Origin of the sequence: Rossellomorea marisflavi (assembly GCF_009806575.1) — a bacterium.
GTDB lineage: Bacteria > Bacillota > Bacilli > Bacillales > Bacillaceae_B > Rossellomorea > Rossellomorea marisflavi_A.
Map to the genome: position 1 here is coordinate 1,430,001 of NZ_CP047095.1, position 57,671 is coordinate 1,487,671.

A 57,671-nucleotide genomic window follows, 5' to 3' on the forward strand; every position below is an offset into this window, starting at 1 on the left:
GAGTAAAATAAACATCCATCTTCTATATTGTTCTTTGAAAACTAGATAAAGTTTTATTGATAGTCAAGAAATTACCGAGTATCGCCATTTTAGGTTTTTAACCAATTCGGTTAAGTTAATAAGGGCGCACGGTGGATGCCTTGGCACTAGGAGCCGATGAAGGACGGGACTAACACCGATATGCTTCGGGGAGCTGTAAGTGAGCTGATCCGAAGATTTCCGAATGGGGGAACCCACTGTTCGTAATGGAACAGTATCCTTGCTTGAATACATAGAGCTTGGAAGGCAGACCCAGGGAACTGAAACATCTAAGTACCTGGAGGAAGAGAAAGCAAATGCGATTCCCTGAGTAGCGGCGAGCGAAACGGGATTAGCCCAAACCAAGAGGCTTGCCTCTTGGGGTTGTAGGACACTCTATACGGAGTTACAAAGGAACGGGGTAGACGAAGAAGTCTGGAAAGGCTCGTCAAAGAAGGTAACAACCCTGTAGTCGAAACTTCGTTCCCTCTTGAGTGGATCCTGAGTACGGCGGGACACGTGAAATCCCGTCGGAAGCTGGGAGGACCATCTCCCAAGGCTAAATACTCCCTAGTGACCGATAGTGAACCAGTACCGTGAGGGAAAGGTGAAAAGCACCCCGGAAGGGGAGTGAAATAGAACCTGAAACCGTGTGCCTACAAGTAGTCAGAGCCCGTTAACGGGTGATGGCGTGCCTTTTGTAGAATGAACCGGCGAGTTACGATCCCATGCAAGGTTAAGTCGAGAAGACGGAGCCGCAGCGAAAGCGAGTCTGAATAGGGCGAATGAGTATGTGGTCGTAGACCCGAAACCAGGTGATCTACCCATGTCCAGGATGAAGTCCAGGTAACACTGGATGGAGGTCCGAACCCACGCACGTTGAAAAGTGCGGGGATGAGGTGTGGGTAGCGGAGAAATTCCAATCGAACCTGGAGATAGCTGGTTCTCTCCGAAATAGCTTTAGGGCTAGCCTCATGTTGTAAGAGTCTTGGAGGTAGAGCACTGTTTGGACTAGGGGCCCTCATCGGGTTACCGAATTCAGACAAACTCCGAATGCCAAAGACTTATCCATGGGAGTCAGACTGCGAGTGATAAGATCCGTAGTCGAAAGGGAAACAGCCCAGACCACCAGCTAAGGTCCCAAAGTATACGTTAAGTGGAAAAGGATGTGGAGTTGCTTAGACAACCAGGATGTTGGCTTAGAAGCAGCCACCATTTAAAGAGTGCGTAATAGCTCACTGGTCGAGTGACTCTGCGCCGAAAATGTACCGGGGCTAAACGTATCACCGAAGCTGTGGATTGACACCGTTTGGTGTCAGTGGTAGGAGAGCGTTCTAAGGACTGCGAAGCTAGACCGTAAGGACTGGTGGAGTGCTTAGAAGTGAGAATGCCGGTATGAGTAGCGAAAGATGGGTGAGAATCCCATCCACCGAATGCCTAAGGTTTCCTGAGGAAGGCTCGTCCGCTCAGGGTTAGTCGGGACCTAAGTCGAGGCCGATAGGCGTAGACGATGGACAACAGGTTGATATTCCTGTACCACCTTTCTTCCATTTGAGCAATGGGGGGACGCAGGAGGATAGGGTAAGCGCACTGCTGGATATGTGCGTCTAAGCAGTTAGGCTGATGATGAGGCAAATCCCATCATCGTGAAGGCTGAGCTGTGATAGCGAGCGAATTATAGTAGCGAAGTTCCTGATTCCACACTGCCAAGAAAAGCCTCTAGCGAGGAAGATGGTGCCCGTACCGCAAACCGACACAGGTAGGCGAGGAGAGAATCCTAAGGTGAGCGAGAGAACTCTCGTTAAGGAACTCGGCAAAATGACCCCGTAACTTCGGGAGAAGGGGTGCTCTGGTAGGGTGCAAGCCCGAGAGAGCCGCAGTGAATAGGCCCAGGCGACTGTTTAGCAAAAACACAGGTCTCTGCGAAGCCGTAAGGCGAAGTATAGGGGCTGACGCCTGCCCGGTGCTGGAAGGTTAAGAGGAGTGCTTAGCGCAAGCGAAGGTGCGAATCGAAGCCCCAGTAAACGGCGGCCGTAACTATAACGGTCCTAAGGTAGCGAAATTCCTTGTCGGGTAAGTTCCGACCCGCACGAAAGGCGTAACGATCTGGGCACTGTCTCAACGAGAGACTCGGTGAAATTATAGTACCTGTGAAGATGCAGGTTACCCGCGACAGGACGGAAAGACCCCGTGGAGCTTTACTGTAGCCTGATATTGAATTTTGGCACAGCTTGTACAGGATAGGTAGGAGCCTTGGAAGCCGGAGCGCTAGCTTCGGCGGAGGCGTCGGTGGGATACTACCCTGGCTGTGTTGACATTCTAACCCGCGCCCCTTATCGGGGTGGGAGACAGTGTCAGGTGGGCAGTTTGACTGGGGCGGTCGCCTCCTAAAGAGTAACGGAGGCGCCCAAAGGTTCCCTCAGAATGGTTGGAAATCATTCGCAGAGTGTAAAGGCACAAGGGAGCTTGACTGCGAGACCTACAAGTCGAGCAGGGACGAAAGTCGGGCTTAGTGATCCGGTGGTTCCGTATGGAAGGGCCATCGCTCAACGGATAAAAGCTACCCCGGGGATAACAGGCTTATCTCCCCCAAGAGTCCACATCGACGGGGAGGTTTGGCACCTCGATGTCGGCTCATCGCATCCTGGGGCTGTAGTCGGTCCCAAGGGTTGGGCTGTTCGCCCATTAAAGCGGTACGCGAGCTGGGTTCAGAACGTCGTGAGACAGTTCGGTCCCTATCCGTCGTGGGCGCAGGAAATTTGAGAGGAGCTGTCCTTAGTACGAGAGGACCGGGATGGACGCACCGCTGGTGTACCAGTTGTCTTGCCAAAGGCATCGCTGGGTAGCTATGTGCGGAAGGGATAAGTGCTGAAAGCATCTAAGCATGAAGCCCCCCTCGAGATGAGATTTCCCATCACTTTATGTGAGTAAGATCCCTGAAAGATGATCAGGTAGATAGGTCAGAGGTGGAAGTGTGGCGACACATGGAGCTGACTGATACTAATCGATCGAGGACTTAACCAAACGTAATGCAGGCGCGTTGCGCCTGCCAGACTGGCCGATACGCCGGTAATGATTGACTATCAACCCTTTATCTAGTTTTCAGGGAATAAGTATACATAAAGTATAAAAAAACCTTGAAATCGCCGCGAGAATGCGGTATAATAATACTTGTCCTTTTGAAGGACATACATAGTCTGGTGACATTGGCGAAGAGGTCACACCCGTTCCCATGCCGAACACGGAAGTTAAGCTCTTCAGCGCCGATGGTAGTTGGGGGATCTCCCCTGCGAGAGTAGGACGTCGCCAGGCGGTACATTCCACAGTAGCTCAGTGGTAGAGCTATCGGCTGTTAACCGATCGGTCGCAGGTTCGAGTCCTGCCTGTGGAGCCATTATATGGAGAGCTGTCCGAGTGGCCGAAGGAGCACGATTGGAAATCGTGTAGGCGGTTTATAGCTGTCTCAAGGGTTCAAATCCCTTGCTCTCCGCCATATATGGCCCGTTGGTCAAGCGGTTAAGACACCGCCCTTTCACGGCGGTAACACGGGTTCGAATCCCGTACGGGTCACCATTTTTAAATGCAAAGAATCAGTGGAGGATTAGCTCAGCTGGGAGAGCATCTGCCTTACAAGCAGAGGGTCGGCGGTTCGATCCCGTCATCCTCCACCATATTTTTTTCGCGAAGCGAAGCGTAGTGAAAATAACTTATCATTATCGTCGCGGGGTGGAGCAGTTCGGTAGCTCGTCGGGCTCATAACCCGAAGGTCGCAGGTTCAAATCCTGTCCCCGCAATACCGTTTTGATCCGTGAGGATTGGGATGCAGTGACATTGATAGCGGATTTGCTATCGCAGTACTTTGATCTTTATTTTCGCTAACGCGAATACTAATGATAGCTATTTTGCTATCGCAAAAAGCTTTGGTCCGGTAGTTCAGTTGGTTAGAATGCCTGCCTGTCACGCAGGAGGTCGCGGGTTCGAGTCCCGTCCGGACCGCCATTTTTCATTTTAATACAAATATGCAATGGCTCAGTAGCTCAGTTGGTAGAGCAATGGACTGAAAATCCATGTGTCGGCGGTTCGATTCCGTCCTGAGCCACCATTTTTTTGTGCCGGTGTAGCTCAACTGGTAGAGCAACTGACTTGTAATCAGTAGGTTGGGGGTTCAAGTCCTCTTGCCGGCACCACTGATTTTTTATAGCTGGAGGGGTAGCGAAGTGGCTAAACGCGGCGGACTGTAAATCCGCTCCTTCGGGTTCGGCAGTTCGAATCTGCCCCCCTCCACCATTTAATACAGGGGCATAGTTTAACGGTAGAACGAAGGTCTCCAAAACCTTTGGTGCGGGTTCGATTCCTGCTGCCCCTGCCATGGCGATTGTGGCGAAGTGGTTAACGCACCGGATTGTGGTTCCGGCATTCGTGGGTTCGATTCCCATCAGTCGCCCCATATTTTTGTCACATTTTTCTCTGTGTGTCATATACTAACAGTGGGCTATAGCCAAGCGGTAAGGCATCGCACTTTGACTGCGACATGCGTTGGTTCGAATCCAGCTAGCCCAGTAGTGCGGAAGTAGTTCAGTGGTAGAACACCACCTTGCCAAGGTGGGGGTCGCGGGTTCGAATCCCGTCTTCCGCTCCATAGAAAAATGGCGGCATAGCCAAGTGGTAAGGCAGAGGTCTGCAAAACCTTTATCACCGGTTCAAATCCGGTTGCCGCCTCCATATTTTTTTTAGACGCTTGCCGGTGTGGCGGAATAGGCAGACGCGCACGACTCAAAATCGTGTTCCGTAAGGAGTGCCGGTTCGACCCCGGCCACCGGTACCATAAGCGGGTGTAGTTTAATGGTAAAACCTCAGCCTTCCAAGCTGATGTCGTGGGTTCGATTCCCATCACCCGCTCCATCTTACATATTCAGACTTCCAACAAATTCGTTGGAGGTCTTTTTTTGTATCAGGGGAGAGAATATCTGGAAACCTCATCCGCCTCCTTATATACTGGACATAACGTATTGATCATTAGGGGGAAAACGTATGAACATTCAATCCATTCAGTTGAGCAGCAACCCGCAATCGACGCTTACAGCCTATTCATTGGATACAACCAAGCGTATGAAAAACATCTCCACCCGTCCTGCCGTGTTGATCCTTCCGGGGGGAGGGTATTACTATACATCGGACCGGGAGGCAGAACCTGTAGCCATGGCGTACTTGTCTGAAGGCTATCATGCATTCATTCTTCGTTACTCTGTAGGAGAAGACAAGGGGTTTGAAGATTCATTCAGGGATGCTGAAGAAGCACTGGCATATGTAAGGAATCATGCCTCTGAATTTGGAGTGGATCCTGAGCGTATCGCAGTAGTCGGCTTTTCCGCCGGGGGGCATCTGGCCGCTTCACTGGGAACCATGGGCACGTTCAGACCGAGAGCCCTGATCCTCGGGTATCCTTGTATTCTTTCAACCCTTGAGGATGTACTGGCTTTTCCGGTGCCGTCACTGGAAGAGAGAGTGGACGGGAACACACCTCCAAGCTTTTTGTTTTCGACTTTTGAAGACCGCATCGTACCGGTCGAACATACGCTGGAATTCATGAGGGCCCTCAGCCGTGCTGGCGTCCCCTTTGAATCTCATATTTTTCAGCATGGTGTCCACGGACTTTCCCTTGGGAAGCCTTTGTCATCGGCTGGACAGCGTTCAATGGTAGACGATGATTTCTCACAATGGTTTCAGCTCAGCATCTCCTGGCTCCACCGATTGATGGGAGACTTTCCCCTAGACCGGGAATAATAGATGTGACCCCCGCCCGCTTTACTCGGGCGGGGGTCTTTTTTTGTTGTCAAAGAGGTCAATATCGTGCCCCATCCATGTCAACTCAGTTGACCATAAAAAGTAAGCGTTTACATTATAATGAGAAAAAGCGTTACTGAAGGGGAGAAGAGATGGAACCAAAGATAGAGACGGGACCGGTCAGGCCTGAGGTACAAATGAAGCCCGTTCCGAAAAAAGGACTCAAATGGAAAAGCGTATTGACCTATACCGCATTTGTGGGTCCGGCACTATTATTCTTTCTTGTTATACAAATCGTCCCGTTCCTGATGGGGCTGTACTATTCGTTTACATCGTGGAACGGGGTCAGTTCGGCTGTGGAATGGGTTGGATTCGATAATTATATCCGGATATTCACCGATGATCAGGTGTTCTTCCAATCCTTTATGTTCACAACGAAGTTCATGTTTGCAGCGGTGATAATCAGCAATGTGATCGGATTCGGGTTTGCCCTGCTCCTGAATGCAGCTTTGAAGACGAAGAATATCCTGAGAACCGTATTCTTTTTGCCGAATGTCATCGGCGGTCTGCTACTCGGATTCATCTGGCAGTTCATCTTCGTAAAAGGCTTTGCGTCGTTGGGCAACCTGACCGACCTCTCCCTGTTCAAGATGCCCTGGCTTGGGGATGAGAAGACGGCTTTCTGGGGCATCGTCATCGTCTTTGCATGGCAGATCAGCGGTTATATGATGGTCATTTATGTGGCAGCCCTGCAAGGAGTCGATACGTCCCTATTGGAAGCAGCAAAGATCGATGGTGCATCGAACTGGACGCTGTTGACACGGATCATTGTTCCTCTGATCCTGCCGGCTTTCACGATCTGCTTCTTCCTGACGATATCAATGGCATTCAAGATCTTTGATCTGAATATATCCCTGACAGGCGGGGGACCATTCAACTCCACCCAGTCTGTAGCCATCAATATTTATCAGGAAGCATTCCAGAATAACCGGTACGGTCTCGGTACAGCCAAATCGATCCTGTTCTTTGTCATCGTCGCTGTATTCACTACCGTCCAGGTGATGATCACGAAGAGGAAGGAGGTCCAGGCATGATGAACAACCGCTATACAAAAAGGATGTTCCTGCTCGAAATTGTCGCAATCGCACTGGCCATCGTCTTCATGATTCCCTTTTACTTCGTGTTGGTGAATTCGGTCAAACCGTTCGCAGCCATCTTGATCGATGCAGCTGCCTGGCCGGAAGAGTTCATGTTTTCAAACTATGCAAGGGTGTGGGAAATCATCCAGTTCCCCCGTGCCTTCATGAACTCCTTCATCATCACAACGATCAGTAACATCGGTCTTGTTCTGATTTCCTCCATGGCCGCATGGAAAATGGTCAGGACTCCGGGGAAGTTCAGTAAAATCCTATTCATTTTATTTGTATCAGCCATGGTCATTCCTTTCCAAACGGTCATGATTCCCCTGATGAAGGTGGGGGGGACACTGGGCCTGACAAATAGTATCCCGGGGCTGATCCTCATGTATTTTGGTTTCGGCGTGCCTCTGTCCCTCTTCCTCTACCATGGCTTTGTCAAGACGGTGCCGGTCGAGATCGAGGAGTCGGCCATGATGGATGGTTGCAGCTCATTCGGTGTCTTCTGGAGGATTGTCTTCCCTCTATTGAAGCCCATCACCGTCACAGTCGTCATTCTGAATACGCTCTGGATATGGAATGATTATCTTCTGCCGCTCCTGGTTCTGCAGGATGCAGAGCTCCGGACGATCCCGCTTGCTGCGAGCTCATTCTTTGCACAGTATACGAAGCAATGGGACATGGGACTTGCCGCTTTGGTCCTCGGGATCACACCGGTCATCATTTTCTTCCTGTTCCTTCAGAAGCATATCATTAAGGGAATTGCGTCAGGATCCATCAAGTAGATATAAACTTTCTGTGTATTCCATGCAGAAAATTATATAAAATTTAAAAGAAGAATGGGGAGGTCGAATCTAGTGAAACGTATTCTACTGTTAAGCATGTCGCTGATCCTGGTATTTGGGATCATTGCAGGCTGTTCATCCAAAGGCTCTTCGGGTTCGGATGGGAAGAGTGATGGGGATGTCGTGACCCTGAATTTCTTCCAGTTCAAGGTTGAAATCGCCGATCAACTACAGGAAATGATCAAGGAATTCGAAGCAGAGCATCCGAATATTAAAATCAAGCTTGAGACGGTAGGGGGAGGAGCGGACTACGGTGCAGCCCTGAAAGCCAAATTCGCTTCCGGAGAGGAACCGGATATTTTCAATAACGGTGGATTCAAGGAGTTGGATCTTTGGAAAGAAAAACTTGCCGACCTTTCAGGTGAGCCTTGGGTCGATCATGTACTTCCAATCGGTAAAGTCCCGATGACAGATGAGGATGGCAAGCTTTACGGGATGCCGGTCAACCTTGAAGGATACGGGTTCATTTATAACAAAGACCTTTTCGAAAAAGCAGGCATCAAGGAAGCACCAAAGACAATCGACGAACTGAATGATGCAGCAAAGAAATTGAAAGCGAAGGATATCACACCGTTTTCAGCCGGTTATGGCGAATGGTGGGTCATCGGACAGCATTTGCTGAATATCCCGTTTGCCCAGCAGGAGGATCCCGACGCGTTCATCAAAGGATTGTATGATGGAACGGAAACATTCAAGGATAATGACAAGTTCAAAGAGTTCAAGAGTGTACTGGATGCAGAAATCAAGAATGCCAACGATAATCCGCTGACGACGGATTATAACACCCAAGTGACGCTCTTTGCCTCAGGGGAAACCGCGATGCTTCAACAGGGGAACTGGACAGAAAACATGATCACTGAAGTCAACCCTGACATCAACATGGGCTTCCTTCCGATTCCACTGAATAATGATGAGAGTGCCGATCGACTGCCTGTAGGGGTCCCGAACAACTGGGTACTCAATAAAAACTCAAAGCATCTGGATGAAGCGAAGATGTTCCTTGAGTGGATGGTTTCATCGGAAACAGGAAAACGTTATATCACAGAAGAGTTTGCCTTCATTCCGGCTTTCGATAACATCGAACCGAATGGATTGGGGGACCTGGGAGAATCCATCCTGACGTACTCGAAGGATGAGAAGACGATCCCTTGGACATGGTTCCAATGGCCGGATGGAGCAAATAAAGAATTCGCTGCTACCATCCAGGAATATGCTGCAGGGAAGATCGACTACGATACGGTCCTGGATCGATTCCAGAAAACGTGGGATAACCTGAAGTAAAAAAGGGGATGGAAAGCACAGGTCATGGGTGCTTTCCATTTTTTATCGGTTCTATCAGTATTTTAAAATATTTTTTTAGAAAACCCTTTCAAATAGGAGGAGGGAAGATTTATACTATTTTATAAGCAAGTTTCGGGGGGCCTGGACCGATGTTGAAGGGAAGCATCCGCAACAAGCTCATTTTCTTATTGATGATCACGACGATCCTGCCCTTTGGCTCTTCGATCATTGTCACCTATCTCTATACAAAGGATTCCATGGAAGACCAGGTGGTGAAAGAGAGCAGCAACTTGCTTTACCAAGGGAAGGTGAACCTTGAAGGGTATATTGGGGAATTGAATGATTTGTCCCTCTCCCTCTATAACAATCCCGATTTTATCAATTATATGAAGTCTCCTGACAAAGACCACGGCTATCTGACCATCGGGATGGTGAAGAATGTGATGCAGACCATTCTTTACACAGGAGATACGATCAATGGGGTGAAGATTTCTTTTCTTGAGGAAGACCGCTTCATCTCGGCGACGAGACGCACCAATGTCGTATTCTCAAGGGGGATATCCGAAGAAGATGAGGCCTCTTATCTGAAGGCAGCCCAAAGTCCATTCAATATGTATATTGAGCCTGCTTACAGCCAGCAGGAGGAGAAGATCAGGCGCTCAAAGGAAATCGTGACGATCCACCGGGCATTCCGTAACGTCCCGGATAATGACGTCCTTGCCTACATATCCCTCGATGTCGCTCCAGATAAAATCGTCGATCTCAGCCGTAATATGTACAATGGTGAATCAGAAGAGTTTTATGTCCTATCACCTCAAGGGGATATGATCTACAGCTCCGATGCCGAGATATCGGATAAGCAGCAATGGATTCAAGAGGTCATCGGCGAAGAGAAAGAAGCGGGCACCATCGAGTGGAAGAGAGATGACTTCAATGGGGTAATCATGTACGATCGCCTGTCACCATCTGCAGGAGGATGGTTCCTCGTCAAACGTGTCGCTTATGCAGACTTATATGAAAGCGCTTTTAATGTAGCGAAGATCAATATCCTCTTTGGGGTCATTGGGCTCGGCTTGGTGGTACTTGCCACCCTGTTTGTTTCATTCAGGATCACCTCACCCATCCGTGGGCTTCTGCAATCCATCCGGCAGGTTGAAAGTGGGAACATGCAGGTGAAGGCCGAGGTATACAGCGAGGATGAAATCGGGGTTTTGAGCAGAAGGTTCCATCAAATGGTGGACCGGATCAATCATCTCATCAATCGGGAGTATAAGCTTGAGCTTGAAAACCGTACGAGTCAATTGAAGATGCTCCAATCACAGATCAATCCTCATTTCTTGTATAATGCACTCCAATCAATCGGCACACTTGGCTTGAAGAATCATGTTCCACACATTTATTCCCTTGTGACACATCTCTCCAAGATCATGAGGTACGGGATGGATATGCAGGAAGACGTCGTTCCCCTCCATAAGGAAATCACCTATGCGGCCGCCTATCTCCTGCTGCAAAAAGAACGCTTTGGAGACCAGCTCCAATACGACATCGATGTACAAGACGACATCAGGGAAGTCGCCGTACCCAAGATGATCCTGCAGCCCATCATTGAAAACTACTTTAAGCATGGTTTTGATGGGAGAAACGGGGTAGGCGTCATCGCCCTGGATTGCCGGCGCGAAGGAGATCAATTGATCATCGTGGTGAAAGATAATGGAGGAGGCATACCAGATCAGAGGCTTGAAGAAATCGAGAAGCAGTTGTACGACTCATCCAAAAAGCCGGAAGGGCATATCGGATTGAAAAACGTGTATGTCCGATTGGCTCTCTATTATGGCGGGAAGGCCGCTCTTTTGTTGAAGAACGTGGATGGGGGCGGACTCATGGTAAGAATCGAAGTACCACTCCAATGGGAGGATGATGCCGATGAAAGCCATCATCGTGGATGATGAGAAGCACGTGCGGGAGGGGTTGATCCTCCTTGCTGATTGGGCAAGTCATGGAATCGATACTGTCATGGAAGCAGAAGATGGGGAGGAAGCCGTCGAACTGATCCAAAAGCACCGGCCGGAAATCATCTTCACCGATATGCGCATGCCCAAGAGAGACGGAATCAGCCTGTTGAAATGGATCCACACGGCCGATATCCGAAGTAAAACCATCGTCGTAAGCGGCCATGATGACTTTGAATTGATGAGGAATGCCATCCATTATAAGAGCTTCGACTATCTGTTGAAACCCATCGAGCCCGAGATACTGAATGAGACCCTCGAAAGGGCCGTAAAGGAATGGCGGGATCACCGTCGTTCGGAAGCAGAGGAGAGGCAGGCAATGAACGAAGTGAAACCCCGCTATTGGGATCACTTGCTTTCGACTCTGTGCCGTCAATCCTCCGTCCCCCCTTCAGCGGAGAAGGAATTTCTCAAGGAGCATGGACGATCGCTGGTGGACTGTGAAAAGCGCATTGCGATCTTTTCAGTGAAACCCATGATCCGACACGTTTTCCAAGGTGATCTCGAACTGACGATGTTTACCGTGATGAATATTTGCAATGAGTGGCTCAGAAGCAAGGATATCGGTGTCTGCTTCCGCCATACCCATTCAGATGATGAAGTCGCCATCCTCCTCTGGGATATACAGGATGCAGAGAGAAGGCTCCGTCAATTGACCAAGCGAATCTATCACTATAGCAGCGTGCATATCACCATGGCCATCGGGACGATTTCCACCCATATGCATGAGGCGTATCAAGAGGCACTTGCCATTCATCTTGGAAGGGATTTGACCGGGAAGGAGCCCGTTGTATCAAGAACTGAAAGGAAGTCTGAGCTTCCTCATCTTTTCGATTATGCCACCGAGTTGAAGCTTCTGATCCAGGCAGGCGATAAGGATAAGCTCTCATCCAAAGTAATGACGATCGTGGATTCCCTGTATAGGAAACAGGGCCTCACCCTTGCCAGGCTGAAGGAGTGGGATGATCAGTTCAACCTCCTCCGATCCAATTGGCTCAAGGAGTACGGTATAACTCTCGAAAGGAAACCGGAAGGATGGGACTATTGGGGAAGGGATGGATCCTTTTTGATTGATCGGTTCAAAGAGGGGAAAAGAAAAGACTTTCTCGAACTCATCGATTGTCTGTCGAACATCAGGTATCAGAAGGAAAAGAACCCCATGCAGGAAGTGGAACAATTCTTGAAAAAGCACTATGTAGAAGAAGTGAGTCTTCAGGAAATTGCCGACCGATTCTTTCTGAGCAGGGAATACATTTCCCGCAGGTTCAAACAGGAATACGGAGTGACAATTACGGATTATCTAGCATCGGTCAGGGTAGAGAAGGCAAAGCAGCTGTTATCCAATCCTTACGTGAAAATCTATCAGGTTGCTCACGATGTAGGATTCCAGAATGAGAAATATTTCAGTAAGGTATTCAAGAAGCTTACAGGAGAAACACCGGCACAATTTAGGCAATCGCTTGCACAATGACAAATGGAGGGAATCGAATAATGAATGTTACAGTTTGGAACGAAAATCGTCATGAACAACAGAATCCAGTGGTGAGGGAAATCTACCCAAAAGGAATACACGGAGCAATCGCTTCCTTCCTCGAAGAGGCATTCAATGTGAGGACAGCTACATTGGATGAACCTGAGCATGGCCTGACACAGGAGGTCCTTGATGGAACAGATGTATTGATCTGGTGGGGGCATCTTGCCCACGGGGAAGTGAGTGACGAAGTAGTAGAAAGAGTGAAGCAGCGGATATTGGATGGAATGGGTCTGATTGTTCTTCACTCCGGTCACTTCTCGAAAATCTTCAAGACCCTCATGGGTACTTCCTGTGATTTGAAATGGCGTGAAGCCGATGAGAAGGAACGGATTTGGATCGTGGATCCATCCCACCCGATTGCAGAAGGGATAGGGGAAAGCATTGAGCTTGAGAAAGAAGAGATGTACGGCGAACACTTTGATATCCCGGCACCGGATCAGCTTGTGATGGTGAGCTGGTTTGAAGGAGGAGAAGTCTTCAGGAGCGGATGTACGTATCAGCGTGGGAACGGGAAGATCTTCTATTTCCGTCCAGGCCATGAAACGTATCCTACCTATTATCATAAAGACGTGCAAAAGGTGATTGAGAATGCGGTGAAGTGGGCTGCCCCTGTGAACCGAAACAGACCTGTCTACGGAAATGCCCAGCCGCTTGAAACGATTAAAGCGAAGGAGGAAGTAAAATGAAACCATTGAAGATTGGTGTGATTGGATGCGGTAGTATCGCGAAACACAGGCATATTCCTGAGTACATGGCCAATGAACACGCAGAGATCGTGGCGGTTTGTGATATCGTAAAGGACCGCGCCGAAGAGATGGCAGATCAGATTGGTGCAAAAGCGTATACGGATTACAAAGAATTGTTGAAGGATGAGTCGATTGAAGCGGTGAGCGTCTGTACGCCGAATGCCCTCCACGCTCCGATTTCCATCGATGCATTGAAAGCAGGAAAGCATGTCCTTTGCGAAAAGCCAATGGCCACTTCCACTGAAGAAGCGCAAGCCATGATCGACGCAGCCAATCAAGCCGGCCGAAAACTGATGATCGGACACAATCAGCGTTTTGTCCCATCCCACCAAAAAGCGAAGGAGCTCATCTCCAAAGGAGAAGCCGGAAAGATTTACAGCTTCCGCACCGCATTCGGTCACGGTGGTCCTGAAGGCTGGAGCGTGGATGGAAAAGATAGCTGGTTCTTCAGGAAAGAAGAAGCCTTCATCGGTGCCATGGGTGACCTTGGCGTCCATAAAACAGATCTTATGCGATACATCCTCGGTGAAGAATTCGTGGAAGTCGGCGCATTCGTCGAAACGTCTTCCAAAGAAAATGCCGATGTCGATGATACGGCCGTATGCGTCTTGAAAACGGAGAGCGGGACCATCGGGACCCTCGCTGCCAGCTGGTCGTATCAGAAGGAAGATAATTCGACCGTCATCTACGGTGAAAAAGCCGTTCTACGACTTGAAGAAGATCCAGTCAATTCCCTTGTCGTCCAGTATTCAACTGGTGAAGTCGTCAAGTATGAACTGGGTGGAATCCAGACGAACGATGACGGCGGTCAGTCTGCATCGGGAGTCATCGATCGTTTCGTGACTTCAGTCGTGGAGGATGTTCCGGCAGCTGTCCCGGGTGAAGAAGCCATGAAATCTCTGCAGGTGGTCCTGGGAGCCCTTGAATCGAGTAAAACCAAGCAGATCATTAGATTGTAAGATAAGGAGTTTCAGCCATGAAAAAGCTCAAAATGGGAATCATCGGTGCCGGAGGGATCGCCCAAGGCCGCCATATTCCCGCTTATAAAAAACTGTCAGATATCGTTACCATTACAGCGGTGAGCGATCTTAACCCGGCAACCGCTGCCGGAGTCGCAAAGGAGCACTCCATTCCCCATGTTTTCAGCAATTATCATGACATGTTCGACATTGTGGATGCCGTCACCATCTGCACGCCGAATAAGTTTCATGCAGAGATCAGCATCGCCGCCTTGAATGCGGGGGTCCACGTTTTCTGTGAAAAGCCCATGGCGATGACGACGGCAGAATGCGAAGCCATGATCGATGCGTCCAGAAAATCAGGAAAACTCCTCGGGATCGCTTATCACTACCGGTTCATGAAGGATTCCATCGCTGCAAAGAGAGTCATTACAGAAAACGAAATCGGCGAGCCGATCGTGGCAAGGGCCCGTGCGATCCGACGTCGCAAAGTCCCGGGCTGGGGTGTATTCACCAACCGGGAACTTCAAGGAGGAGGAAGCCTCATCGACTACGGATGCCATTTCCTCGACCTTTCCCTATGGCTTCTTGGCAATCCGGTCCCGGTTGAAGTGACGGGTACTGCTTACAATAAGCTCTCCCGCATGCCTGGACAGGTCAATCAGTGGGGGGATTTCGACAGGGAGAACTTCGAGGTGGATGATCACGTGACAGCCTATATCAAATTCGATAATGGTGCATCCATGTTATTTGAGACATCCTGGTCGGCCAACGTCAAGTCGGATGAAGAGACCATGAGCATCTCTGGTGAAATTGGAGGGATCGACCTTTTCCCATTCCAGATGAATCAGATGAAGCACGGCATGCTCCTGAATAGTGAGGCAGATTGGATACCCGGTGACGATGATGCGGGCATCCCCCAGGCGATGAATTTCATCAAGAGCTGCTTAGGTGATGAAGAGCTTATTGTAAAACCGGAAGAAGCACTGCAGGTTTCAGCCATAATCGAAGCCATCTATAAAAGCAGCGAAACGGGGAAAAGCATCACATTAAGATAGGAGGAAACATAGATGAAGCTCGGAGTATTTACTGTATTATTCTCTGAAAAGAGTTTTGAAGAGATGTTGGACTATGTAAAAGAAGCGGGGCTCCATTCCGTTGAAATCGGGACTGGGGGGTATCCCGGTAACGCTCATTGTGACCTCGACGTTTTACTGGAGAGTGAGGAGAAACGTAGGGAGTATGCAGAGAAAGTGTCGTCAAGAGGATTGGAGATCAGTGCTTTCAGCTGCCACGGAAATCCACTGACACCTGACAAATCATTTGCAGAAGAATCCCATAGAGCCCTTGAGAAGACCATCCGTCTTGCCGGTCTGATGAATGTACCTGTCGTGAACTGCTTCTCCGGTACGGCCGGGGATCATGAAGGAGCCAAGCATCCCAACTGGCCTGTCACCCCGTGGCCGAATGAGTACGGCGACGTGTTGACATGGCAATGGGAAGAGAAATTGATCCCATACTGGAAGGAGATGGGGAAACTCGCAGAAGAAAATGGCGTGAAGATCGGCCTTGAGCTTCATGGCGGGTTCCTTGTGCACACCCCATACACCCTTCTGAAACTAAGGGAAGAAACGAGTAAAGCCATTGGCGCCAATCTCGATCCTAGTCATCTGTGGTGGCAGGGGATCGATCCGGTTGCCGCTATCAAGATCCTCGGGCAGGCAGATGCGATTCATCACTTCCATGCAAAAGACACGTACATCGATCAGGACAACGTCAACATGTATGGCCTGACAGATATGCAGCCATACGGAAACGTAAGGAGCAGGGCCTGGACGTTCCGCTCAGTCGGATGCGGTCATGGGTTGCAGGAATGGTCCGATATGATGAGCGCCCTTCGTACGTATGGGTATGACTACGTCGTAAGCATCGAACATGAAGACCCGATCATGTCGATTGAAGAAGGCTTCCTTCGGGCAGTGAAGAACCTGAAGTCGGTCCTGATCGAGGAGACACCGTCTGATATGTGGTGGGTGTAAGCCCGCTTTGTGTAGGATTCCTCGCTTGCAGGAAGATTGGCAAACGATGAATGTGTGAATAAAGAAAAGAACTCCTTTGTGGAACCATTCTACAAAGGGGTTTTTTATTGAAGACTAGTGTCATTCTTGTAAGGGAAAGTTTGCAGTGTATTTTACATATTAGAGAGGATAAGGTAGCAGTGAGGATTGCCGTAAAGCAAGTGAATCCACGGTTGAATAGTAAATGACTGGCTTCCTAACATTGTTCAAATTTCTATAGTCTTTTGCATCACCAAAGAGTGTATTGAAGCGGAAGGGACTTGACTCCTACGGGAAGAGAGGGATGACCGAGACCCCGCAAGAATGAGGAGGCTCGACTTCCTCCCAGTGGAAAGCAAGTCCCTGGAGCGAAAAGGAACGGTCTCTGTTTCTCCAGTTACCCTATAAAAAAAGACAAAACCAAAAGGCAAAAATCGCCTATCATGGTTTTGTCCAATGGAGTACGATCAATAATCCGTCGTGACGACCGTATGTGTGGCTTCACCACCGTGGATGCCGGTGAACATTTCCTCGAGGGAAGAAGTAAGCTGATCGCATTCGTCGGATGAGAGTGAAGGTCTCATGTAGATGATCTGAACAGCCTCCGTTGTCTTCTCATCAACGGGCGCGCGTGCCGAATCCACAAACGGACTGCCGAATGGACCCGATCCATCGCAGGCAATGATCAGACCTTCAAGCGAGTTGTCCCTTCCGTTCAGCCCTTTGTACGTTTCACCGGGGCCCCCTACGCGCAGGGTGAGGGAGTTGCCGTCGACCTTGTTCCAGTCGTACACTCCTACGGGCACCTGGTAGCGGAGGGAAAAGAAATTATTGAGGTCGATGGCCGAGTTGATCGTGCCGAGATAATTCTGTTTTCCGATTCTCCTGTAGAGCGCCTCAGCTGAATGACGGTAGCGGTTCGGATCTTTTCCGGTCTTCCTGAATACATCGCGCCATTCGTTGATCCCCGGGAAGTCCGTCACGCTTTGGTCCTGAAGATCAAAGTAGATGGATTCTTGAAAAAGCTGAAGACGCCCTTTGAGCATCTGTGGTGATTCCCCGACCTCGATGCCTCTATAGTGAATGATCCCTGCTTTGAAGTCGGGGACCTTTTCTTTCAATGTTGAATCAATGATGATTTCCACTTTATTTCCCTCCACATTTCGTTTGAAATAGTTTATCATAGTACAATGCATTCATGCGAACGAGAGAAAGGAGGCGGATGGACATGGACATGGAACAGTTGAAGTCGGATATCATTTCCTATAGTAAAACGATCGGAATCGATAAGATCGGATTCACTACGGCAGATACATTCACGGAAATGAAGAATCGCCTCATCCGTCAGGAAATGGCGGGATTCCAGTCGGGTTTTGAAGAACCTAACATAGATAAGCGCGTTGACCCATCCCTTACATTCGATCAACCACGATCCATCATTGCCATCGCCCTTGCCTATCCTTCGAGGATGAAGGATGCCCCAAGGAGCAAAAGGGGTGAGCGGAGGGGGATCTTCTGCAGGGCTTCGTGGGGGACGGACTACCATCATATCCTCAGGGATCGGTTGAAGAAGCTTGAAGAATACATTGTTTCCCGTATCCCGGAGGCCCGGTTCAGGTCGATGGTGGACACGGGGGAACTCGTGGACCGCGCTGTGTCAGAACGTGCGGGTATCGGATGGAGCGGGAAGAACTGCTCGATCATTACACCTGAATTCGGTTCATACGTCTATCTTGGGGAGATGATCACCAATCTTCCGTTTTCACCGGATAAGCCCATTGAAGACGGCTGCGGCACATGCAATAAATGTGTGGACGTATGTCCGACCGGCGCCCTGATAGAAGGCGGCAGGCTCGATGCTCAGAAATGCATTGCATTCCTGACGCAGACAAAGGGATTCCTTAAGGATGAGTACCGGGTCAAACTCGGGAATCGACTTTACGGATGTGATACATGCCAGACGGTGTGTCCGGAGAATAAGGGCAAAGATTTTCACCTCCATAAGGAAATGGAACCGGACCCTGAAGTGGCGAAACCGCTCTTGAAGCCGCTTCTGACGATTTCCAATCGTGATTTCAAGGAAACCTATGGCCACATCTCAGGATCGTGGAGGGGGAAGAAACCCATTCAGAGAAACGCCATCATTGCACTGGCCCATTACAAAGATGAAACCGCAATCCCTGATCTGATCGGGGTTTTGAGGAATGATGTCCGTCCCGTCATGAGGGGGACCTCAGCCTGGGCACTAGGGAAAATCGGGGGCAGGAAGCGGAAGAAGCATTGAAACATCAGATTGAGAAGGAAGCAGATCCTGAAGTCCTCGAGGAAATCGAAAAAGGTCTGCACATGCTGACAGAATAGAAGCCGACCATGAGGGTACGGCTTCTTTTTATTCCCTTCGCGGCATACCCATTAGGGAGGAGGGGAACGTATGATCAGAAGGATATTAATGGAGAACGTCGGGGTCGTGATCAATGATTTCACATCAATCGGCGACTCGCAGTTCGAAAAGGTGAACCGCAAGAAGGCGTCCTTCCTGAAGCGTGATGCTAAGCTGCTCAAGGTGGGAGCGACAGGCAAGGTCCACACCATCGACAAACAACTGGACGATACAGAAAAGGTCACTTATTCTGTTCACTATACGTATTTCATCAAACACGGCAACCACTACTATCTTGAAGAGGAAGTGGAAAGCCGGAAGGCCGTTTATTATGGTGGAGTGATCTATGAAGATGTGGAAGAGCCGATTCCCGCCATGGAACCGGCCATGGAACCGGGTGTGGATGAGGAGGAATATGAGGGAGGGGAAAGACTCGAATATCGCTATGACCGGCACGCGGCGGTTCAATATGCGGAAAAATGGTGGAACAGCTATAACCCTGCATATAAAAAATTCGAGAATGACTGTACGAACTTCATTTCACAATGCCTTCATGCTGGCGATGCTCCCATGAGGGGATATCCGACAAAGGGAAAAGGATGGTGGATGAGGAATCAGAGCTGGAGCTACAGCTGGACCGTCGCCCATTCCCTGCGGCAGTATATTCCTAATTCGTCCGTGGGCCTCCGTGGCAAGCTGGTTGAATCTCCCGATAAGCTGAAGCTGGGGGATGTGATTTGCTATGATTTCGAAGGGGATGGCCGGTTCGATCATACGACCATTGTGACGGGGAGGGATGCAGATGGGATGCCCCTGGTGAATGCCCATACGTATAATTGCCGGATGAGGTATTGGAACTACGAGGATTCCACCGCTTACACCCCCAACATCAAATACAAATTCCTTACCATCATGGACGATCGCTGACAACCTTTTTATAAAAGTGGTATAATGTCACGTATAGTTTTAAGAATGAGGTGACAACACTTGGGAGTACATGTTGTTTTATATCAACCGGAAATCCCCGCCAATACGGGGAATATCGCACGTACGTGTGCAGCCACTGATACGACACTCCATCTGATCCGTCCACTCGGTTTTTCGACGGACGATAAGATGCTGAAGCGTGCAGGGCTGGATTATTGGGAATTCGTTGAAATCATCTATTATGATTCCTTGGAGGAATTCTTCGAAAAGAATGCTGAAGGAGAGTTCTTTTATCTGACCAAATACGGTAAGATCCCCCATACAACCTTCGACTACAGCGACGTGGAAAAAGATCATTATTTCATATTTGGAAAAGAGACGACTGGTCTTCCCGATGAGGTAATCGAACAGAATATGGACCGTGCGCTGCGGATCCCGATGAATGGGAATGTGCGCTCATTGAACCTGTCCAATACCGCGGCGATCCTCGTATATGAGGCCCTTCGCCAAAAAGGATATCCCGGGCTCGACTGAAGCTGATCTTAAAAAGGAATGAAAATCAAATGATTTTCATTCCTTTTTTCGTTTGGTTTATACTAAGAGTCAAGGAGATGATACCTATGAATGAAACAATAGAAACGATACTCAAACACCGTTCCATCCGTCAGTTTACTGATCAAACCTTGACGGATGAAGAAATCCGTACGATTGTGAGCTCTGCTCAGGCTGCAAGTACGTCAAGCTACATACAGGCGTATACGATCATCGGGGTGAAGGACCCGGAGAAGAAGAAGAAACTCGCCGAGCTCGCCGGGAATCAATCCTATGTAGAGCATAACGGTCACTTCTTCGTGTTCTGTGCCGACCTCCACCGCCATGAAAAGATCGGTGAGTGGGAAGGAGCCGATGTGGTACCGACACTTGAAAGCACCGAAAAATTCATGGTCGCCCTCATCGATGCGGCACTTGCTGCGCAAAACGCATCGCTTGCGGCGGAATCAATGGGACTTGGAATCTGCTATATCGGCGGAATCCGAAACGATCTTGAACGTGTAAGTGACGTATTGAATCTTCCCGACCGGGTCGTTCCGTTGTTCGGTCTTGCAGTGGGACACCCTGCACATGAATCCGACGTGAAACCGAGGCTTCCGTTTGATGCCATCTACCATGAAGATGGGTATGAGAGGGATGAGGCGAAGATGAAGGAAACATTGAAAGAGTACGATGATACCATTTCTTCCTATTACCACGCACGTACGGCTGGGAAACGATCCGACCGCTGGAGCGGTCAGATGGCCAATATGCTTTCGAACAGACCCCGCATGTATATGAAGGAGTTTGTGGAGAAAAAAGGATTCAATAAGCGCTGAAACAAAAAAACTGACCGATGGGGTCAGTTTTTTTGTTTAGTTGGAGCCGGGCTTGTCATTATAGCCTGCAGTGAAAATCGCAGTCAAGAAAGCCAGGGATACTCCCAAAATCAATAGAAAATTCATTTCCAGACCTCCCAAGATGAACTTGTCATACAGTCTGGTTTTAGTATAGCCTATTTTACAAATGTTGTGAACTTCTTTTTGAAAACGCGTTCAGTCGCCTTCCTTTATTCCCCTTGATAAATCCCATCTTCTTAACATGTTCACAGGAGGATGGGCATAGAGTATATTAATCGTCTCTCAACAAGTGACAAGGGGAGGTCCTTATGGATATCTTAAAAAGAATTGAACATTTTCGAGAAGAAGAAGAAAAGCTGAAATGGGAAGGGACGTTTGCACAGTACCTGGATCTGCTGAAAGAAAAACAGTGGGTCGGTCAGTCAGCACATTCACGGGTTTTTAATATGATCAAAGACGCAGGCGTGGAGGATATAGAAGGCAAGCGGAAGTACAATTTCTTCAGCGATCAATTATTTGGTCTCGAGGAAGCACTCGAACGCCTGGTAGAAGAATACTTTCATCCGGCTGCGAAACGACTGGATGTCCGTAAGCGGATCCTGCTTTTGATGGGTCCTGTCAGTGGAGGGAAGTCGACCCTGGTAGCCATGCTGAAACGGGGTCTGGAACAATACTCAAGAACCGATCGCGGAGCGGTCTTCTCCATCAAAGGTTGTCCGATGCATGAAGATCCGCTCCATCTCATTCCCCAGCATCTCCGGGAGGAATTCTTCGAGGAATATGGCATCCGGATCGAGGGGAATCTATCCCCGCTCAATACCATGAGGCTTGAGAAGGAATATCACGGGCGCATCGAGGATGTGCAGGTGGAAAGGGTTTTCTTCTCTGAAGATAAACGTGTCGGCATCGGGACATTCAGTCCTTCTGATCCAAAATCCCAGGATATTGCCGATTTGACGGGCAGCATCGATTTCTCGACCATCGCGGAGTATGGATCAGAGTCCGATCCGAGGGCGTACCGGTTCGACGGGGAGTTGAATAAAGCAAACCGCGGACTGATGGAGTTCCAGGAGATGCTGAAATGTGATGAAAAATTCCTATGGCATTTATTATCCCTGACGCAGGAAGGGAATTTCAAAGCAGGACGTTTTGCGTTAATTTCTGCAGACGAACTGATTGTGGCCCATACAAATGAAACGGAGTACCGCTCCTTCATCGCGAATAAGAAGAATGAAGCCCTTCATTCAAGGATCATCGTCATGCCGGTTCCGTACAATCTCAAAGTGACACAGGAAGAAAAAATCTACGAAAAAATGATCAATGAGAGCGACGTGAACAACGTCCATGTGGCCCCTCATACTCTCAGGGTGGCAGCCATGTTCACGATTCTGACACGCTTGAAAGAACCGAAGCGTGGGGATATCGACCTCATCAAAAAAATGCGCCTGTACGACGGCGAAAGTGTCGAAGGATTCAACTCGGCCGATGTGGACGAAATGAAGAAGGAGTACCAGGACGAAGGCATGAGCGGCATTGATCCGCGGTACGTGATCAACAGGATCTCTTCCACCATCATCCGGAAAGAAGTGCCGACCATCAATGCGCTGGATGTCCTCCGTGCGCTCAAAGAAGGACTGGATCAGCATCCGTCCATCACAGCCGAGCTTCGGGAAAAATATCTGAACTTCATATCACTTGCCAGAAAAGAATACGATGATATCGCGAAGAAAGAAGTACAGAAAGCCTTTGTGTACTCGTATGAAGAATCAGCCAAGACCCTCATGGATAACTATCTTGATAATGTCGAAGCGTACTGCAACAAAGCGAAGCTCCATGATCCGCTCACCGGTGAGGAAATCAATCCGGATGAAAAACTCATGCGCTCCATCGAAGAACAGATCGGAATCTCTGAAAATGCGAAAAAAGCGTTCAGGGAAGAGATCCTCATCAGAATTTCCGCCTATGCCCGTAAAGGGAAGAGATTCGACTATAATTCCCATGATCGCCTGCGGGAAGCCATCCAGAAGAAACTTTTTGCCGATCTGAAAGACGTTGTGAAGATCACGACATCTTCCAAGACGCCTGATGAGCAACAGTTGAAAAAGGTCAATGAAGTCGTGGCAAGACTCATCGATGAACACGGATATAATTCAACCAGTGCCAATGAGCTCCTCCGCTATGTAGGAAGTCTCCTTAATCGTTAAAAGGTGAGCCGTCGGTCAAGTGCCGTCGGCTTTCTTGATTATCCGGATGTACACCTCATCGGTTTAGAAACCACCATTACGGGAAATTTAGTAATAGAGGTGAAAACGGATGAAAAAAAATCATGAACAAGAACCTGAGAATGGTTCAATGGCCGGTAACATGGAAGAGATGGAGCAGCTCGGGAAGCAGATGGAGCGTCTACGTACGAATGAAGAACTGAAAGAAGATAAGAAGCAGCCCGATCCCGTACAATTCAAAGAAGAAGATAAAAGTTGAAAGAATAATCAGAATATAGTAAGCTGAATTCAAAGCCGGTATTCTTCGAAGGAAGGTGAAGGGATGTCCACACATGACAAACCGATCTTGCAGGAAGAACCTTTTAACGGTACGATGGCCAACAATCTGGATGAAGTCATACGACTTGGAAAACAGATGGAAAAGCTCCGTTCAAGTGAAGAACTCAAGCTGAATAATCGTCAGTCAGACCCGGCTCAATATGAAGAAGGATGAACAGGTGTGAATTCACACCTGTTTTTTTATTGTGCGGTGGTAGGGCTACTGGAGATAGCATAAGTATGGACTAGGGGTTTGTACGTAGGGCTGGTCAGGTCCTGCCGCCTCCGCTTTTCGTGATGTCCAGCTCCGGCGGGTTGACCCTCGAGGTCATAAGCCAAGCAACCCAAAAAGGCAAAGAACGCCTTTCCGGGTTCCTCGTCTTATGCTTGTCGGGTCAGATCGACCGGCCTCCGCTTTTCTATCATTGTCGAAATTATTTGTAAATTTATCGATGCTTTTGCATAGGATAGAGTAATCCCCGTTTCTTTATTGACGGGAAAAATGAGTGCGGGCAGCCATCATAGTGTATGCACCGATACCGATACATGTGAAAAAAGATAAGGAGGGGAAACGTTTGAGCCAGATGGATAATCATCAATTTGTCATTTCCAAAGAAGATTGGGCCCTCCACCGCAAAGGTCATGACGATCAACAGCGTCATCAGGAAAAGGTACAGGATGCAATCAGGAATAATCTTCCGGATTTAATCACAGAAGAAAACATCGTCATGTCAAATGGAAGAGACGTTGTGAAGATACCGATCCGGTCATTGGATGAATACAAGATCCGCTATAATTATGATAAAAATAAGCACGTTGGCCAGGGGGACGGGGAAAGCCAGGTGGGGGATGTTGTCGCCAGGGATGGGAATCCCCAGCAGGGACCCGGAAAAGGGAAAGGAGCAGGGGACAAAGCCGGTGAGGATTACTACGAAGCCGAGGTCTCCCTCATGGAAATTGAAGATGCCCTTTTTAAACAGCTGGAACTGCCGAATCTGAAGAAGAAAGAGCAGGACGTGCAGACGGTTGAGCATATCGAGTTCAACGATATCCGCAAGACGGGCCTGATGGGCAACATTGATAAAAAGAAAACGATGATGTCGGCTTTTAAGCGGAATGCCATGACGGGAACACCTGGATTCCATCCGATTACAAGGGAGGATCTGAAGTTCAGGACGTGGAATGAAGTGCTGAAGCCGGAATCCAAAGCTGTCGTACTGGCAATGATGGATACAAGTGGATCCATGGGGGTATGGGAAAAGTATATGGCCAGAAGTTTCTTTTTCTGGATGACGCGCTTCCTCAGGACGAAATATGAGACGGTGGAGATTGAGTTCATCGCCCATCACACAGAAGCAAAGGTTGTCTCTGAAGAGCATTTCTTTTCCAAGGGGGAAAGCGGCGGGACGATTTGCTCGTCCGCATATCGGAAGGCTTTGGAGCTCATCGACTACAAATATGCACCGAGCAGGTACAACATCTATCCATTCCACTTCTCCGACGGAGATAATCTCACATCTGATAACGTGAGATGCGTCAAACTGGTGGAGGAGCTTATGAAAGTATCGAGTATGTTCGGATATGGGGAAGTGAATCAGTACAATCGCCATTCTACCCTGATGTCGGCATATAAAAATATTAAGAACGAAGATTTCCGCTATTATATCTTGAAACAAAAAGCGGATGTGTTCCATGCCATGAAAAGCTTCTTCCATAATTCAGGTGACAAAGCAGCACTTGCATGACCGAAGACCAGCCGGGCTGGTCTTCTTTCTTTTGGTGTAACTTTTATATCGTCAGTAGAATTTTTCCAGAGATCCCGGAACATTTGGATAGAAACTTTACATAGGGTAGTGCTAAACTAGTCATAGCGTAAAAAATATGTTCATGTGAGGTTACAGTATGAGTGTGGAGACACAGGAAATCGTTCAGTTAAAAGAAGAGGTCCAGGAACTGAAAAGAAAGCTGGTGGAAGCGGAACGCGAGATTACGGATATTTCTGCCCCGGTCATTCCCTCCATCGTTCCTGAAACCATCCTCATTCCAATCATGGGTAGGTTATCTCAGGAAAGATTCGAGGCGATCATCACCAGAATCCTGGATGTATCCTATAATCAGGACATCAATACGATCATCGTTGATTTCTCCGGTATAAGGGAGAAGGACATCGGTGAGACGGACGTGTTCGGCATGAATATCAATAATATGGCCAAAGCGGTACAGCTTATGGGAATCGAAATCCTTTTCGTCGGGTTCACTCCGTCCCTGACCCAAATCGTGATTCAATCAGACGTAAGGGAAGTCGGACAGGTGAAAAGCTTCCTTAGTTTCAAGACGGCTCTTCAGTACTTGATGAGCGAAAAGAGTCTTTCATTCCAGAAAAAGTGATGCGAATCAGCCGAGGCTGGTTCTTTTTTTAGCGGATGGATTCCCCAAGGTTCCGGGACAATAATAAAAATGGATAAGAAAGAAGGGGATTCGGCATGAAACGATTTTTTAAGTGGGCAGGAATTCTCCTCCTCGCCTTGATTGTCATAGGAGGTCTATCCTTTTATGTTTGGTCACAGCAAACCTACTCAGCCACTTCATCGCTTGAGGAAAAAGTGGATCTTCAAAAAGCCGAGGCAAAGGATGGCAAGTGGCTGGTGTTTAAAGGAGATGGAGAAAAGGGCGTGATTCTTTACCCAGGGGCAAAGGTGGAAAAGGAAGCGTACGCCTATATTGGACAGGAGCTGTCTGAGCGGGGATACACCGTGGTGATTCCAGATGTACCATTGAACCTTGCATTCTTCGGGGTGAACGTACCGGATGAAATCATGAAAGAATATAAGGGTGTGAAGGAATGGTACCTGTCGGGTCATTCTCTTGGAGGAGTGGCGGCATCAAGCTATGCTGGTGACCATCCGGACAAGGTGAAAGGGATCATTTACCTTGCATCGTACCCTGCGGAATCCACGGACTTTTCTTCCTCAGACCTATCATTTCTGAGCATCTGGGCAGAGAATGACGGACTCGCAACTAAGGACAAGATTGACAAAAGTAAATCTCTTCTTCCTGCAGATACGGGGTTTCATGAAATCCAAGGCGGAAACCACGCAGGATTTGGTGTGTACGGTGCTCAAAAAGGAGACGGGAAAGCAACCAAATCAGTCTGGGATCAGCAGGATGAAGTGATTCAAACGATTGATGAATGGATTAAGGGAAGAGCCGGATGATCGGCTCTTTTTCTATTGGGCAGGAAAAACCGCAGGTACAGACGAAATAGTAGTGGAGGAAACAGTACTGCATACAGGAGGAAACATGATGGAATCTTGGATTGACGCACAATGGACAAAGGAAAGATTGAAAGAAGCGGCCGGGATGTTTGAGTGCGATGCATCGGACGCCCGAAAGCTTGGTGATTTTGAGAACTATGTGTACGAAGTGAAAAAGGAAGGGGCTCCCTTCATCCTGAGGATCACCCATAGCTCCCACCGCACGCAAATCGAGTTGGAAGCAGAAATGAAATGGATCAACTTCCTCCATCGGCATGGATTGAACGTGTCCCTTTCCCATCAATCCAGTACAGGTAGACTTGTTGAAGAACTGCCTGGGGAAGACGGATGCTTTTTTGTCAGTTTATTCGATAAAGCACCGGGAGTAGCTGTAAAGGTGAACTCCGATCACTTTGGAGAGGAGCTCTTCGAAAAGTGGGGAAGTCTCACAGGTAAGATGCATGCCACCACAAAACACTATCGAGATCCTTCTTCAAAGGCAAGAATGGCGTGGGATGAAGATGACATCCTGAATTTCGACCGGTATCTTCCCCGGGAGGATGAAGAGATCATAGAGCTTGGAAAACGGACAATCGAGGAAATCAGGACATTTCCACAATCCGAGGATACATACGGTTTGATCCACTCTGACATCCACCACGGCAATTTCTTCTACGATCAGAGGGATGGGGATCTTCATGTCTTTGATTTTGATGATAGTATGTGGTTTTACTTCGCCAGTGATATCGCCATACCACTATATTATTCAAGCTGGTCGAAGCATGGAGGTGATCCTCTTCATGTGCGTTCCGCCTTCGGGGATAGGTTCCTTCGTTCCTTCCTGCGTGGATATCAGAGCGAATGCCCGGTTTCGAAAGAATGGTTCCTGCGGATCCCACAGTTCCTCCTTCTAAGGGATTTGACCCTCTACTCCGTTTTCCACCAGAAGTGGGACCTGGCCAATATTCTTCAGGGAGAAAAAGAGCTACTTGATGGATTGAAGAAGAGACTTGAACAAAAGGAACCTATGGTCGACCTCGATTGGGAGGCCATCTACGACAACCGCTAAAATCGATTGAGGCTGGGACAAACGTGTTCTAGTCATAGGAAAACCCGAATTCATTTGCCTACGATCAGGCAAAGTTCGGGTTTTTCATTTGTTTCATGACCATTACGATTTCATTGTGTCCAGCGGTTGATTGGAGTGCAAGACGAAGACTCCTGGGGGAAGAGTAGCGTATGTAAGACCCATGCCAAGTAGGCTCACGGGCCACCCGCGGAAATCTAAGTCTTGCACGGAAATCATGACCGGTACAAAGAACCTGCACTGATCGTGTTCATCATGAAATGGTACCATGGATGTTTTGTCCCAATCTTGGTTTTTGATGTGAACCATTTTTCCTTTCAGTGGTTTTTTGATATGATTCATAGGTGGAAGAAGAGGTGTAGAGAATGAAACAATCAATCGGCTTTATCGGCTGTGGAAATATGGCGCAGGCCATCATAGGCGGCATCGTCAGCTCCGGACTGGTGGATAAGACATCTGTCATGGCGAGCGCCAAAACCCGCGGAACCGTCGAGAGAATAGAAGAAAAATACGGAATCCATACCACGTTGGACAATGGAGAGGTAGCGGCATTTTCTGACTTGTTGTTCATCGCAGTCAAACCGGATCAACACCAGGAGATCCTCTCCTCCATCAGGGAGAACTTGAAGCCGGATACCATCGTCATCACGATGGCCGCAGGTATTACGCTTCATTGGATGGAATCGGTTCTATCTCCGGACTCTAAAATCGTCAGGACGATGCCGAATACGCCATCCCTTGTAGGAGAAGGGATGACAGCGTATTGTGTTAATGGCAGGGTAGGAGAAGGCGAGCGTGAGATAGTCCATGCGGTTCTTGAGAGCTTCGGCAAAGCAGAAGAGTTGGACGAAAGCCTCATGGACGCCATTCCTGCCGTAAGCGGCTCGTCACCGGCTTATGCCTTCATGTTCATGGAAGCACTGGCAGACGGTGCGGTGAAAGAGGGCATCCCCAGAAAGCAGGCATATAACCTGGCAGCCCAGGCGCTCCTCGGAGCAGCAAAGATGGTGCTTGAAACGGGCAGCCATCCTGGAGAGCTGAAGGATGCGGTCTGTTCACCGGGAGGGGCTACCATCGAAGCCGTCATTGAACTTGAAAAGAGTGGCTTCAAGGGAAGCATCGTAAGGGCAATGGATGCCTGTACAAAAAAAGCAAAACAGCTGGGAAGGGAAGATTGAACATGAACGTATTGGTAATCGCTGCACATCCGCGAATGGACGAATCAATCGTCAACAAAGCCTGGGTAAAGAGGCTGGAGGAAGAGGGCAATGTGACGGTCCACGACCTTTACCGCGAATATCCGGATTTCCAAATTGACGTAACACGTGAGCAGAAGTTGGTCGAAGAACACGATAGGATCGTCCTGCAGTTCCCTTTCTACTGGTACAGTGCCCCTGCGCTGATGAAGGAATGGATCGATGCCGTGTTGACCTATGGTTGGGCATACGGCAGCCAAGGTACGAAGCTTCATGGCAAAGAACTTCTGATTGCGACGTCTACGGGTTCACCGGCAGAGGCCTACCAGGCTGGAGGAAAGAACCATTATTCCATGAGCGAGCTATTGAAGCCGTTCCAGGCAACATCGAATCTGATCGGAACGACGTTTCTTCCGGCATTCATCGAGCAAGGCGTCAGGATGCTGGATGAAGAAGGAGTGGCCCGGTCTGCCGAGAGGCTTGCGGATTATATTAAAAAGTAATAAAAAAAACGGCTCCTCGAAGCCGTTTTTTGTGAAATCAATGCGTAGTAAACGTAACGATGAGTGAAGCCTTAACGGATATTTCACCCGGTAGGATGGCAGATTCCTGAACTGCGAGCTTCATAGGGGAAGGGAACTCAACGGATTGACCTTCTTTGATAGAAAGCGGATCAGGAACCAGCTCCTGACCCGATTGCCTGGCAAGGACCGTGGCCTTTGCCAGGGCATCCTGAAACGCTTGTTCAAGGGCATGCTGATAAAGGGCAGTGGAATGGGAGGAGAGGAACTGGATCCCTTCCACCCTGTTTGCTCCGGCCTTCACGGCGTCATCGATGATCTTTCCCGCCCTTTCAATGCTTCTAAGGTGGATGCGCAGAATATTCACGACTTCATATCCGTTAAAGATCTGCTTTCCATCTTCAAAGGAATAGCGGGGGATGATCTGATAGTTTGCCGTCTGTATATCACTTTTTGAAACTCCGTTTGCTTGAAGCGTACCGACTATGTTCTTTATGTTTTCGTTATTTTCCTGCTGGGCTTTTTGCAGATCGGGGCCTTCAGTCATCACCCCTAATGTGAGCAGGGCTTCATCAGGCGCTCCATAAGAGGTGTGTTCTCCTGATACGGTGATGGTCCCACGGGAATCGGTCACGCGCATGTATGGAAACATCGTATTATACACATGTGAAGGATTCGATTTTATCGAGATCGATTCCGAAATACACCCATGTGAATCCGATCCATCTCCACCCTGCTATGGACCTTCTGCCGAGGAAGACAGGGTAGAACCAGAAAGCATCCCGGTTGAGCCAGATATAGGTATAGCGGAACAGGCATCTCCGGATGGAACCCGGGTCCACGGCAAACGTCGACGTTCCTCCAGGGCCGCCCTGCATGACGGTCTTCTGAGGCTGGAAGTTAGGTGGAGGTCCAGGTGGCGGCTGATTTTGTCCACCGCCCTGAGAAGGCGATGGGGGCCCGCTGCTGCCCCCTTGCCCAGGTGGCGGGGATGGCGGGAATACATTTGGAAGTCCGGGGATGGAAGGGAAGCCGGTGCCTCCGGAACCTCCTCCACCGGGAAAACCGGGTAGGAATTGTCGCTGATCGTACATAATAGAACCTCCTCCATTCATGTTGGTATCATTGTATGAGGAGGAGGTTCGTGTGTGCGTGTCTATAAATCAGAAGGGAAACCGGTACTCATGGCGTGCTTCAACGTATCAATGGATCTCTTGAATTGCTTCTGCTCCGTTTCATCCAGTGGAAGTTCGACCACCTTCCTGATGCCTTGTCGATTGATGATGGAAGGCACCCCGGTATAGAGACCGTGCTGCCCATACTCCCCATCCAGGAGGGAAGAGATGGTAAGGATGCTGTTCTCATCATTCAGTATAGCTTTGGTGAGACGGGCCAATCCCATGGCAATCCCGTAGTAGGTGGCTCCTTTTTTCTCAATGATATGGTAGGCAGCATCCCTGACGTTTTCAAAAAGGTCCTGAAGATCGCTCTGGACCTGTGGATCCGTAAGATCGACCAGGTCACCAAGGGCGCTGGCCCCGATGGTGGCGTGACTCCAGACCGGAAATTCGGTGTCGCCGTGTTCGCCCATGATATAGGCATGGATGTTCCGCGTATCAAGGTGAAAGTATTCACCCAGCAGGTAGCGTAGCCTTGCGGTATCAAGGATCGTCCCTGAGCCGATCACCCTTTCCTTTGGGAGCCCGGAGAAAGTCCAGGTAGCATAGCTTAATAGATCGACGGGATTGGTGGCCACGAGGAAGATACCATCAAAGCCGCTCTCCATCACCGAATCGACAATGGTTTTAAAGATCCGGACGTTCTTATCAATAAGATCCAACCTCGTTTCACCGGGTTTTTGATTGGCCCCAGCGGTGATCACGACAAGATCTGCATCGCGGCAGTCGCTGTAGGCTCCTGCACGTATCTTCATTGGGGAAGAGAATGCGAGGCCATGATTAAGGTCCATGGCGTCTCCCATGGCTTTTTCGACGTTCATGTCGATCATCACGAGCTCATGGACAAGATTTTGATTGAGAAGGGCAAAAGCATAGCTTGAACCGACAAAGCCTGTTCCGATCAATACGACTTTATTTGTTTTCATCTGTCATACTCCCTTTTTGATTGGATTTATGAAAGTGGTAAGTTGATGTTGATAATGTGAAGTATTTCACAAACTTATAGTAGCATACTCCAAATTGAATTTCCAACACGAAATTTCGACAACTTTAAAGGGATTCCCCGAAGCTGCGGGGAATAAGTCCATAGGAGGGATGCACGATGCGTTATGAGAAAGGTGATATCAAGGTCCGGCCGCTGAAGGAAGAAGATGCCGAATTTCTTTATAACTGGCTGAACGATCCGCGGATCCTTGAGTATTACGAAGGAAGGGACAAACCCTTTACCCATGAGATGGTGAAGGAAGCTTTTTATAATGACGATAAAGAGAAGGTCGCCTGCATCGTTCAATATAAAGGGGAGAAGGTCGGTTATCTCCAATACTATCCATTGGACGATGAGACCAAGCAGCGCTATGGATATACGAATCTTGATGAATTCATCTACGGGACCGATCAATTCATAGGAGATTCACGGTACTGGAATAAAGGCGTGGGCACCCTGATGATCAAGGCCATGGTGGAATATTTTATGCTTGAAAAAGGCCTGCACCGACTGGTGATGGATCCGATGACATGGAATCGAAGGGCAATCAGATGCTATGAAAAATGCGGCTACAGCAAAGCACGGATCCTTCCTCAAAATGAGCTGCACGAAGGTGAATGGCACGACTGCTGGCTGATGGAATACATACCGGATTGAAATGGATGGGTGGATATGGAAGATGCAATGAAAAAAGCGATTGAAGCAAGACGATCAGGGAATACAGGGGAGTCGATCAGAATACTGAAAGAGCTGATCGCCCAATACCCCGACAGTGGAATCCTGCACTATCAATGTGCCTGGAGTCATGACGCATCAGGGCTTGAAGAGGAAGCCGTAGAGTATTATGAAAAAGCATTGAAATATGGGTTGGATGAGGAAGAGTCGATCGGTGCTTATACGGGACTCGGGAGCACCTACCGTGCCCTCGGGAAGTATGAAAAATCAAAAGAAGTGCTTGAGGAAGGTATTGAACGGCACGGAGACCGGGCAATGACTGTCTTCTACAGCATGACGCTGTATAACCTTGGAGAGTCGAAGAAGGCAATGGAACTGCTGTTGGGACAGCTGTGTGACACTTCTTCCGATGAATCGATTCAATCATATGCAACCCCGATCAAGTACTACAGCTTGGACCTTGATCGTACGTGGTAAAGCAATCAAACCAAAAAAGGCAGCTCCCGTCGTGGGAGCTGCCTTTCCTCTTTAATGAGGGATGAATGCCAGCTGATAGAAGAACAGCACGGCAAAGATATACACAAGGGGATGGACTTCACGCCATTTTCCTTTGGCCACTTTCAGGAGCGGGTAAGAGATGAACCCGAGTGCAATCCCTGTAGCGATGCTCGAAGTAAGAGGCATGCTTAGAATGATGAGGAATGCCGGGAAAGCTTCATCGAGCTCGTCCCATTTGATGTGGGAAATGCTTCCGATCATCAGGCTTCCTACGATGATCAAAGCTGGAGCCGTGATGGCGGATAATCCCGAAACGGCACTCACAAGAGGACCGAAAAACGCTGAAACGATGAATAGTACAGCCACTGTAAGAGAGGTCAATCCTGTACGTCCTCCTGCTGATACCCCTGCGGATGATTCAACGAAGGCACTGGTAGGACTCGTACCGAACATAGCTCCGACAGTCGTCCCGAGTGAATCAGCAAGGAGTGCTTCGCGGGCACGCGGCATTTCATTGTTTTTAAGGAGCCCGGCCTGCTGGGCAACACCGACCATCGTACCCGTCGTATCAAAGATGGTCACAAGCAAGAAGGAGAATACGACAGCGTACAAGCTGTGCTGAATCACATCGGTGAATGCAGTGATCGGGTTAGAGATGATCAGCCCTTCAGGCAGATGAGGCATGGCGACGAAGCCTTCCTTGAACGACAGGTCACCAGTGAAGAATGCAACAATGGCCGTGATGATCATCCCGATGAACAGCGCCCCATGTACATTCAGGACCATGAGGACGAGGGTGACAGCCAGTCCGATCAGAGCAAGGATGGCAGACGAAGAATGCAGGTCCCCGAGTTTAACGAGATTGGACGGATCAGCTTGGATCAGTCCGGATAAACGAAGACCGATAAACGCGATGAAGAGACCGATACCGGCTGTGATCCCATGTTTAAGGTTTTGCGGTATGGCTTCGATCAATTTCTTACGGAACGGTGTCAGCGAAAGGATGATGAAGATGATACCGGCTACGAATACTGCTGCAAAGGCAACAGAGTACGAAATATCTTCATGCCCTCCGACAACGGAATATGTAAAGTAGGCATTCAATCCCATTCCTGGGGCGATGGCAATCGGATAGTTTGCGAACAGTGCCATCCAGAGCGTACCGACAGCTGCCGAGATGATGGTGGCCATGAATACCTGGTCGAACGGCACCCCTGCATCGGAAAGGATGATCGGATTGACGACGACGATGTAAGCCATTGTTAAGAACGTGGTCAGTCCGGCAAGGATTTCTGTCTTGGTTGACGTGCCGTTTTCCTTTAATTTAAACATTAGTGTAATACCTCCAATAAAAACGAACGATTAAAAAGCACAACTACTATAATATTCGGTAATACATCGTTTTTCAATAGGTATCGACAAATTTTTTATATTTTTGTGTTGGTTCTTAAAGAACTGATAATGAAAGTTATACACTGGACGTTTCGTTCCGCTTCGGATGGCCGCTTTCCGGCGGGGAGGGAGTTGAGCCGCTTCGGCTGCGCCTGCAGGGTCTCAACCTTCCCTCTTTTCCCGCGGGAGTCGGCCACCCTCCGCTGCACTGCACTTTTGGTGATGTAGGGAACGTCATTTATATACGTTTCTCCTTATTGTTTGAGGGAGTGAGTGCTAGTCATCACAGCATTTCTTTTTGTGTGTGAATTTGCATAAGGACGTTCCGTTCCGCTGCGGCCGGCCGCTTTCCGTGGGGAGGGAGTCGAGCCTCCTCGTGCCTGCGGGGTCTCGATCATCCCTCTATTCCCATCGGAGTGGTCCGGCCTCCGCTGCACTGCACTTTTGGTGGTAGGGAGATGGTGATTTCCACACATTTCTCCTTATTGTTTGTGGGAATGAGCGCTAGTCATCACAGCATTTCTTTTTGTGTGTGAATTTGCATAAGGACGTTCCGTTCCGCTGCGGCCGGCCGCTTTCCGTGGGGAGGGAGTCGAGCCTCCTCGTGCCTGCGGGGTCTCGATCATCCCTCTATTCCCATCGGAGTGGTCCGGCCTCCGCTGCACTGCACTTTTGGTGGTAGGGAGATGGTGATTTCCACACATTTCTCCTTATTGTTTGTGGGAATGAGCGCTAGTCATCACAGCATTTCTTTTTGTGTGTGAATTTGCATAAGGACGTTCCGTTCCGCTGCGGCCGGCCGCTTTCCGTGGGGAGGGAGTCGAGCCTCCTCGTGCCTGCGGGGTCTCGATCATCCCTCTATTCCCATCGGAGTCGTCCGGCCCTCGCTGCGCTGTGCTTTTGGTGGTAGGAAGATTGTGGTTTTCACACATTTTTACTTGTTGTTTATGAAAGTGAGTGCTACTTATTACAGCATTTTGTACTTGAATTTGGGGGTTCCGTACGGTTCTGTTTGTCCAGCACATTCGAGTTATCACCACTCTGCTGATTGGGTTCGATTAGATGCAGCGTTAATAGTATCTCCAAGTGTTGGGTATCCATGTAGGTGCCTCTTTAATTTGTGAAAAGGGTACGGGTTTCGACTTCTGAGAAGATGAAATGGGTGACGGTGTGGGCGAAGGGATTGATGTAGTCTATGAAGGCTTCAGCCTCGGTGAACGATGCAAAGTGGAGCTTGAGCATGAAACAGGCTTGCCCTGCGATCCGGTAGCAGAAGTCCACGTTTGGAAGCTCACTGATTTTTTGCTTGAATCCTTTGTAGTCCCCGTTTTTCACTGTGGCTTCGATGATGCACTGAATGTCGTTGCCGAGTTTTCCTAGGTTGACCTTCGTAGTATAGGACTCGATGACACCATGGGATTCCATCTGCTTCACCCTTTCGGAGACGGATGGGGAAGAGAGGTTGATCCGCCTTCCGAGTTCACTCATGGAAAGCCTGCTGTCCCGCATAAGTTCGTTCAAAATCTTCCTGTCGATGTCGTCAATTTTCATACGTAATGATCTCCTTCGTATTTGGGTTTAATTATTAACGTTTAACGAGCGAATTCTTTTTGATCTGAATGTAAAAGAGTTAATTAGATTGATATGATTATTCTATAAGGAGGAGATGAAAATGACAAGGATTGCTTCAGCTGAGATAGGCGCAACACCGTTCATGCGCCTGCTTGGACATCATGAAGGGGTAATGGAACGATGGGGGCAGCTTTCTGAAGAATTGGAGGGTGACGGTCATTTGACGAAAGAGCTGAAAGAGCAGGTGAGGCGGGTATTGGCATTTCAAAATGGATGCTTATACTGCCAGGCAAAGGGAAGACCGGATCCTGGGGTGTTTGATGAAAAAACATCAGTGGCCGTCGGTTTTGCAGAAGTGTTCGGTGTGCAGGGGAGCAGGGTTCAGGATGGTCTGTTCAATGTGCTGAAGGAATCGTTCAGCGACGAAGAAATCTCAGAACTTATTGCCTTCATCAGTTTCACCTCTGCTTCCCAGACATTTGGAGCCCTCATGGATCTTCGTCCGGAAGAAAATTAAATTGCAAATATTTTGCGAATCTGGTATGATCAGTTCAATTTAACACATGTAAAGCGATGAGAGGAAATCCAGTAGCAACGATCTCCATGTTTAAGAGAGCCGGTGGGTGGTGCGAACCGGTACAAAGGTCGGGTGAATTACAATCCTTGAGCGTCCCTGCATTCGTGGGGAACGGACGAACCGTTATTCGATTGAGTGGAAGAATCATTGTCTTCAAGAAGGGTGGTACCGCGTGAGCAATCACGTCCCTTTTTGAAGGCAATTTTTTTATTTCATCATGTGTTAGAAATGATTAAGGGAGGTAACGTCAATGCAAAAGCTGACAGATCAACAAGAACAAGAAGTACAGGAGCAGCTGGCTGTCTACCGGCAGGGTGTGCAGGAGATCATCCCTCTCAAAGAACTTGAAAGTAAAATCAGGACATCCGTCATTGAAAATAGACCCTTGAAAATCAAACTGGGGCTTGACCCATCTGCACCGGACGTTCATCTCGGACATACGGTCGTTCTGAATAAGCTTCGCCAGTTCCAGGATCACGGCCATATCATCCAGCTGATCATCGGCGACTTCACGGGGAAAATCGGGGATCCAACGGGGAAATCCGCCGCTCGTAAACAGCTCACCGAAGATGAGGTGAAACATAATGCTCAAACATACTTTGAGCAATTCTCTAAAGTCCTGGACATGGATAAGGTGGAACTCCACTATAATTCCAAATGGTTGAGCGAGATGAAAATGGAAGATGTCATTGGATTGGCGGGGAAAATCACAGTGGCCAGACTGATGGAGCGCGATGACTTCGAAGCGAGGATCAAGGAAGGCAAACCGATCTCCCTTCATGAATTTTTTTACCCGTTGATGCAGGGATTCGACTCGGTGCAGCTTGAATGTGACATCGAGCTTGGCGGAACGGACCAGCATTTCAATGTGCTCATGGGCCGTCATTTCCAGGAGAAATTCAATAAGGAGAAGCAGGTTGTCATTCTTATGCCCCTTCTTGAAGGTCTCGATGGAGTCGATAAGATGTCAAAGTCAAAACATAATTACATTGGAATCGACGAGAGCCCTGAAGAAATGTTCGGAAAGACGATGTCACTGCCCGATCACCTTATGATGAAATACTTTGAGCTCATCACGGATCTTGCTCCTGAGAAAATCCATGAAATCAAAGCCTCTTTGGCAGCAGGACAAATGCATCCCCGTGATGCCAAGATGCTCCTCGGCAGGACCATCGTCAGGATGTACCATGGCAACGGGGCTTCCGAGCGGGCACAAGAGCAGTTCATCTCTGTTTTCCGAAAGGGAAGTATGCCCGATCAGATTCCAGAGCTGCAGTGGAACGACGGTATTGAAGAGATCAACATCCTCGAGCTGCTCGTCATGACTAAACTTCTCCCTTCCAAAAGCGAAGCGAGGAAGATGATCATGAACAAAGGAGTAAAGCTTGATGGAGACAGGGTGGAAGATCCACATCTTACCGTGAGGGTACAGGAAGGAATGACTCTGCAAGTCGGCAAGCGGAAATTCATCAAGCTCCTGGTTGATGGGGAATGAAGGATCAGTTTACCATCGGACAAATGTCAAAGCTCTATGATATACCAGTGAAAACCCTGAGGTATTATGATGAAATCGGGCTATTCACTCCGTATCATACGGATGGGGTAACAGGTTATCGGTATTACCGCGCCGAGCAGTTCCAGCAGCTCGATATGATCAGCTTTTTGAAAGACTTGGGAGTCCCACTGAAGGAAATCAAGCAAAAATTGGAGCACAGCACGCTGGATCAGTTTTTACACACCCTGGAGAAATACGAGGAAACCACAAGAAGGAAAATGAATGAGTTGCAAACCACTCATCGGCATCTCACCCAAAAAATTCAGCAGCTTCAGCTTGTGAAGACAACGGAACGCGGACCTATGCTCTCCTCTTTGCCAAAGAGAAGCATCTGGAAAGAAGAGAGGTCCTTTTCTTCCCTGGGAGATATGGAAGTGCTTCTCAGGGAAATCAAGAAAACCGTCAATCATATGACGCCCATCATGGTCGGTTCCGTCGGGTTGTTTGTATCACCGGACCATATCAGCGGAGAAGAGGCGTTTGCCTATGACGGGTTGTATATCCTTCTTGAAGATGCAGAATCCGGATACGATACTTTACCCGAAGGAACGTATGCCACTGTCTACTCGGTGGAGGATCGGAGAAAGGATTCCTTCTATTATAATGAGCTGGTGAAGTTTGTATCAGGGCTGGGCCTTGAAACGGAGGGACCACTCTATACAAGGCAGATTGTCGATTCCTTCATTTCCCACATGAGGGATGAACGATTGATTGAGTATCAGATCAAAGTTCGTGATTGATTCCTATTGACCCTCCAGTTACTGGAGGGTTTAAAATGATGATGGCTATACAACATAAAGGAGAGTCATCCATGAAGGAATTAGCACACACGCAATCAAAAACGTATTTATTCATTTTTATCCTCATCATGGGCTGCCTCAGTGCATTCGGGCCCCTGACGATCGATATGTATCTTCCAGGTCTGCCTACTCTTGCCACGGATCTTGGCACCAATGCATCTACGGCCCAGCTGAGTTTGACAGCCTGCCTGATCGGGCTTGCCGCGGGACAGCTCATCGTCGGTCCCTACTCGGACATGGTGGGAAGGAAGAAACCGCTGATTGCAGCTTTGATCCTTTTCACCATTTCATCGATCCTGTGCATGTTCACCGGATCGATCTGGGGGCTTATTGTTCTCCGGTTCATCCAGGGACTTACAGGTGCTGCGGGAATGGTCATTTCAAGGGCCGGCATGCGCGACCGCTTTTCCGGTCAGGAACTGACGAAGTACTTCGCCATGCTGATGCTCGTCAATGGATTGGCGCCCATTGCAGCTCCTGTAGCCGGGGGACAGCTTCTTCAAATCATGTCATGGAGGGGCATCTTCGGTGTCCTCGCCCTCATCGGGGGATCATGCTCCTCGCCGTCTGTTTCGGATTGAATGAAACCCTTCCGGAAGAAAGACGGAAGACCGGGGGGATTTCCAGCGTTTTCAATACCTTCGGCCGTTTGATCAGGAACCGGGTCTTCATGGGCTATGTCCTGGTGCAGGGATTCGCCATGAGTGCCATGTTCGCCTATATTTCAGGATCTACCTTCGTCTTGCAGGATATTTACGGGCTCTCTCCGCAAATGTTCAGCATGATTTTCGCCTTGAACGGTCTTGGTCTCATCATTGCCACCCAGGCAACAGGAAAGCTCACTCCCGTATTCGGTGAAACGTCGCTGCTGCGGTATGGGATCCTTCAGGGGTTGACTGCGAGCGTGCTGCTCATTGTCAGCATCACGATGGAGGCATCGGTCGTATTCATTTGTATCTTCCTGTTCCTGACCGTATCCACCGTCGGAATCGTCAATACCACCGTATTCTCCCTTGCAATGAATGATCAGGGTGATAACGCAGGGAGTGCAGCTGCCCTCCTGGGATTGTTGCCATTCATTCTGGGAGGCGCTGCGGCACCCCTCGTCGGACTGGGCGACGGGGCTTCAGCGATCCCCATGGCTGTCGTCATTGCCATTTGTGAAGCCGTGGCAGTGATATCCTACTTTATCATGGTAAGAAAATCGGGATGAACCCAAGAAAGAGGTTGGGGTAAAACAAACGAAAACGATTAGTGTAGGTTCATAATACAGCTCATGATTTCCGTGCAAGACTTTGCTTTCCGCCCGTGGCTCGTGAGCCTCCCCGTCAAGCCTGCGGGATGTGAGACCCCGCAGGAGTCTTCGTCTTGCAATCCATTCAACCGCTGGAAACAATCGCAATGGTCACGAAACAAAGTAAAAACCCGAATTCATTTCCTGATCCCAGGCAAATGAATTCGGGTTTTACTATGACTAAAACATTTTTGTCCCAGTCTCTTTTTTCTTCCGTTTATACTTTAAGTATACCATGTCCATGTGGAAAGTATCAGTCTGTTTTTCCTTAAAATCCCTGCTAAAATGAGCTAGAGAAGGGGGAATGACCGTGATTGATTACAGGATTACAAGCAAAGAAGGATTTGACCCTAAGATTGGTGAACTGATTTCCATGCTCGAGCATACCAGGAGCGTGACAATGGAAGAATTATGTGGAATCAGCCGGGAAGAGCTGGATTATGTGGACGGTCCCGGTGGAAATACCATCGGCAGTCTGCTCATGCATATAGCTGCGATCGAACGGATCCATCAGATTCTTTCTTTTGATGAGAGGGATCTGACACAGGATGAAAGTGATACATGGGGGAAGGCCCTCAACTTGGGGGAAGGGGCCAATAAGCAGTATCATGGATTGGAGGCGGCGGCCTATCTTGAGGCGCTACAAGAGGTTCGGAGTGTAACACTCGCGTCCTTTTCCCGGTTCTCGGATCAATGGCTCCAGGAAGAGAGGAAATGGGGGAATGGGGTTTCGCATAACTTCCATTATATTTGGTATCACGTCATGGAGGATGAAATCAATCATCGGGGACAGATCCGCCTTTTGAGAAGGAAGTATAGAGCGTGTTCAAACTAGTTGGATCGATGGATAACGGGCGTGGTTCCTTGTAGGGTCGCTGTGCAGGGTACTTCGTTTTCCCGTTGCGTCCTTTGTCTTTAATTTGTCAAATTCAATTCGGTGAGAAGAGGGGGAAGTGATGGTATAATAGACGTAGATTAATTTGTGAAGTATTTCACTAACTTTCGGAACGGGAGTGAAATCAGTAATGAAAGAACTACATTCACTGGTAAAAGGCAGCAGGTCGTTCATGATGACTTTATATAGCTCTTCCACTCTTTTGGGTCTCGCCATTGTAGCGCAGGCTTACTTGATTGCGGGGATTGTTGATCGGGTTTTCCTGAAGGACGCCTCTCTGACAGATGTCTGGCCCCTTTTGGCCGCATTACTCGTAGCATTCGCATTCAGGGCAATCTTCAGTTGGCTGAACGGCCGGACAGGGATCCGACTTGCATCATCTGTCAAAGGCGAAGTCAGGAAAAAACTTTTGAATAAATGGGCGCACCAGCCACTGACTGCTTCTGTTGGCAGTCAAGCGGGGAGAAAGGTCTCCGTCATCATGGATGCAGTGGACGGGCTTGATGGCTACTACAGCAAGTATGTACCGCAGCGGATCGAAACAACGCTCGTCCCATTGATGATTTTGCTCGTCCTTTTCAAAGAGCACTGGTTCACTGGCATGATCATCCTGATTACGGCCCCATTCATCCCCATCTTCATGGCCCTCATCGGAGTCAAAACGAAGGAAAAGTCAGAAGACCAGATGGAGAAGCTTGAATCGTTCTCCGGCACGTTCCTCGATGTCCTTCAGGGGTTGACGACATTGAAACTTTTCGGAAAAGGAAGGGAGAAGGGTGGAGAGATCAAGGAAAGCTCCCTGAACTTCCGCGAGGCCACGATGGAGGTGCTGAAGACGGCCTTTCTATCCTCCTTGATGCTTGAGTTCATCTCCATGCTGAGCATCGGGCTGATTGCCCTCGAAGTCGGTCTGCGTCTGATTGTATTCGACAGCATCTCATTTTACACTGCCTTCTTTGTACTCATCCTGGCACCGGAATTCTACCTTTCCATGAAGCAGCTCGGCAGTGCCTTCCATACGGGAAGGGGAAGTTCGGGTTCCGTGAAGGCGGTGAAGGATGAGCTTGAACGGGATGATGGAAAGATTGTATGGGGGGAAGACACTATCGATGCCCAGAGTGGATCACCCGTCATTGGTCTAAAAGGGGTCGGCCATTCTTATTCGGAAGGCACATTTCATCTCCAACCCCTGACCGTTCACATCGAACCGTTCAGCAAGGTGGCCATCATCGGTGAAAGCGGCTCTGGCAAAACGACTCTTTTGCATATCCTTTCGGGATTGATTGATCCATCGGAGGGAGAGGTGGTCGTGAATGGAAAATCGAGAAGACAGGTTACAGAAAGCTCCTGGTTTGGGCTTATCGCTTATATCTCGCAGAATCCGTATATTTTTGCCGGGACGATTGAAGAGAACATGGCGGCCGGATCCCTTCACACAGCAAAGGAACTCGAGGATGCAGCTGAAAAGGCTGGACTGTCGGAACTGATCTCTACTCTGGAGGATGGATTCCAAACCGTGATCGGCGAAGGGGGCAGGGGACTGTCGGGTGGAGAGAAGCAGCGGATCACCCTTGCTAGGGCCTTTTTGCGGAAGCCATTCATCGTCTTGCTTGATGAACCGACCACCGGACTCGATCTGAAGACAGAATCCATTCTTCAACAATCGATCAAGGAATTATCACAGTCTTCAACAATTGTAACGGTTGCCCACAGGTTGCACACGATCCGCCATTCCGATCAGATTCTTGTGTTGAAAAAGGGAAGACTCATCGGAAAAGGTACCCATGAGGAGCTGCTCAAAGAACTGCCTGAATATGAGCGCATGATCACGGTACAAAAAGGAGTGAAGATCACATGAGAGAGTTGACTGAGATCATTCGATTAACACTGAAAGAGAAAAAAGATGTCGTCCTTTCTGCTGTCTTCGGTGCGGTGGCCGGTCTGACATCCGTCGGGGTTTTCGCTTTGAGTGGATATATGATTTCCCAGGCGGCACTTGAAGTGCCCCTTTATGTCCTGACCATCATGATTGCTCTTATGAAGCTTTTAGGCATCCTGAAGGCAGTGACAAGATATGCGGAACGATATTATTCCCACCGTGCGACGTTTACGATCCTTGCCAACTTGAGGGCATCGATCTTTGAACGGTTGGAAACCATTGCGCCGACGATTTTTCAGCGATACAAAAGCGGTGATCTCCTTGCTCGGATTGTAGGGGATGTGGAGAGCCTGCAGAACTTCTTCCTGAGGGTCTTCTATCCGCCCCTTGTCATGGTGATTGTATTCATGGCCACGATTCTCTTCACCCTCTTCTACTCAATGCCGACGGGAATCTTGCTGATGGTGGGTGTCCTGCTCACCGGTTTCTTGATTCCATCCATGGTCACCCTCAAACAAAGGAAAATTGAATCACGGGTGAGGGATAGCCGAAGTGAGCTATCTGCCGGCACGACAGAATTCCTATACGGCTTCAGGGAACTGAAGATCCATCAGCAATTGTCCCATCAGGAAGAGGCGCTCGGCGGTGCTTCCTCTACGTATGTGGAAGAGCAGGATTTGGAAAGTCGCCACTCCTTATTCAGTCATACCATCAACCTTCTCGTCTCCCTGCTGATCACGTGGTTCGTATTGGTTGTTGGAGTGTACGCCGTCGGGGAAGGGACACTCGATGGTGTCCTACTCGCGATGCTCGTCATGATTTCACTGACCGTCTTTGACGAAGCGATTCCGATGGCGACCCTTCCTTACCACTTGGAAGATTCAAGGAAGGCTTCCAAACGCCTCGGAGAAATCCGAGGGGCAGAGCTTAAGGAACGGAGAAGTGAAGATGCTCCTGATCATGCGCCATCCTTCAGAATGGAAAAGGTGGGATTCACGTTTGAAGGAGGGGAGAGGCCATCGATCTCGGGCGTTGATCTGTATATACCGGAAGGGTCGAAGACGGCTGTCATCGGTGCATCGGGTTCCGGAAAATCGACGCTACTGAATCTGCTTCTAACCTTCCATACACCGGATGAAGGTCAGATCCTGTTGGATTCCCACCCCCTTGATGCCATTAAACAGGAAAGCCTTTGGCAAAGAGCGGCCGTCATCCTTCAGGAAAACCACTTCTTTCATGGATCGATCAGGGATAATCTGTTGATTGCCGGGGAGGTCGATGATGAAGAGTTGGAAAGGGTACTCTCAAAAGTGAAGCTTCCATTCGGGTTGGAGGATACTGTGACTGAAAAAGGCGGTAACCTATCAGGAGGGGAAAAGCAGAGGATGGCCATTGCGAGGGCGATCTTGAAAGGCGGCCCACTTTGGATAATGGACGAGCCGACTTCCTCCATCGATCCAATGCTCGAAGCTGAACTGATGGACGTTATTCTCCAAGAGGCGGAGCATAGCACGCTTCTTCTCATCAGTCATCGACTGACAGGGCTTGAAGAAATGGATCAGATCGTGGTGATGGAAGAAGGAGAAATAGCGGAAATCGGCAACTATCGGGAGCTGATGGACCAAAAAGGGTATTTCTATCACATGAAGGAAATTGAGAAGAACGTAATCTTCCAGTAGAAGCAATCCATCCCACAGGTAGTCGAATAGAAAAAAATCCGAACGATCATGCAGCATTCCGTGAAGGAATCGAGATCGTTCGGATTTTTATGTTAGAGTATGCGACAAAATGCCGTGCGCAAAATGATCACTCAGCCCACTGAATCAGATTCATAGGCTCAAGACGATCAGATTTTCTCGCTTCTTGAAGCGGCTTGCCGACAGTAATCAGCATGATCGGAATATAGCGCTGTGATACATTGAATTCTTTTGCGAGGGCGGCAGGGTCGAATCCGCCGATCGGACATGTATCCCAGCCTTTGGCTTTTGCTGTAAGCATCAGTTGCATGGCGGCAAGTGAAGCGTTGCTGAATGCTGCATCGCGTGCGTACCCGGGACGTGTATACGCACCGTCGATCTGTCCTTTCAAAACATCTTTGATTTCCTGTGTCATTTCCCCTTTGGCAACAGCCGGATCGAATACTGGATCAACATTGCGATTCGCTTCCAAATCACCAAGGACAGCGATCACGGCAGAAGCATCGAGTACCTGCTGCTGGTTGAATGCAATCGGAAGAAGTCTCTTTTGAACCTCTTTAGAGTCGAAAACAAGGAAATTCCAGTGTTGCAGATTCCATGCAGATGGAGCTTTCCCTGTTGTTTCCAATAGGTGTAGAAGTTCTTCACGGGGAATTTCTACTGTTGGGTCATATACTTTGACTGAGCGGCGCTCTTCAATAACCTTAAAGAATGAATCCATCTTTTATCCTCCTTGATGTAAACCATATATAGTATGATAGAAAGCAATACTGCTACTATATCGAACAAACGCTCAGTCAGTCAAGATAAGGTCTGCAGCATGGGTCTACAGTAAGAAATCGGAGATGGGTTCAACCACCTCCCGTTCCTCCTTATCCAACGCGAAGTATGAGCCGCAAATGATGATGACGCATAAAAGTGGTAAATACAGGACTCCAAGCATGCAATCAGCTCCTTTTGAGTGGCGGTGAATTCAATGTATGTGATGAAACGCGTTTCAGAGCAAGTGTTTATTTTCATGAAAGGGTGAAAACCTTTGACCAATATTCGCAAAGTGGCCGAGACGGCCGGTGTATCTGTATCCACCGTATCCCGCGTGCTGAACGGGCATCCGTATGTAAGGGAGGACAAACGCCGCATCGTCCTTGAAACCATCAAAGCCCTCAACTATACACAAAATGCCAATGCAGTCCATCTTTCAAGGGGGAAGACGAACAGCATCGGCGTCGTCCTTCCATACCTGAATCTTCCCTATTATGGCGAGATCCTTCAGGGGATTGCAGAAGAAGCCCTCAAAGCAGACTACCATCTGCGCCTCTATCAGACGAATTATGAAGCGCATGCAGAACTTGATGCGTTTGAAGCACTGCGCATGAAGGAAGTCGACGGGTTGATCATTGCATCAAGGACGAATGGCCTCGAAGAATTGAAGGGCTTCATGGAGGGAGATCGTCCGATTGTCTTTTGTGAAAATCTCGAATCGGATTCCCTCCGAAGCGTGTATATCGATCACTATCAGGCGATGGGCAGGGCCCTGTCCTATCTTCAGGAAAAAGGCTACCGGAAGATCGGTCTATGCATTCACCGTTTAAGCGGTAAGAATAGCGAAGACAGGATGCGTGCCTTCAGGGAGCATCCGGGGATCGAGGTAAGGAATGAATGGATCTTTACGGGTTGCTATCACATGGAGGACGGCTGCAGGGTCTTAGGGGAATGGGTGAATCTCAAGGAGCGTCCGGAGACACTTGTGATCACGAGCGATCAGGTGGCGGCTGGTCTTCTCAGTGAGGCGGGGAGAAAGGGTGTGAACATCCCTCGGGAGCTTGCCATCCTTTCGTTCGACAATCACCCCATCAGCGAGCTCATGGGGATCACCTCGTTTGACGTTCCTTCCAGATCCCTTGGGAGAGAGGCGTTCCGGATGTTCCTGCAGGAAGGAGCGGCGCGGACCGGTTTACAAACGACTCTATTCGAACGGGGCACGGTTTAAAAGGAATGTGACCATAACCTGCCTGATGCCATATGTTATAGATAGGACGCAAGAGGAGGAATGAACATGATGCGGGCGGTGAAACTGCTCATGGAGCTTGTGGCAGTAGCTGTAGGTGTGGGGTTGGTGATGACCATGCTTTCAGTGGAGCGTACCCGGACGGAAACTCCGAAGGCAGGGAGGGACGTAACGGCGTTTCCCGTTACACGGTTTGGGATGAAAGTGTGGATGCGAAAATCGCGTGAATCAAGCATGGAACGTTAAATCCTACTTTATCGGTAGGATTTTCTGTGTTACATTGAAGCTAATCGAAAAATTGAGGTGAAGGAAATGGGAAAGATACATATCATTCATGAAAACAGCGAATGGACAGATCATTTGATTAAGAGGATGGACGAGCTTGGATTGGACTATGAAGAGTGGTTCTTAGATAAGGGAATGGTTGATTTGACTGCAGCCCCGCCTGAAGGGATCTTCTACAATCGGATCAGCGCTTCTTCCCACACGCGTGATCACCGCTATGCACCCGAGCTGACGGAAAGTGTGCTTTCGTGGCTTGAGCTTCACGGGCGCAAGGTGTTGAATGGAACCAGGGCCATCCGCCTTGAAGTCAGCAAGGTCAATCAGTATACCGCTTTGAAGAAAGCAGGGATCGCCGTGCCGGCTACCATTGCTGCGGTAGGAAAAGAGGCCATCATGGATGCCGCCCGCCGTCTGGGTGCTCCTTCATTCATTACGAAGCACAATAGGGCAGGAAAGGGCCTTGGCGTTCAGTTATTCCACTCCATAGAAGCATTGGAGAGCTATGTGAACAGTGCAGAGTTCGATGAGCCACTGGACGGGATCACGCTCATCCAGGAATACATCAAGTCCCCGGACTCCAGCATCACACGCTGCGAATTTATTGGGGGAGAATTCATCTATGCAGTGAGGGTCGATACGTCCGAAGGCTTCGAATTATGTCCTGCCGATGCGTGCCGCATTGAGGATCTTGCCTGCCCGGTTGGGGAGAGGCCCAAGTTTGAAATTATCAAGGACTTTGATGAAGACATCATTGACGCGTATAAGGCTTTCTTGAAAGAGAATGAAATTGCCATCGCCGGTATCGAATTCATCCGTGATCGAGAAGGGAATTTATATACGTATGATGTGAACACCAATACGAATTACAACCGTGATGCAGAAGAGAAAGAAGGGGTGTTCGGCATGCTTGAACTGGCGCGATACCTTGGCAGGGAGCTCCAACAATCATAAGGCGTCCATTTTTTTGATAGGGTCATATGATTCCATAATAAAGTAACCATGACGATGTGGTTGTGGTAGAATTCTCATATACGATACCATTTGAAAGGGAACAAGAGATTCATATGATTATCTTCAATCAAGACGTGGTCAATAATTTTTTCTATATCCTTCTCAGCATCTTCCTCGTCTTTTTTCTTGTAGAGAAGCGATTCATCCGGGGAATCTGTACGAAGATGATCACGTTCCTATCATTGAGCGGTGCGATGATCCTTTGCATGCTGTCACCGATTTATATGAAACCCTACTGCATACATGATCTCCGGATGATCCCATTCGTCCTCGGGATCATGTATGCCGGGCCATACATGGGCCTTGCCCTTTTTCTGTCCCTTCTGGCAGGGAGAACATTCATTTACCAGTGGAGCTGGACATCGTTTGTCATCTATGGAGTGATTTATATCCTGACCGTTGCAGCCTTGAAGCTTTTCCGTTTTGATGCAATGAAAAGCCGGAGACGGATTCTTTTTTCTGTCTGCCTGTTCACGATCCATTCCATCGCTGCAGCTTCCATTGCCACAGTGATGACGGAATTCAGGGTGGACGGTTCATACATCTTGAACTTCATCCTGATGCCCTCAGTCGGTATGCTCTTTTTTACATACATTTGTGAGATCCTGGTCAAGCAGGTACAGGTGAAGCATACCCTCATGAAGATTGAAAAGATGGAAGTCCTTTCTCAGCTTGCCGCCAGCATTTCACATGAGGTGAAAAACCCCCTGACCGTCATTAAGGGGTTCCTCCGCCTTCTGCATCAGGAGCATCTGTCGTCTGAGAAGAAGCTGGAATATTTAAGCATTGCTTCATCCGAACTAAACCGTGCGGAAGATATTATCAATGATTACCTTACCTTTGCCAAGCCATATCCCGAAGTCATCGAAGAGATCCCCATCGGTGCCCATCTGCAGAAGCTGATGGAAATCATCGGACCCATGAGCCACCAGCATTCGGTGAAGATCGAGGCAGGAATAGAAGAGGCAGTCATTATGGGAAATGCACGGACCTTTCAGCAGGCCTTCCTTAATCTCATGAAAAATGCCGTGGAGGCCATGCCGAAGGGGGGACCCTGACAATCCGGACGATGAGGGAGAAGGGCCATGTGTGCATAAGCGTCTCCGATACAGGCGTGGGCATGACGAAATCTCAGAAACGAAGACTGGGTGAACCCTACTTCTCCACAAAAGATTCAGGCACCGGACTCGGTCTCCTCATTTCATATCGGATCATTGAAGCCATGAACGGGAAGGTCAGTGTCACCAGTTCGCCAGGACACGGATCGGAATTCAGGATCACGTTTCCGACAGCAGACTAAAAAAACGCCATCAGGCGTTTTTTTAGTCTGTCAGTCTCTTATGTCCAGGATGGGGCGAAGCTCTTGGATGTCATGGATGATGTAATCTGCTTGACTGTCGGATATGGGCTTGTCTGTATACAGGCAGGCATCTATACCTGCGTTCTTTCCTGCCATGATATCAAGGTCACGGTCGCCGATCATTATCGCTTTTTCAGGAGCGAAGGCATGCTTGGATAAAAGGTGAAGGATGGCATCGGGACTCGGCTTTCGTTCGAATCCGTGTTCTTCGGTGATGAAATCTGTAAAGAACTCAGCCAAACCGAATGTCTTCAGCATGGTGACAGCGGATTCACCCCGGTGGGTGTAAAGGTAGTTATGTCTTCCGGTTTTGTGGATCTGCCCGCATAGGCGCGCAATCCCTTCGAAGGGCTTTGCATCAAGTTCCCTTGATTTGCGTTCTTCATGATAGTCACTCAGGAAGGCTTCATCAAACCTGTGAAGCTCCTGATAATGGTGGATGGCCGTAGACATGGAGATGCGCATAAGACCCATGATCTCTTCGAGCGGCTCGCTGATTCCGTTTTTCTCTAAGGTGACCCTGAATGAATCGGCCATGATCGGATATGTATCGAATAATGTGCCGTCAAAGTCCCACATGATATGTTGGTACATCTGTTTTTCCACCTCCGCAATATGCGTTTACTCCAGCGTATCACAGAGCATTGCTTTCTTCCAGAAAATAGGTCGAGATCAGGCAGGGAGTGAAATTAGGTATTGTGCCGGAATGAATGTTCTGATAATATAAACTTCTGCTCCCAACGCCCTACATATATTTCCAGTGTCGGTATGCAGAGAGTCGTTACCTCTGCAGTACCATTTCTCCATTGCGGATCACAATTTGGAAGGAGAACGCCATGACAAAGGAAAAACCACTTCATCCCGATTTTACAATCGAACAAGAACGACTCGACTTCACTAAAAGGTACATTGACGTAGTCATCGAGACCTCACAAACAAGCAAAGAACAGTATAAAGAGAATATGGAAAAAGCCTTCGGTGATATCGACTGGGGGGAATCGAGTGCTGCCTACATCGATCTACTCACGAATGCAAGCTTTTTTGAAATGTCTAAAGAGGAGCTCGATTCCCTTGAGAAGGCCCGAAGCAAGCCTTATTTTGCCCGTATCGATTTCCGTCATGATGGATCTCAACAGTTTGAAAAGCATTATATCGGAAAAACCTCGCTCTACCAGAGGGATAATCAGGAACAGATCATCGTGGACTGGAGATCGCCGATTGCAAACCTCTACTACGAGGGGAGGATCGGGGACGTATCCTATGATGCAGAAGGTGAAACATACACTGGCGATCTTTCACTGAAGCGCCAATACATGATAGAGGAAGGCAAGCTCGAAGAAGTCCGCGACATCGATTTGACGACGACGGATGAACTGCTTCAGGACTCTCTTGCCAAAAGTTCGAGTAACCGGCTCACCGAAATCATATCCACCATCCAGGAGGAACAGAACCGGATCATCCGTGCCGATCTGAATAAACCCATCATCGTACAGGGGGCGGCTGGTAGCGGCAAGACGACCATTGCCCTCCACCGGATCTCATACTTCATCTACAACTATAAACAATTTTTCGATCCATCCCAGCTCATGATCCTCGCACCCAGCAATCTATTCATCGACTACATCTCAGAAGCCCTTCCCGATCTTGGGGTGGAGAATGTGCGGCAGACGACGTTCACCGACTATGTACAGACGTGTCTTGAGCGGGAGTTGAAACTCGCACCGGATGATAAACTCATACGGTTCATCGAATCGGATTCTCCCGGCAAGGAGGACCTTGCATGGATTTCCGGATTCAAAGGTTCAAGGACGTTCAGGAAGATCCTTGAACAGTATGTGGAGGAAATCGAAGAGAGATTTTATACCTCCAAGGATTTCTATGTGGATAAATATAAGCTGTTCACAGCAAAGCGTTTCACCCATCTATTCAAAGAGGAGTATACGTATCTGCCGGTCTACCGAAGGATCACTAAACTCAAGTCCCTTCTTCAGAATGTTGTCAGGTCGAACAAGGCCGAGATGATCACAAAAGTGGAGGACTTTTTTGACGCCCGCATTGAAGCGGCTTTATCCAGAAGGAGCGAGAATCGGAAGGCTTATGTCACAAAAGCCCTCGATACGAAGCTTGAACGCCTAGAAGAACTGAAAAAAGCCATCAGGACAAGTGTGACAGGCTATATGAAGCAATTCGAACGGAAGCAGCTGGATCACTATTTCAAGGAATTATTTTCAGATCCCGGGCGCCTGGTTTCCTATTCAGGTGGTGAGCTCTCACATGAACGAGCCGACCTGGTATGTTCCTATACGTTGAAACTGGCCAATAAGAAACAGTATGAGTCAGAGGATCTGGCCATCCTGTTGTTCCTGCAAACCCACCTTTACGGCATCGATAAATATGTGAAAGCGAAGAACATCGTCATCGATGAAGCCCAGGACTATAGCTATCTGCAGCTCTATGCATTGAAAAAAGCCCTGGGAACCGATATGTTCACCCTTGTAGGGGACCTCGCACAGGGGATCCATTCGTATAGGGGGCTTCAATCTTGGGAACCGGTCTACCGGGAAATCTTCCCGCGTGCCACGTATACAGAACTTCAGAAAAGCTATCGAACCACGGTGGAGATTATGGAAGAAGCCAATAGGCTGCTCACACTTCTTCCTTACGAATTCCCAAAGGTGAATCCCGTCGTTCGCCACGGGGAATCACCCGTAAAGAAGGTGGTCAGCTCAAGTGAAGAGATCGGTGATGAGGTGGGGCATCTTGTCGCATCAGGAAAATCGGAAGGATTCCAGACGTTCGCGGTCATCTGTAAGAGCATGAAGGACTGCAAAGCAATTGCTCGTATCCTGGAAGAACGGTCGGGACTGAGGGTAAAACTCTTGGAAGAACAGGAATCGATTCCGAAGGACCGCGTGGTCGTGGTCCCTTCTTACCTTTCTAAGGGGCTTGAATTCGATTCGGTGGTTCTCGTTGCCATGGATGAGCGCTATGATCCTTCCAATGAACTTGATATCAAGTTGCAGTACGTAGGCATGACCCGCCCGCTTCACCAGCTGACCTTTATCAGCACATCATTCGACAGTTTCATAGGATGACTGACAAGTCGAAATATTCGCTTTCCGAAATAGAGATTTTGTACAATGGAATCAGGAGGGATCATCTATGATTAAAAACCTTGCAAGTACGAAGACGTTACATAATGGCCTGGAAATTCCGTTTGTGGGTCTTGGGGTCTATCAAATGAAAAACCCGGAAGAAACGGTCAATGCCGTTCGGACGGCTATTGAAACGGGATACCGTTCCGTCGATACGGCTGCCGTTTACGGTAATGAAGAGGAAGTCGGGCAGGGGGTAAGGGATTCCGGAGTCAACCGTGAAGAACTTTTTATCACCTCGAAGGTATGGAATGCCGATCAAGGCTATGACACAACGCTTCGGGCATTCGATGAGAGCCTGAAGAAGCTTCAGATGGACTACCTCGACCTTTACCTGATCCATTGGCCGGTGGAGGGGAAATACAAAGATACGTGGAAAGCCCTTGAACGGCTGCATGGTGAAGGGTTGATCAAGTCGATCGGGGTAAGCAACTTCCATCAGCATCACCTTGAAGATCTTTTGGCCGGAAGTAATGAAAAACCGGTCCTCAATCAGATTGAAACACATCCGCGCCTGAGTCAGGAGCCATTGAGGGAGTTCTGTTCGTCCCACTCCATTGCCGTCGAAGCGTGGTCACCGATTGCGCAGGGGCGTGTGCTGCACGAACCGACGCTGAATCACATCGCCAAGAAGCACGGGAAGTCAGCGGCTCAGATTGTCCTAAGATGGCATCTTCAGAACGATGTGATCATCATTCCGAAATCGGTTCATGCTGAGCGGATCGAAGAAAATGCAAATCTGTTCGATTTTGAACTGTCTTTGGATGAAATGAATCAGATCAACAGTCTGAATCAGAATGAACGGTTCGGCCCGGATCCTGATCATTTTGATTTTTGATGGCAGGTTGGGATAAAAGTGTAATGACGAACACGATTCGTGTAGGTTCTTAATACCGTTAATGATTTCCATGCAAGACTTTGCTTTCCGCGGGAATCTTCGTTTTGCACTCCAATCAATCGCTGGAGACAATGGCATGAAACAACATAAATACCCGAATTCATTCCCTTATCGCAGGCAAATGAATTCGGGTTTTCCTATGACTAAAACACGTTTTATTTTTTGTCGTACCGTACTTATTTATCTTCATGCGTCCGTCTGATGATTCAATCCTCCCAGTTAAGCTCGGCAATGTCTGAACACGATGCATGGCATGAAATCGTTTCCCCGGTCAGTGGGTGGGGGAATACGATGGAGGAGGCGTGAAGGGCCTGTCGCTTGTAAACGGGTGTGCCGTCATAGAGGAGATCTCCCGCCAGAGGATGGCCGAGTGAACTCAAATGGACCCTGATCTGATGGGTCCTGCCGGTTTTTAGCTGGAGAGTCAGGGATGTCTTGTCTTTTTGTTTGGAGACGACTTTAAAGTGTGTAATGGCCTCCTGACCGCTGGCTGACACCCGTCTCCTGGTAGGGTGGTGACGGTCTCTTCCGATGGGATCAGTGATGGATCCTTTGTTTTTCTTAAGTGAGCCTTGGGCTACGGCGTGGTAGGTTCGCTTGACCTTTCTCTCTGAGAGAAGGCGGTCCAGGATGGCCTTGCTCAATGGATCTTTCGCGAATACGACGGCACCGGACGTATCTTTGTCCAGACGATGGATGTGAAGCACATTCGATGATTTTCCAGAAGCCTGGATATGGAAGGCCACCAGATTTGCGAGGGTGTGCGTGTCATCAAGACCGTTCGGATGGGTGTCGATGCCCGCGGGCTTATTGACGACGATGACGTGTTCATCCTCAAATAGGACATCAAGCTCCCCGTATGTTGGATTCACATTCAGTTCCAAGCCTTTAAATAAAGGGAGTTGCAGCCGGTCTCCTCCTTTTAGAGGCTCATTCCACCCGGCAACCTCACCATTGATTTTTACTTCCTTGCTCATTCGCATGGAGTGAATCCACTTTTTAGGTGAATTCCACTTATCTTTCAGAATCATTTCAATCGTTACATTTTTCCAATTACTAGGGATGGTTAGTTCAAATTGATCACCTATACGTCTTGTTTTCATCAAAAAGCTCCTTTGTACGACAAAATTCATGGTTGGATGTGTGTGTTTCGGTCTATATCTTTGTGTTTATCGATGTCGCCGTGGGTATAATTACCACCTGAGCCCTCATAGAACTATGTTATCCTTAATATAATCCATTACATAAAGATTACAATCATGACAAAAAAGGTGGGCTACAGGTGAAAATCTTAATCGCGTCGACTCCCGAACAAGAAGAGCAGATTCAGGAGCTAATCGAGTATATGTATTGTACCGTGTTTCCTGATTATTTCACAGACGATGAAATTAGACAAATGGATGACTTGAAGGTTTTACATACCCATGTGCATGAAGTGGAATATGTAGGAACGCTGAAAGAAGCGTTTCAGATCATCTCAAGTCTTCAAACACTGATTGCCATCATTGAAACAGGTAGTGAAGAGAGGGTTTATAGAGAAATGTTCGCTCATAATGCCGGGATCCTTCGGGGATTTGGGATATCTTTTCCTTTCTCATTTGAGCAATTCTCTGAAGGTCATGACTGCGATAATCATATCAGCCTGTATGCAAAGCCGGCTAATCAACTATTAATTTGATTTTATCAGAATAATCAATTAAATAGGTTTAGCATCATCAATGAGGGGTAAACATCTACTACCAGTAATCTTGAGAATTCCTCATATTCTCGATCAGAAATTCCTCCTCATTGAAAGGAGCTGACCCGTGAAGGGCCAGCTCCTCTTTTTTATTCTTTTACATATTCATTGAAGAATGCTTCGAACTCTTCCTTCGGCTGCTCACCGACTAGCCTAGCTTCCTCTTTACCACCTTTGAAGTGGACAAGGGTCGGTGTCGCTTCGATGTTGTAATCATCCCATCCCTGTTGGAATTCCAGTAGGTTGTATTGAACCATATCCACATCCATATCTTTTGCGAGTGGGGCAAGGGTAGGGGTTGTACGTTTACAGTGAACGCAGTCTGAAGCATAGAAGTATACGGTCACATCTTCTTTGCTATCCAGCTTTTCTTTTAAGTCATCTGGCAAGATGACGTTCTGGTAGTTCGGGTCGTCCAGCAGATCGACGGTAGCCGGGTTTAGTTTATCTTTTTTAAACATGTTGCCTTCTGCTTTCTGACTGTTCTGCATGCTTGTGATAATGGCGATCCCTCCGAAGAGTAGAACGACAACGGCAAGAAAAATGATGACTTTCTTCAATTAGTGATCCTCCTTCAGTGTTTTCAGAACCAGCAGGCTCATGATGAAAATGATGATGAAGCCTGTGAGGGCAAGGAATGGGATCGTGACAAATCCCATCCAATTGATGTATTCACCTGTGCAAGGCACCCTGCCGCAGGCCGGGGCATTGTCGGACAGGAAGCTTACTTTTTGAATCGAATAGTGATAAAGGGAAACCAATGTACCGATGCCGGATAAGATCATGGAATATAAGGCCATTTTGAAGTCTTTCCGTACATAAGCGACCCCGAGTATGATCACCATGGGATACATGAGGATCCGCTGGTACCAGCAAAGCTCGCACGGCTCGTACTTCATGATCTCAGAGAAGTACAAACTGCCAAGCATGGCAATCAGGGAAGTGGCCCATGCGGTGAAGAATAGAGAATCCGCTTTTTTATTCATTCCTTTCTCCTTTCTTCAAGTATTCTATCAAATTATAGTATGGGTATATTATAAATGTAAAATGCGAAATTTTTGTGTGGGATTATAAAAAAATCATGACGATTCAACGAATCATCGTTTCATGCATATCCATCGAGTGATTTTTCTTCTCCTTCAATCAAGGTCTTTGATAGAATAGACATGAAGTTCGTTTAAAACGAGCAGGATATGTGGTATATAGGATAGATGAAGAAGGAGTCGATCACGAATGGCAGAAAAGCTCGATTTATCCCAATTTGAGAAAAAAATGATTATCCGTCCCATGCAGCACGGGGACATTGAACATATCATCAAGATGCAGGAAGTCTGCTTCCCGGGAATGGACCCGTGGAAGGTGGAGCATCTTGAAAGTCACCTGGATATCTTCCAGGAAGGACAGCTCGTCGCGGTACTCGATGGCGAGATCATTGGTTCCTGCTCGAGTCTCATCATCAACTTTGATGAGTACGACGATCGTCACACATGGGACGACGTGACGGACAACGGGTATATCACCAACCATAACCCGGAAGGCTATAACCTCTATGGAATCGAAGTCATGGTTCACCCTGAATATCGACGGATGAAGGTCGGTCACCGTCTGTATGAGGCAAGGAAGGAGCTTGCCCGTCAGTTGAATCTGAAGAGTATCATCATCGGGGGGCGCATCCCGAACTTCTATAAGCATTCGGACGAAATGTCGCCGAGGGATTATGTGGACGCGGTTAGCCTTCATAAAATCTATGATCCGGTGCTTTCCTTCCAGCTTCTGAACGGATTCACCCTCATGCGGATCAACCCGAATTACCTTCCGGATGACAAGCGATCACAGAAGTATGCGACCCTCATGGAGTGGAACAACGTAGATTATCGCCCATTGAGCAAGCGCCACTTCAAGACGAGTCACCCCGTCAGGATCTGTGTGGTCCAATACATGATGAGGAAGATTTCATCCTTTGAAGAGTTCGCCAACCAGGTGGAATACTTTACCGATGTAGCGAGCGATGCAAAGTCAGATTTCGTCGTCTTCCCTGAGATCTTCACGACGGAGTTGATGTCGTTTTTGAACATCAAGTCCCCGAGTCTTGCCGTCAGGAAGCTTACAGATTTCACCGAGGAGTATATCGAGCTCTTCACGGATCTTGCAGTGCGATATAATGTGAACATCATCGGCGGATCCCACTTCGTGAAAGAAGAGAACGATGAAATTTACAATATCGCCTACCTCTTCAGACGCGATGGAACGATCGAAAAGCAGTACAAGATCCATATCACACCGAATGAGCGGAAATGGTGGGGAATCAGCGCCGGTGATACGGTGCGCGTATTCGATACGGATTGCGGCAAGATCGCCATCCAGATCTGCTACGATATCGAATTCCCCGAGCTTGCCAGGATCGCGACGGACAAAGGGGCCAAGATCATCTTCACCCCGTTCTGTACCGAAGACCGCCAGGGATACCTCAGGGTGCGGTATTGTTCACAGGCACGTGCGGTTGAGAACCAGATCTATACCGTCATTTCCGGTACGGTCGGCAACCTGCCTCAAA

Annotated in this window: 50 protein-coding genes, 16 tRNA genes, 2 rRNA genes, 2 pseudogenes and 1 other annotated feature (1 of these 71 only partly in view); of the genes and pseudogenes, 59 read left to right on the plus strand and 11 right to left on the minus strand. The window is 48.5% G+C overall.

What is annotated here, in order from left to right; genetic code table 11:
- Positions 1 to 108: 108 nt before the first annotated feature.
- The 28 genes from D5E69_RS07515 (at position 109) to D5E69_RS07650 (ending at position 16,351) form a co-directional block, all read left to right on the plus strand.
- Positions 109 to 3,042 (plus strand): 23S ribosomal RNA (locus D5E69_RS07515).
- 172 nt (positions 3,043 to 3,214) lie between these two features.
- A 5S ribosomal RNA gene (gene rrf, locus D5E69_RS07520) occupies positions 3,215 to 3,330 on the plus strand.
- Between the two features lie 7 nt (positions 3,331 to 3,337).
- A tRNA-Asn gene (locus D5E69_RS07525) sits at positions 3,338 to 3,412 on the plus strand.
- Positions 3,413 to 3,418: 6 nt separating this feature from the next.
- Positions 3,419 to 3,511: transfer RNA gene (locus tag D5E69_RS07530), tRNA-Ser, on the plus strand.
- Between the two features lie 5 nt (positions 3,512 to 3,516).
- Positions 3,517 to 3,591 (plus strand) — tRNA-Glu (locus D5E69_RS07535).
- Positions 3,592 to 3,613: 22 nt separating this feature from the next.
- Positions 3,614 to 3,689, plus strand: a tRNA-Val gene (locus D5E69_RS07540).
- Positions 3,690 to 3,738: 49 nt separating this feature from the next.
- Positions 3,739 to 3,812 (plus strand) — tRNA-Met (locus tag D5E69_RS07545).
- Positions 3,813 to 3,940: 128 nt separating this feature from the next.
- A tRNA-Asp gene (locus tag D5E69_RS07550) sits at positions 3,941 to 4,017 on the plus strand.
- A gap of 27 nt (positions 4,018 to 4,044) precedes the next feature.
- A tRNA-Phe gene (locus D5E69_RS07555) sits at positions 4,045 to 4,120 on the plus strand.
- 9 nt (positions 4,121 to 4,129) lie between these two features.
- Positions 4,130 to 4,205, plus strand: a tRNA-Thr gene (locus tag D5E69_RS07560).
- 16 nt (positions 4,206 to 4,221) lie between these two features.
- Positions 4,222 to 4,305 (plus strand) — tRNA-Tyr (locus D5E69_RS07565).
- Positions 4,306 to 4,313: 8 nt separating this feature from the next.
- Positions 4,314 to 4,387 (plus strand) — tRNA-Trp (locus D5E69_RS07570).
- A 2-nt stretch (positions 4,388 to 4,389) separates the two neighbouring features.
- A tRNA-His gene (locus D5E69_RS07575) sits at positions 4,390 to 4,465 on the plus strand.
- Between the two features lie 41 nt (positions 4,466 to 4,506).
- Positions 4,507 to 4,578, plus strand: a tRNA-Gln gene (locus D5E69_RS07580).
- Positions 4,579 to 4,582: 4 nt separating this feature from the next.
- Positions 4,583 to 4,657, plus strand: a tRNA-Gly gene (locus D5E69_RS07585).
- A gap of 9 nt (positions 4,658 to 4,666) precedes the next feature.
- Positions 4,667 to 4,740, plus strand: a tRNA-Cys gene (locus D5E69_RS07590).
- Positions 4,741 to 4,758: 18 nt separating this feature from the next.
- Positions 4,759 to 4,843, plus strand: a tRNA-Leu gene (locus D5E69_RS07595).
- A 3-nt stretch (positions 4,844 to 4,846) separates the two neighbouring features.
- Positions 4,847 to 4,920 (plus strand) — tRNA-Gly (locus D5E69_RS07600).
- A gap of 129 nt (positions 4,921 to 5,049) precedes the next feature.
- The gene (locus D5E69_RS07605; protein ID WP_048004502.1) at positions 5,050 to 5,802 is read left to right on the plus strand and encodes an alpha/beta hydrolase; all 753 of its coding nucleotides are present in this window, start codon (positions 5,050 to 5,052) and stop codon (positions 5,800 to 5,802) included.
- Positions 5,803 to 5,954: 152 nt separating this feature from the next.
- Positions 5,955 to 6,896, plus strand: a complete 942-nt coding sequence (locus D5E69_RS07610; RefSeq protein ID WP_048004501.1) for a carbohydrate ABC transporter permease — start codon at positions 5,955 to 5,957, stop codon at positions 6,894 to 6,896.
- The gene (locus D5E69_RS07615) at positions 6,896 to 7,723 is read left to right on the plus strand and encodes a carbohydrate ABC transporter permease (RefSeq protein WP_159130335.1); all 828 of its coding nucleotides are present in this window, start codon (positions 6,896 to 6,898) and stop codon (positions 7,721 to 7,723) included. Before D5E69_RS07610 ends, D5E69_RS07615 begins: the two co-directional genes overlap by 1 nt.
- Positions 7,724 to 7,795: 72 nt before the next feature.
- Positions 7,796 to 9,064, plus strand: a complete 1,269-nt coding sequence (locus D5E69_RS07620) for an ABC transporter substrate-binding protein (RefSeq protein ID WP_159129508.1) — start codon at positions 7,796 to 7,798, stop codon at positions 9,062 to 9,064.
- A gap of 149 nt (positions 9,065 to 9,213) precedes the next feature.
- Positions 9,214 to 11,010: a cache domain-containing sensor histidine kinase gene (locus tag D5E69_RS07625; protein ID WP_159129509.1), complete on the plus strand. Its 1,797-nt coding sequence runs from the start codon at positions 9,214 to 9,216 to the stop codon at positions 11,008 to 11,010.
- Positions 10,988 to 12,544 carry a response regulator transcription factor gene (locus D5E69_RS07630; protein WP_159129510.1) on the plus strand — a complete coding sequence of 519 codons (1,557 nt, stop codon included), beginning with the start codon at positions 10,988 to 10,990 and terminating at the stop codon, positions 12,542 to 12,544. The genes D5E69_RS07625 and D5E69_RS07630 overlap by 23 nt, the downstream gene beginning before the upstream one ends.
- Positions 12,545 to 12,561: 17 nt before the next feature.
- Positions 12,562 to 13,293: a ThuA domain-containing protein gene (locus D5E69_RS07635; RefSeq protein WP_159130336.1), complete on the plus strand. Its 732-nt coding sequence runs from the start codon at positions 12,562 to 12,564 to the stop codon at positions 13,291 to 13,293.
- Positions 13,290 to 14,312 (plus strand): Gfo/Idh/MocA family protein, encoded by a 1,023-nt coding sequence (locus D5E69_RS07640; RefSeq protein ID WP_159129511.1) that lies wholly within the window; start codon positions 13,290 to 13,292, stop codon positions 14,310 to 14,312. Before D5E69_RS07635 ends, D5E69_RS07640 begins: the two co-directional genes overlap by 4 nt.
- A gap of 17 nt (positions 14,313 to 14,329) precedes the next feature.
- The gene (locus D5E69_RS07645; RefSeq protein WP_048004496.1) at positions 14,330 to 15,370 is read left to right on the plus strand and encodes a Gfo/Idh/MocA family protein; all 1,041 of its coding nucleotides are present in this window, start codon (positions 14,330 to 14,332) and stop codon (positions 15,368 to 15,370) included.
- A 12-nt stretch (positions 15,371 to 15,382) separates the two neighbouring features.
- Entirely contained in the window at positions 15,383 to 16,351 is a 969-nt protein-coding gene (locus D5E69_RS07650; RefSeq protein WP_048004495.1) for a sugar phosphate isomerase/epimerase family protein, read from the plus strand.
- 485 nt (positions 16,352 to 16,836) lie between these two features.
- Here the strand turns inward: D5E69_RS07650 and D5E69_RS07655 are convergent, their stop codons facing one another.
- On the minus strand, positions 16,837 to 17,514 hold the full coding sequence (locus tag D5E69_RS07655) for a B3/B4 domain-containing protein (protein WP_048004494.1): 678 nt from the start codon (positions 17,512 to 17,514) through the stop codon (positions 16,837 to 16,839).
- A gap of 83 nt (positions 17,515 to 17,597) precedes the next feature.
- Between D5E69_RS07655 and queG the strand changes: the two are divergent.
- From queG to D5E69_RS07715, 13 genes and pseudogenes are all read left to right on the plus strand, one after another.
- A pseudogene (queG, locus tag D5E69_RS07660) lies at positions 17,598 to 18,730 on the plus strand (tRNA epoxyqueuosine(34) reductase QueG).
- Between the two features lie 70 nt (positions 18,731 to 18,800).
- Entirely contained in the window at positions 18,801 to 19,676 is an 876-nt protein-coding gene (locus tag D5E69_RS07665; RefSeq protein WP_048004492.1) for an amidase domain-containing protein, read from the plus strand.
- Positions 19,677 to 19,736: 60 nt separating this feature from the next.
- Positions 19,737 to 20,210: a tRNA (uridine(34)/cytosine(34)/5-carboxymethylaminomethyluridine(34)-2'-O)-methyltransferase TrmL gene (trmL, locus tag D5E69_RS07670; RefSeq protein ID WP_048004491.1), complete on the plus strand. Its 474-nt coding sequence runs from the start codon at positions 19,737 to 19,739 to the stop codon at positions 20,208 to 20,210.
- A gap of 86 nt (positions 20,211 to 20,296) precedes the next feature.
- The gene (gene nfsA, locus D5E69_RS07675; RefSeq protein ID WP_048004490.1) at positions 20,297 to 21,046 is read left to right on the plus strand and encodes an oxygen-insensitive NADPH nitroreductase; all 750 of its coding nucleotides are present in this window, start codon (positions 20,297 to 20,299) and stop codon (positions 21,044 to 21,046) included.
- 329 nt (positions 21,047 to 21,375) lie between these two features.
- Entirely contained in the window at positions 21,376 to 23,271 is a 1,896-nt protein-coding gene (locus D5E69_RS07680; protein WP_048004489.1) for a PrkA family serine protein kinase, read from the plus strand.
- 109 nt (positions 23,272 to 23,380) lie between these two features.
- The gene (locus D5E69_RS23350; protein ID WP_162838956.1) at positions 23,381 to 23,548 is read left to right on the plus strand and encodes a hypothetical protein; all 168 of its coding nucleotides are present in this window, start codon (positions 23,381 to 23,383) and stop codon (positions 23,546 to 23,548) included.
- Positions 23,549 to 23,611: 63 nt separating this feature from the next.
- Entirely contained in the window at positions 23,612 to 23,782 is a 171-nt protein-coding gene (locus D5E69_RS07685) for a hypothetical protein (RefSeq protein ID WP_156183351.1), read from the plus strand.
- A gap of 409 nt (positions 23,783 to 24,191) precedes the next feature.
- Positions 24,192 to 25,352 (plus strand): sporulation protein YhbH, encoded by a 1,161-nt coding sequence (gene yhbH, locus D5E69_RS07690; RefSeq protein ID WP_370296723.1) that lies wholly within the window; start codon positions 24,192 to 24,194, stop codon positions 25,350 to 25,352.
- A gap of 157 nt (positions 25,353 to 25,509) precedes the next feature.
- Entirely contained in the window at positions 25,510 to 25,995 is a 486-nt protein-coding gene (locus D5E69_RS07695) for an STAS domain-containing protein (RefSeq protein ID WP_063191989.1), read from the plus strand.
- A gap of 95 nt (positions 25,996 to 26,090) precedes the next feature.
- A complete protein-coding gene (locus tag D5E69_RS07700; RefSeq protein WP_159129512.1) occupies positions 26,091 to 26,822 on the plus strand; it encodes an alpha/beta fold hydrolase in 732 nt (243 codons plus the stop codon).
- A complete protein-coding gene (locus D5E69_RS07705; RefSeq protein WP_249931610.1) occupies positions 26,794 to 27,930 on the plus strand; it encodes a phosphotransferase enzyme family protein in 1,137 nt (378 codons plus the stop codon). Before D5E69_RS07700 ends, D5E69_RS07705 begins: the two co-directional genes overlap by 29 nt.
- 383 nt (positions 27,931 to 28,313) lie before the next feature.
- Positions 28,314 to 29,126: a pyrroline-5-carboxylate reductase gene (gene proC, locus D5E69_RS07710; RefSeq protein ID WP_048012900.1), complete on the plus strand. Its 813-nt coding sequence runs from the start codon at positions 28,314 to 28,316 to the stop codon at positions 29,124 to 29,126.
- A 2-nt stretch (positions 29,127 to 29,128) separates the two neighbouring features.
- Positions 29,129 to 29,647, plus strand: a complete 519-nt coding sequence (locus D5E69_RS07715) for an NAD(P)H-dependent oxidoreductase (protein ID WP_159129513.1) — start codon at positions 29,129 to 29,131, stop codon at positions 29,645 to 29,647.
- A gap of 37 nt (positions 29,648 to 29,684) precedes the next feature.
- Here the strand turns inward: D5E69_RS07715 and D5E69_RS07720 are convergent, their stop codons facing one another.
- The 3 genes from D5E69_RS07720 to D5E69_RS07730 all read right to left on the minus strand — a co-directional run bounded on the left by D5E69_RS07720 (position 29,685) and on the right by D5E69_RS07730 (position 31,769).
- Positions 29,685 to 30,317, minus strand: coding sequence for an SIMPL domain-containing protein (locus tag D5E69_RS07720; protein ID WP_159129514.1), 633 nt, complete (start codon positions 30,315 to 30,317; stop codon positions 29,685 to 29,687).
- Between the two features lie 4 nt (positions 30,318 to 30,321).
- Positions 30,322 to 30,759: a transporter gene (locus D5E69_RS07725; protein WP_200843179.1), complete on the minus strand. Its 438-nt coding sequence runs from the start codon at positions 30,757 to 30,759 to the stop codon at positions 30,322 to 30,324.
- A gap of 62 nt (positions 30,760 to 30,821) precedes the next feature.
- A complete protein-coding gene (locus D5E69_RS07730) occupies positions 30,822 to 31,769 on the minus strand; it encodes an L-lactate dehydrogenase (protein ID WP_159129516.1) in 948 nt (315 codons plus the stop codon).
- A 176-nt stretch (positions 31,770 to 31,945) separates the two neighbouring features.
- On the opposite strand from D5E69_RS07730, the gene D5E69_RS07735 reads away from it, so the two are divergent.
- Positions 31,946 to 32,485: a GNAT family N-acetyltransferase gene (locus D5E69_RS07735; protein ID WP_048004480.1), complete on the plus strand. Its 540-nt coding sequence runs from the start codon at positions 31,946 to 31,948 to the stop codon at positions 32,483 to 32,485.
- A 27-nt stretch (positions 32,486 to 32,512) separates the two neighbouring features.
- Positions 32,513 to 32,980, plus strand: a complete 468-nt coding sequence (locus D5E69_RS07740; protein ID WP_231593195.1) for a tetratricopeptide repeat protein — start codon at positions 32,513 to 32,515, stop codon at positions 32,978 to 32,980.
- Positions 32,981 to 33,031: 51 nt separating this feature from the next.
- On the opposite strand, the gene D5E69_RS07745 is transcribed toward D5E69_RS07740, so the two are convergent.
- A complete protein-coding gene (locus tag D5E69_RS07745) occupies positions 33,032 to 34,333 on the minus strand; it encodes an NCS2 family permease (RefSeq protein WP_048004478.1) in 1,302 nt (433 codons plus the stop codon).
- A gap of 1,173 nt (positions 34,334 to 35,506) precedes the next feature.
- The gene (locus D5E69_RS07750; protein WP_048004477.1) at positions 35,507 to 35,944 is read right to left on the minus strand and encodes an Lrp/AsnC family transcriptional regulator; all 438 of its coding nucleotides are present in this window, start codon (positions 35,942 to 35,944) and stop codon (positions 35,507 to 35,509) included.
- Positions 35,945 to 36,065: 121 nt separating this feature from the next.
- On the opposite strand from D5E69_RS07750, the gene D5E69_RS07755 reads away from it, so the two are divergent.
- The 7 genes and pseudogenes from D5E69_RS07755 to cydC all read left to right on the plus strand — a co-directional run bounded on the left by D5E69_RS07755 (position 36,066) and on the right by cydC (position 44,644).
- Entirely contained in the window at positions 36,066 to 36,482 is a 417-nt protein-coding gene (locus tag D5E69_RS07755) for a carboxymuconolactone decarboxylase family protein (RefSeq protein WP_048004476.1), read from the plus strand.
- 47 nt (positions 36,483 to 36,529) lie between these two features.
- Positions 36,530 to 36,735: a binding site (T-box leader), on the plus strand.
- Between the two features lie 57 nt (positions 36,736 to 36,792).
- Positions 36,793 to 38,037 carry a tyrosine--tRNA ligase gene (gene tyrS / locus D5E69_RS07760; protein WP_048004475.1) on the plus strand — a complete coding sequence of 415 codons (1,245 nt, stop codon included), beginning with the start codon at positions 36,793 to 36,795 and terminating at the stop codon, positions 38,035 to 38,037.
- A complete protein-coding gene (locus D5E69_RS07765; protein ID WP_048004474.1) occupies positions 38,034 to 38,837 on the plus strand; it encodes a MerR family transcriptional regulator in 804 nt (267 codons plus the stop codon). Before tyrS ends, D5E69_RS07765 begins: the two co-directional genes overlap by 4 nt.
- 71 nt (positions 38,838 to 38,908) lie before the next feature.
- A pseudogene (locus D5E69_RS07770) lies at positions 38,909 to 40,110 on the plus strand (multidrug effflux MFS transporter).
- Between the two features lie 391 nt (positions 40,111 to 40,501).
- Positions 40,502 to 41,026: a DinB family protein gene (locus tag D5E69_RS07775; protein ID WP_231578798.1), complete on the plus strand. Its 525-nt coding sequence runs from the start codon at positions 40,502 to 40,504 to the stop codon at positions 41,024 to 41,026.
- A gap of 190 nt (positions 41,027 to 41,216) precedes the next feature.
- On the plus strand, positions 41,217 to 42,944 hold the full coding sequence (gene cydD, locus D5E69_RS07780) for a thiol reductant ABC exporter subunit CydD (protein ID WP_159129517.1): 1,728 nt from the start codon (positions 41,217 to 41,219) through the stop codon (positions 42,942 to 42,944).
- Positions 42,941 to 44,644, plus strand: a complete 1,704-nt coding sequence (gene cydC / locus D5E69_RS07785; RefSeq protein WP_048004471.1) for a thiol reductant ABC exporter subunit CydC — start codon at positions 42,941 to 42,943, stop codon at positions 44,642 to 44,644. Before cydD ends, cydC begins: the two co-directional genes overlap by 4 nt.
- A 127-nt stretch (positions 44,645 to 44,771) precedes the next feature.
- Here cydC and D5E69_RS07790 read toward each other — a convergent pair whose 3' ends face one another.
- On the minus strand, positions 44,772 to 45,383 hold the full coding sequence (locus tag D5E69_RS07790; protein WP_048004470.1) for a nitroreductase family protein: 612 nt from the start codon (positions 45,381 to 45,383) through the stop codon (positions 44,772 to 44,774).
- Between the two features lie 315 nt (positions 45,384 to 45,698).
- Between D5E69_RS07790 and D5E69_RS07795 the strand changes: the two genes are divergently transcribed.
- From D5E69_RS07795 to D5E69_RS07815, 5 genes are all read left to right on the plus strand, one after another.
- On the plus strand, positions 45,699 to 46,652 hold the full coding sequence (locus D5E69_RS07795; RefSeq protein WP_048004469.1) for a LacI family DNA-binding transcriptional regulator: 954 nt from the start codon (positions 45,699 to 45,701) through the stop codon (positions 46,650 to 46,652).
- A gap of 66 nt (positions 46,653 to 46,718) precedes the next feature.
- Entirely contained in the window at positions 46,719 to 46,916 is a 198-nt protein-coding gene (locus tag D5E69_RS07800; RefSeq protein WP_048004468.1) for a hypothetical protein, read from the plus strand.
- A 66-nt stretch (positions 46,917 to 46,982) separates the two neighbouring features.
- Positions 46,983 to 47,906, plus strand: a complete 924-nt coding sequence (locus D5E69_RS07805) for an ATP-grasp domain-containing protein (RefSeq protein WP_048004467.1) — start codon at positions 46,983 to 46,985, stop codon at positions 47,904 to 47,906.
- Positions 47,907 to 48,019: 113 nt separating this feature from the next.
- Positions 48,020 to 49,024, plus strand: coding sequence for a histidine kinase dimerization/phospho-acceptor domain-containing protein (locus D5E69_RS07810; protein WP_159129518.1), 1,005 nt, complete (start codon positions 48,020 to 48,022; stop codon positions 49,022 to 49,024).
- A gap of 29 nt (positions 49,025 to 49,053) precedes the next feature.
- Entirely contained in the window at positions 49,054 to 49,266 is a 213-nt protein-coding gene (locus D5E69_RS07815; protein WP_249931579.1) for an ATP-binding protein, read from the plus strand.
- A gap of 30 nt (positions 49,267 to 49,296) precedes the next feature.
- Here D5E69_RS07815 and D5E69_RS07820 read toward each other — a convergent pair whose 3' ends face one another.
- A complete protein-coding gene (locus tag D5E69_RS07820) occupies positions 49,297 to 49,920 on the minus strand; it encodes an HAD-IA family hydrolase (RefSeq protein ID WP_159129520.1) in 624 nt (207 codons plus the stop codon).
- Positions 49,921 to 50,162: 242 nt separating this feature from the next.
- Between D5E69_RS07820 and helD the strand changes: the two genes are divergently transcribed.
- Positions 50,163 to 52,421: an RNA polymerase recycling motor HelD gene (gene helD, locus D5E69_RS07825; protein ID WP_048004464.1), complete on the plus strand. Its 2,259-nt coding sequence runs from the start codon at positions 50,163 to 50,165 to the stop codon at positions 52,419 to 52,421.
- Positions 52,422 to 52,488: 67 nt separating this feature from the next.
- The gene (locus D5E69_RS07830) at positions 52,489 to 53,319 is read left to right on the plus strand and encodes an aldo/keto reductase (RefSeq protein ID WP_048004463.1); all 831 of its coding nucleotides are present in this window, start codon (positions 52,489 to 52,491) and stop codon (positions 53,317 to 53,319) included.
- 266 nt (positions 53,320 to 53,585) lie between these two features.
- Here the strand turns inward: D5E69_RS07830 and D5E69_RS07835 are convergent, their stop codons facing one another.
- Positions 53,586 to 54,482, minus strand: coding sequence for an RluA family pseudouridine synthase (locus D5E69_RS07835; RefSeq protein ID WP_159129521.1), 897 nt, complete (start codon positions 54,480 to 54,482; stop codon positions 53,586 to 53,588).
- 179 nt (positions 54,483 to 54,661) lie between these two features.
- Here D5E69_RS07835 and D5E69_RS07840 point away from each other — a divergent pair, with 179 nt between their 5' ends.
- On the plus strand, positions 54,662 to 55,057 hold the full coding sequence (locus D5E69_RS07840; protein WP_048015421.1) for a YhcU family protein: 396 nt from the start codon (positions 54,662 to 54,664) through the stop codon (positions 55,055 to 55,057).
- Between the two features lie 149 nt (positions 55,058 to 55,206).
- Here the strand turns inward: D5E69_RS07840 and D5E69_RS07845 are convergent, their stop codons facing one another.
- Together D5E69_RS07845 and D5E69_RS07850 are read right to left on the minus strand one after the other, a co-directional pair.
- Positions 55,207 to 55,677, minus strand: a complete 471-nt coding sequence (locus D5E69_RS07845; protein ID WP_048004460.1) for a thioredoxin family protein — start codon at positions 55,675 to 55,677, stop codon at positions 55,207 to 55,209.
- Positions 55,678 to 56,103, minus strand: a complete 426-nt coding sequence (locus D5E69_RS07850; protein ID WP_048004459.1) for a disulfide formation protein C — start codon at positions 56,101 to 56,103, stop codon at positions 55,678 to 55,680.
- Between the two features lie 247 nt (positions 56,104 to 56,350).
- On the opposite strand from D5E69_RS07850, the gene D5E69_RS07855 reads away from it, so the two are divergent.
- Positions 56,351 to 57,671: the 5' portion of a bifunctional GNAT family N-acetyltransferase/carbon-nitrogen hydrolase family protein gene (locus D5E69_RS07855; RefSeq protein ID WP_048004458.1), read on the plus strand. The gene runs 221 nt beyond the window's last position; 1,321 of the gene's 1,542 nt are visible here — the first part of the coding sequence; it begins with the start codon at positions 56,351 to 56,353; its stop codon lies off the right edge, out of view.

Bases quoted from the DNA above. Each gene is read 5' to 3' on its own strand.
- D5E69_RS07665 (WP_048004492.1), top strand. From the start codon at position 18,801: ATGATCAGAAGGATATTAATGGAGAACGTCGGGGTCGTGATCAATGAT.
- D5E69_RS07630 (WP_159129510.1), top strand. From the start codon at position 10,988: ATGAAAGCCATCATCGTGGATGATGAGAAGCACGTGCGGGAGGGGTTG.
- D5E69_RS07800 (WP_048004468.1), top strand. From the start codon at position 46,719: ATGATGCGGGCGGTGAAACTGCTCATGGAGCTTGTGGCAGTAGCTGTA.
- D5E69_RS07720 (WP_159129514.1), bottom strand. From the start codon at position 30,317: ATGTTTCCATACATGCGCGTGACCGATTCCCGTGGGACCATCACCGTA.
- D5E69_RS07810 (WP_159129518.1), top strand. From the start codon at position 48,020: ATGATTATCTTCAATCAAGACGTGGTCAATAATTTTTTCTATATCCTT.
- D5E69_RS07605 (WP_048004502.1), top strand. From the start codon at position 5,050: ATGAACATTCAATCCATTCAGTTGAGCAGCAACCCGCAATCGACGCTT.
- D5E69_RS07680 (WP_048004489.1), top strand. From the start codon at position 21,376: ATGGATATCTTAAAAAGAATTGAACATTTTCGAGAAGAAGAAGAAAAG.
- D5E69_RS07650 (WP_048004495.1), top strand. From the start codon at position 15,383: ATGAAGCTCGGAGTATTTACTGTATTATTCTCTGAAAAGAGTTTTGAA.
- D5E69_RS07765 (WP_048004474.1), top strand. From the start codon at position 38,034: ATGAAGGATCAGTTTACCATCGGACAAATGTCAAAGCTCTATGATATA.
- D5E69_RS07640 (WP_159129511.1), top strand. From the start codon at position 13,290: ATGAAACCATTGAAGATTGGTGTGATTGGATGCGGTAGTATCGCGAAA.
- D5E69_RS07850 (WP_048004459.1), bottom strand. From the start codon at position 56,103: ATGAATAAAAAAGCGGATTCTCTATTCTTCACCGCATGGGCCACTTCC.
- cydC (WP_048004471.1), top strand. From the start codon at position 42,941: ATGAGAGAGTTGACTGAGATCATTCGATTAACACTGAAAGAGAAAAAA.
- D5E69_RS07790 (WP_048004470.1), bottom strand. From the start codon at position 45,383: ATGGATTCATTCTTTAAGGTTATTGAAGAGCGCCGCTCAGTCAAAGTA.
- D5E69_RS07820 (WP_159129520.1), bottom strand. From the start codon at position 49,920: ATGTACCAACATATCATGTGGGACTTTGACGGCACATTATTCGATACA.
- tyrS (WP_048004475.1), top strand. From the start codon at position 36,793: ATGCAAAAGCTGACAGATCAACAAGAACAAGAAGTACAGGAGCAGCTG.
- D5E69_RS07730 (WP_159129516.1), bottom strand. From the start codon at position 31,769: ATGAAAACAAATAAAGTCGTATTGATCGGAACAGGCTTTGTCGGTTCA.
- D5E69_RS07705 (WP_249931610.1), top strand. From the start codon at position 26,794: ATGAATGGATTAAGGGAAGAGCCGGATGATCGGCTCTTTTTCTATTGG.
- nfsA (WP_048004490.1), top strand. From the start codon at position 20,297: ATGAATGAAACAATAGAAACGATACTCAAACACCGTTCCATCCGTCAG.
- D5E69_RS07835 (WP_159129521.1), bottom strand. From the start codon at position 54,482: ATGAAAACAAGACGTATAGGTGATCAATTTGAACTAACCATCCCTAGT.
- D5E69_RS07685 (WP_156183351.1), top strand. From the start codon at position 23,612: ATGTCCACACATGACAAACCGATCTTGCAGGAAGAACCTTTTAACGGT.
- D5E69_RS07805 (WP_048004467.1), top strand. From the start codon at position 46,983: ATGGGAAAGATACATATCATTCATGAAAACAGCGAATGGACAGATCAT.
- D5E69_RS07740 (WP_231593195.1), top strand. From the start codon at position 32,513: ATGAAAAAAGCGATTGAAGCAAGACGATCAGGGAATACAGGGGAGTCG.
- D5E69_RS07610 (WP_048004501.1), top strand. From the start codon at position 5,955: ATGGAACCAAAGATAGAGACGGGACCGGTCAGGCCTGAGGTACAAATG.
- helD (WP_048004464.1), top strand. From the start codon at position 50,163: ATGACAAAGGAAAAACCACTTCATCCCGATTTTACAATCGAACAAGAA.
- D5E69_RS07830 (WP_048004463.1), top strand. From the start codon at position 52,489: ATGATTAAAAACCTTGCAAGTACGAAGACGTTACATAATGGCCTGGAA.
- proC (WP_048012900.1), top strand. From the start codon at position 28,314: ATGAAACAATCAATCGGCTTTATCGGCTGTGGAAATATGGCGCAGGCC.
- D5E69_RS07745 (WP_048004478.1), bottom strand. From the start codon at position 34,333: ATGTTTAAATTAAAGGAAAACGGCACGTCAACCAAGACAGAAATCCTT.
- D5E69_RS07625 (WP_159129509.1), top strand. From the start codon at position 9,214: ATGTTGAAGGGAAGCATCCGCAACAAGCTCATTTTCTTATTGATGATC.
- yhbH (WP_370296723.1), top strand. From the start codon at position 24,192: ATGGATAATCATCAATTTGTCATTTCCAAAGAAGATTGGGCCCTCCAC.
- D5E69_RS07715 (WP_159129513.1), top strand. From the start codon at position 29,129: ATGAACGTATTGGTAATCGCTGCACATCCGCGAATGGACGAATCAATC.
- D5E69_RS07750 (WP_048004477.1), bottom strand. From the start codon at position 35,944: ATGAAAATTGACGACATCGACAGGAAGATTTTGAACGAACTTATGCGG.
- D5E69_RS07755 (WP_048004476.1), top strand. From the start codon at position 36,066: ATGACAAGGATTGCTTCAGCTGAGATAGGCGCAACACCGTTCATGCGC.
- cydD (WP_159129517.1), top strand. From the start codon at position 41,217: ATGAAAGAACTACATTCACTGGTAAAAGGCAGCAGGTCGTTCATGATG.
- D5E69_RS07615 (WP_159130335.1), top strand. From the start codon at position 6,896: ATGAACAACCGCTATACAAAAAGGATGTTCCTGCTCGAAATTGTCGCA.
- D5E69_RS07700 (WP_159129512.1), top strand. From the start codon at position 26,091: ATGAAACGATTTTTTAAGTGGGCAGGAATTCTCCTCCTCGCCTTGATT.
- D5E69_RS07735 (WP_048004480.1), top strand. From the start codon at position 31,946: ATGCGTTATGAGAAAGGTGATATCAAGGTCCGGCCGCTGAAGGAAGAA.
- D5E69_RS07725 (WP_200843179.1), bottom strand. From the start codon at position 30,759: ATGTACGATCAGCGACAATTCCTACCCGGTTTTCCCGGTGGAGGAGGT.
- D5E69_RS07695 (WP_063191989.1), top strand. From the start codon at position 25,510: ATGAGTGTGGAGACACAGGAAATCGTTCAGTTAAAAGAAGAGGTCCAG.
- D5E69_RS07645 (WP_048004496.1), top strand. From the start codon at position 14,330: ATGAAAAAGCTCAAAATGGGAATCATCGGTGCCGGAGGGATCGCCCAA.
- D5E69_RS23350 (WP_162838956.1), top strand. From the start codon at position 23,381: ATGAAAAAAAATCATGAACAAGAACCTGAGAATGGTTCAATGGCCGGT.